This is a genomic window from Geodermatophilus saharensis, assembly GCF_900188205.1.
GTDB classification, from domain to species: Bacteria; Actinomycetota; Actinomycetes; order Mycobacteriales; family Geodermatophilaceae; genus Geodermatophilus; species Geodermatophilus saharensis.
Genome location: NZ_FZOH01000006.1, coordinates 1 through 57,252 on the forward strand (window position 1 = coordinate 1; position 57,252 = coordinate 57,252).

The following is a 57,252-nucleotide window of genomic DNA, read 5'->3' on the forward strand; positions in this document are numbered from 1 at the left end:
CAGCAGTGAACATCCGGTATTAGCCCCAATTTCTTGGAGTTATCCCAGAGCCGGGGGCAGGTTGCCCACGTGTTACTCACCCGTTCGCCACTAGGAACACCCCCGAAGAGGCGCCCTCGTTCGACTTGCATGTGTTAAGCACGCCGCCAGCGTTCGTCCTGAGCCAGGATCAAACTCTCCGTAGATGAACTTGATACCAGGCCGAGAACCGCGAGCTGACACTCGCGGAATCAATCAACCAAAGGAATCCCATCCGGACCCGAAGATCCGGAACGGGGTATTACTTGGCACTGACTTTCGGCACGCTGTTGAGTTCTCAAGGAGCGGACGCACACCAACTCGACCCTCGCGGGTTCTGCTGGAGGCTTGTTGTCCAACCCTGCGCCCGCCGGAGGTGTTCCCTGTCGGGTCCCTCGCTCCGGCCCTCCCGGGCCGTGCGGCGCGCAGAGAGAAAGTTACGTGGCTGTCGTGACCGTGTCAAACCGGTGGTCCGTGACGCCAGACACCGTTCCGGAACCGGCGTGTCACCTGGCGTTCACACGCGCCGGCCTCCTCGGCTACCGGTCCGCGGGCACCCGCTGGACCCCGGCGACCGACCGCTTCCCGCGGCGCAGGACCAGCCACCCGCCGGGCAGCCAGGCCTCCTCCCCCGGCACCGCGTCGGCGTCGGTCACCCGCTCGTTGTTGAGGTAGGCGCCGCCCTCCCTCACGGTGCGGCGCGCCTCGGAGAGGCTCCCGACCAGGCCGGTGCGCTGCAGCAGCTGGGCGACCGTCGGGGTGTCGCCGTCGACGGTGACGCTGCCGGCCTCGCGCAGGGCGGCGGCGAGGGTGTCGGCGCCCAGTGCCGTGAGGTCGTCCCGGCCGAACAGCGCGCGGCCGGCCGCCTCGGCCTGCCGCAGCTCCTCGGGCCCGTGCACCAGTGCGGTCAGCTCCTCGGCCAGGGCGCGCTGCAGCGCGCGGGCGGCGGGCCGCTCCACCGACTCGGCCACCAGGGCGTCGACCTCCTCTGCCGGGCGCTCGGAGTACAGCGGCAGCCAGGCGCGGGCGTCGGCGTCGTCGGCGTTGAGCCAGAACTGGAAGAACGTGTAGGGCGAGGTCAGCGAGGGGTCGAGCCAGACGGCACCGCCCTCGGACTTGCCGAACTTGGTGCCGTCGGACTTGGTGACCAGCGGCGTCGACAGCGCGTGCACGCGCGCTCCCTCGGTGCGGCGCACCAGGTCGATGCCGGCGGTGAGGTTGCCCCACTGGTCCGAGCCGCCGGTCTGCAGCGTCACCCCGTGCCGCCGGTGCAGCTCGCGGAAGTCGTTGGCCTGCAGGATCTGGTAGCTGAACTCGGTGTAGCTGATGCCGGCCTCGGAGTTCAGCCGCGCGGACACCGCCTCCTTGGCCAGCATCTGGCTGACCCGGAAGTGCTTGCCGAGGTCGCGCAGGAAGTCGATGGCCGAGACCGGCGCGGTCCACTCGAGGTTGTCGACGTAGACCGGGCGGGCCAGTCCGTCGGTCTCGGCGGGGACCTCGAGGAAGGGCGCGACCTGCTCGCGGATGCGCTGCACCCAGCCGGCGACGGTCTCGCGGTCGTTGAGCTGGCGCTCGGCCGACGGCCGCGGGTCCCCGATGAGGCCGGTGGCGCCGCCCACCAGCACCACCGGCCGGTGCCCGGCGCGCTGCAGGGCGCGCAGCACCATGAACTGCAGCAGGTGGCCGACGTGCAGGCTCGGCGCGGTCGGGTCGAAGCCGGCGTAGTAGCTGACCGGCCCCTCGGCGAGGTGCGCCCGCAGCGCCTCCTCGTCGGTGCTCTGGGCGATCAGCCCACGGCGGTGCAGCTCGGACAGGACGTCGGTCACGGGTGACCATCCTGCCCGGCGGCGCGGCGGCGGCGCGGCCCGCCCGGGCGGAACGCGCTCACCGACGGCGCGCCGGTCTCCCAGAACCGCCACGGCAGCTCCGTCGCCCGGGTGATGCCGACCCGCGGCCCGGTCGAGACGGCGGACGGCGGTTCCCCGGCGTGCAGCCGCACGGAGGACGCCGGGTCGAGGACGTCGGCGCCGCCGTCGCCGGGCCCGATGCCCAGGGACGCCGTCAGCCGGGCCGGGCCGCGGGCGAGGTCGCGCGGCACCTTCGCCGACGGCCGGCGGGTGGCGGCCAGCGACTCCCCGGCCACGACCTCCCCGGCGCGCAGCAGCACCGCCGAGCCGCGGCCGGCGGGGCCGACGACGACGTTGGCGCACCAGTGCACGCCGTAGCTGAAGTAGACGTAGAGCCGGCCGGGCGGGCCGAACATGATCGCCGCGCGCGGCGTGGGCCCGCGGTGGGCGTGCGAGGCCGGGTCCTCCCCCTCCCCCGAGTACGCCTCGACCTCGGTGAGCCGCACCGCGACGGTGCCCTCCGGCCGGTCGGTGACGAGCAGGCAGCCCAGCAGCGCCGGCGCGACGACGTCGACCGGCCCGAGCAGCTCGTCGGCCGTCACCAGGCGGCCGGCAGCGCTCAGAGGGCGGCCGCCACGGGCGAGCCGGCCGACCAGCGGCCGTGCGCGGCGGCGACGTCCTTGAGCGCGGCGAGCTGACCGGCGACCTGGCGGGGGGCGGTCCCCCCGCGGGTGTCGCGCGCCTCCAGCGCGCCGCGGACCGACAGCACCGCGCGCACCTCCGGGGTGAGCCGCTCGTCGATGCCGGCGAGCTGGTCGTCGTCGAGCTCGTCGAGCTCCAGGCCGGCCTCCTCGCAGAAGGAGACCATCGCGCCGGAGATCTCGTGCGCCGAGCGGAACGGGACGCCGCTGCGGACCAGCCACTCGGCGACGTCGGTGGCCAGGGCGAACCCCTGCGGCGCGGCGGCCTCGAGCACCTCCGGGCGCAGCGTGAGCGTCGCGACCATCCCGGTGACCGCGGGCAGCAGGAGCAGCAGCTGCTCGAGGGAGTCGAAGACCGGCTCCTTGTCCTCCTGCAGGTCGCGGTCGTAGGCCAGCGGCAGGCCCTTGAGCACGGTGAGCAGGGCGGTGAGGTTGCCGACGAACCGGCCGGACTTGCCGCGCGCGAGCTCGGCGACGTCGGGGTTCTTCTTCTGCGGCATGATCGACGACCCGGTGGCCCAGGCGTCGTCGAGCCGCGCCCAGCCGAACTCCGTCGACGTCCACAGCACGACCTCCTCCCCGAGCCGGGACAGGTGGACGCCGACCATCGCCGCGGCGAAGCAGAACTCCGCGGCGAAGTCGCGGTCGCTGACCGCGTCGATCGAGTTGTCGGCCGCGCGGTCGAAGCCGAGCTCGGCGGCGACGGCGTCGGGGTCCAGCGGCAGCGAGGACCCGGCCAGCGCGCCGGAGCCCAGCGGGCTGACCGCGGCCCGGCGGTCCCAGTCCTGCAGCCGGTCGACGTCGCGGGCGAACGCGTGGGCGTGGGCGAGCAGCTGGTGGGCGACGAGCACCGGCTGGGCGTGCTGCAGGTGGGTCATCCCGGGCGCCGGCACGTCCAGGTACCGCTCGGCGAGGCCCAGCAGCGCGTACTCCAGCGAGGCGAGCTCGCCGACCAGCGCGCGGACGTTGTGCCGCAGGTACAGCCGCAGGTCGGTGGCGACCTGGTCGTTGCGGGAACGGCCGGCGCGCAGCTTGCCCCCGAGCGGGCCGAGCTTGGCCAGCAGGCCGCGCTCGAGGGCCTCGTGCACGTCCTCGTCGGCCTCGACCGGGGCGAAGGTGCCCGCGGCCACCTCCGCCGAGAGCTCGGTGAGCGCGCGCAGCATCTGCTCGAGCTCGTCGTCGGCGAGCAGCCCGGCGCGGTGCAGCACCCGGGCGTGGGCGCGCGAGCCGGCCAGGTCGTAGGGCGCCAGCCGCCAGTCGACGTCGGTGGACTTCGACAGCGCCGCCATCGCCGGGGACGGCCCGCCGCCGAAGCGGCCGCCCCAGAGCCGGGTCTGCGAGGCGGGGGCGGTCGGGTCGGTCACGGGGCGGTTCCTCCGGGTGTTCGTGGGGCCGGCGTCTCGTCGGTCAGGTCGGTGTGCAGCTCGGGGTAGACCGCCGGGGTCCGGGCGGCCAGGGCGAGCAGCCGCTCGGCCAGCGCCGGCCCGCCGTCGGGCGCGCGGGAGACGGCGAGCAGCGTGTCGTCACCGGCGATGGTGCCCAGGACGTCGGGCAGTCCCACCTTGTCCAGCGCGGAGGCGAGGAACTGCGCGGCCCCCGGCGGGGTGCGCAGCACCGCGAGGTTGGCGCTCCCCTCGGCGCTGGTGAGCAGGTCGGCCAGCAGCCGGGTGAGCCGGGCCGGAGCGGTCTGCGCCGGGCGCAGCGGGGCGTTCTCCGGCGGGAGCACGTAGGACGCCGGGGCGCCGTCGGAACCGCGCAGCTTGACCGCGCCGAGTTCCTCCAGGTCGCGCGACAGCGTGGCCTGGGTGACCTCGACGCCGGACTCGGCCAGCAGGGCGGCGAGCTGGGTCTGCGAGGTGACCGGGCGGGCGGTGATCAGCTCGGCGATGCGGGCCTGCCGGGCCGACCGGTGGAGCGCTCCGCTCACCCGGACCGCTCCAGCAGCCACGTCAGCAGGGCCTTCTGCGCGTGCAGCCGGTTCTCCGCCTCGTCCCAGACGGCGCTCTGCGGCCCGTCGATGACGCCGGCGGCGATCTCCTTGCCGCGGTAGGCCGGCAGGCAGTGCAGGACGACGGCACCGGCGGCGGCGCGGGCGAGCGCCGCCTCGTCGACGGCGTAGGGCAGGAACGGCGCGACCCGCGCCTCGTACTCGCCCTCCTGCCCCATGGAGACCCAGGTGTCGGTGGCCAGCACGTCGGCGCCGTCGGCGGCGGCCGCCGGGTCGGCGGTCCACCGCACCGATCCGCCGGTCTCCGCGGCGATCTCCCCCGCCCGCTCGAGCACGTCGGGGTCGGGCCGGTAGCCCTCCGGCGAGCCGATCCGCACGTGCATGCCGGCCGTGGCGCCGCCGAGCAGGTAGGAGTGCGCCATGTTGTTCGCGCCGTCGCCGAGGTAGGTCAGCGTCCGCCCGGCGGGCGTGCCGTGGGCCTCGGCGACCGTCTGCAGGTCGGCCAGGATCTGACAGGGGTGGAAGTCGTCGGTGAGCGCGTTGACCACCGGCACCCGGCTGGTGGCGGCCATGGTCTCCAGCCGGTCCTGCCCGAAGGTGCGCCACACGATGGCGGCCACCTGGCGGTCGAGCACCCGGGTGGTGTCCTCGACCGGCTCGCCGCGGCCGAGCTGGCTGGTGCCGGCGTCGACGACGAGCGGGTACCCGCCGAGCTCGGCGACGCCGACGGAGAACGACACCCGGGTGCGGGTCGAGGGCTTGTCGAACACCACCGCCACCGCCCGCGGCACCCCGTTCGGGGCCCGCAGCGGGGTGGGGGCGGCGTCGGTGTGCCGGGTCCGCTTGAGCTCGGCGGCCAGCGCGAGGACCTCGGCCTGCTCGTCCGGGGTGAGGTCGTCGTCGCGGGTGAGGTGCCGGGTCACGGGGTGGCCTCCTGCAGGGCGGTGTCCAGGGCGGCCGGCAGGGCGGCGAGGAAGGCGTCGACCTGGGCGTCGGTGAGGACCAGGGACGGCGCGAGCCGCAGCACGTCGGGCGCGACGGCGTTGGTGAGGAAGCCGGCGTCGCGCAGGGCGGCCTCCAGGGGCCCTGCCACGTCCCGAGCGAGGACGACGCCGAGCAGAGCGCCCCTCCCCCGGACGCCGGAGACGCCGGGGTGCCCGAGGCCCTCCACGCCGGCGGTGAACCGGTGCTCGAGCTCCTTGGCGCGCTCCAGCAGGCCCTCGTCGCGGATGGTGTCGAGGACGGCGAGCGCGGCCGCGGCGGCGATCGGGTTCCCGCCGAAGGTGGACCCGTGCGAGCCGGCGGTCATCAGGTCGGCGGCCTCGCCGAAGGCGAGGGTGGCGCCGAGGGGCAGCCCGCCGCCGAGCGCCTTGGCCACCGTGACCAGGTCCGGCTGCAGCCCGTCGGCCTGGTGCGCGAACCAGTGACCGGTGCGGCCGGTGCCGGTCTGCACCTCGTCGACGGCGAACAGCGCGCCGGCGGCCCGGGCGGTGTCCGCGGCGGCGGGCAGGTAGCCGGCGGGCGCGGGCAGCACGCCGCCCTCGCCGAGCACCGGCTCCAGCAGCACCATCGCCGTCCGGTCGCCGACCGCGCCGGCCAGCGCGGCGGCGTCGCCGTAGGGCACGTACCGGACGCCGCCGGGCAGCGGGGCGAAGGCGGCGGCCTTGGACGGCTGGCCGGTGAGCGCCAGCGCGCCCATCGTGCGGCCGTGGAAGGCGCCCTCGGCGGTGACCACCTCGGGCCGCCCGGTCAGCCGGCTGATCTTGAAGGCGGCCTCGTTGGCCTCGGCGCCGGAGTTGCAGAAGAACACCCGCCCGGGCCGGCCGGCCAGCTCCAGCAGCCGCTCGGCGAGGGTGACGCCGGGCTCGTGCATCGCCAGGTTGGACACGTGCCCGAGGGTCTGCGCCTGCCGGGTGATCGCCTCCACCACCCGCGGGTGGGCGTGGCCGAGGATCGTCGTCGCGATGCCGCCGAGCAGGTCGGTGTACTCGCGGCCGTCGACGTCCCACACGGTGGCGCCCTGCCCGCGCGCGAGCGCGACCGGCGGCGTCCGGTAGTTGCCCATCATCACCGCCGACCAGCGGCCGGCCAGCTCCTCGGTGCGGGTCATGCCGGCTCCTCCCCGGTCGGGACGTCGTCGGACGTCGTCGCGGCGGGGACGACCATCGTCCCGGTGCCCTCGGTGGTGAACATCTCCAGCAGCAGGGCGTGCGGGGTGCGCCCGTCGACGACGGTGGCCCGCCGGACCCCGCCCTCGACCGCCCGCAGGCAGGCGGCCATCTTCGGGACCATCCCGGCGTCGAGCGTCGGGAGGATCTCGGCCAGCTCGGCGGCGTCGATCTGCTGCACCAGCGAGTCGCGGTCGGGCCAGTCGGCGTAGAGGCCCTCGACGTCGGTCAGCACGACGAGCTTGACCGCCCCCAGCGCCACGGCCAGCGCGGCGGCGGCGGTGTCGGCGTTGACGTTGTGCACCACGCCGTCGCGGTCGGGTGCGACGGTGGCCACGACCGGGATCTTGCCCCGCTCGAGCAGCGCGGTGACCGGCGTGGGGTCGACGGCGACGACGTCGCCGACCAGGCCGACGTCGACCGGCTCCCCGTCGACCACGGCGACGGTGCGCTCGGCGGTGAACAGCCCGCCGTCCTCCCCGGACAGGCCGACCGCCAGCGGGCCGTGGCCGTTGATCAGCCCGACGACCTCGGGGGTGACCTGGCCGGTGAGCACCATCCGGACGACGTCGACGGTCTCCTCGGTGGTGACCCGCAGGCCGCCGCGGAACTCGCTGTCGATGCCGAGCCGGCCGAGCATCCCGCTGATCTGCGGTCCGCCGCCGTGGACGACGACGGGCAGGATGCCGCAGGTCCGCAGGAACACCATGTCGTCGGCGAAGGCCCGGCGGCAGTCCTCGTCGACCATCGCGTGCCCGCCGTACTTGATCACCACGACGTTGCCGTGGAACTCCTTGAGCCACGGCAGCGCCCCGGTGAGGACGGCGACCTTCGCGGCGTCGCCCTCGGGGTCGTGCCGGCGCATGCGCCGCGTGGTGCCGACGCGCCGCCGCGGCGACGGGGGCGCCTCGTCGACCCGGACGTCGGGCGGGGTGGGGTCCTCCTTGGTGCTCACGTCGAGTACGCCGAGTTCTCGTGCACGTAGGCGATCGACAGGTCGTTGGTCCAGATCGTGGCCTGCTCGGTGCCGGCCCGGAGGTCGACGTCGATGGTGACCGCGCGGCCGGTGAGGTCGACGCCCTCCCGCGGGTCGCCGATGGCACCGCCGCGGCAGACGGTGACGCCGTTGATGGTCACGTCGACCCGGTCGGGCTCGAAGGCGGCGTCGGTGGTGCCGAGCGCGGCCAGCACCCGGCCCCAGTTGGGGTCGTTGCCGAACAGCGCCGTCTTGAGCAGGTTGTTGCGCGCGCACGCCCGGCCGGCGGTGAGCGCGTCCTGCACGCTCGCGGCGTTGCGCACGGTGATGGCGATGTCCTTGGTCGAGCCCTCGGCGTCGGCGAGCAGCTGCATGGCCAGGTCGGTGGCGGCGGCGGTGAGCGCCTCGGCCACCTCCCCGGGCGCCGGCGTCACGCCGCTGGCGCCGCTGGACAGCACGATCACCGTGTCGTTGGTGGACAGGCAGCCGTCGGAGTCGACGCGCTCGAAGCTGACGCCTGTCGCCTGCTCCAGCGCCGGGCCGAGCACGTCGGCAGGCACGACCGCGTCGGTGGTGAGGACGACGAGCATCGTGGCCAGGCTCGGCGCGAGCATGCCCGCGCCCTTCGCCATGCCGCCGACGGACCAGCCGTCCCGGTGCTGCACGGTGGTCTTGGGGACGCTGTCGGTGGTCATGATCGCCCGCGCGGCGTCCGCCCCGCCGTCGGCCGACAGCGCCTTCGCCGCGTCGGTGACGCCGGGCAGCAGCCGGTCCATGGGCAGCCGGACGCCGATGAGCCCGGTCGAGGCGACCGCGACGTCGATGGCGCCCAGGCCGAGTTCCGCGGCGGTGTGCTCGGCGGTGGCGTGGGTGTCGCCGAACCCCTCGGTGCCGGTGCAGGCGTTGGCCCCCCCGGAGTTGAGGACCACCGCCCGCAGCCGCCCGCCGAGCAGCACCTGGCGGCTCCACAGCACCGGCGCGGCGGGGAAGCGGTTGGTGGTGAAGACGCCGGCCGCGGCGTCGTGCGGGCCGTCGTTGACGACCAGCGCGACGTCGGGGTCGCCGGAGCTCTTCAGCCCGGCAGCGACGCCCGCGGCCCGGAAGCCGGCCGGTGCGGTGACGCTCACGGAGCCACCCCCACGACCGGCAGGCCGGTGGTCTCGGGCAGGCCGAGGGCGAGGTTGGCGCACTGGACGGCCGCGCCGGCGGTGCCCTTGACGAGGTTGTCGACGGCGGAGACGACGACCAGCCGGCGGGCGTCGGGGTCGACGGCGACCTGCAGCACGACGGTGTTCGCCCCGAGCACCTGCGCCGTCGTCGGCCACTGCCCCTCGGGCAGCAGGTGCACGAACGGCTCGTCGCCGTAGGCCTTCTCGTAGACGGCGCGGACGGCGGCGGTGTCGATCGCCGGGTCGGCGCCGTCGGCCAGCGGCGCGGTGCAGGTGGCGAGGATGCCGCGGCTCATCGGCACCAGCGTCGGGGTGAAGCTGACGGTGACGTCGCGGCCGGCCGCCCGGGAGAGGTTCTGCACCATCTCCGGCGTGTGCCGGTGCACCCCGCCGACGCCGTAGGCGCCGGCCGAGCCCATGACCTCGCTGCCGAGCAGGTGCGGCTTGGCGGCCTTGCCCGCGCCGGAGGTGCCGGAGGCGGCGACCACGACGACGTCGGGCCCGGCCAGGCCGGCGGCCAGCGCGGGGGCGAGGGCCAGGCTGACCGCGGTCGGGTAGCAGCCCGGCACGGCGATCCGCCGCGCGCCGGCCAGCTCCTCGCGCCGCCCCGGCAGCTCGGGCAGGCCGTAGGGCCAGGCGCCGGCGTGCTCGGATCCGTACCAGCGGGCCCAGGCGGCGGGGTCCTCGAGGCGGTGGTCGGCGCCGCAGTCGATCACCAGGGTGTCCGGCGGGAGCTGCGCGGCGATGGCCGCCGACTCGCCGTGCGGCAGGGCGAGCACGACGACGTCGTAGCCGGCGAGGTCCTCGGGCGCGCTGGGCCGCACCTCCAGGTCGGCGAAGGGCAGCAGGTGCGGCTGCAGCTCGCCCAGGCGTCGCCCCGCGCTCGCGTTGGCGTGCACCCCGGCCAGCCGCAGGTCCGGGTGCCCGGCCAGCAGCCGGCACACCTCTCCCCCGGCGTACCCGGTGGCGCCGGTGACCCCGACCGTCCACGTCTGCGCACTCGTCACGGTGAATGACCATACATGCCCCTGCATGACCTTCCACCCTCGAGGTCAGGAGGTGCTCCGCGGCGCAGTCGTGCTCTGCCTACGGACGTGGGCAGAGCGCGAGGTCTCGGTGCCGCGCGGCTCGTGCTCTGCACACGGGTGTGTGCAGAGCACGAGCGAGCGCAGGAGGACCGGCTCAGGCCAGCGGGTCGCCGTCGCCGTAGGGCCGCAGCCGCAGCTTCCGCGCGTCGCCGGCCGGCGTGGTGGCGCGCAGGGTGTCCAGGGAGTCGACGCCGGCGCGGACGAACCGCCCCGACCACTGGTCGAGCTCGCCGGTGGCGATGGCGACGACGAGCTCGACGACGTCCTCCGGGCGGGTCCACTCGGTGCGGCCGGCGTGCATCGGCATGGCGCGGGTCATGGCGGTGTCGACCACGCCGGGTGCCAGGTCGAACGCCCGCACGCCGTGCGCGGCGCCGGCCAGGTCGAGGGACTCGGTGAGGCGCATCTGCGCGGTCTTGCCCGCCGAGTAGGCGCTGTAGTGCGGGTTCGCGCGGGTGCCGATGCCACTGGCCAGCCCGACCACCCGCCCGCCGCCGGCCGCGACCATCCCGGGCAGCACGGCGCGGACGAGCAGGAACGGGCCGCGCACCTGGCTCTCCACCACCGCCCACCACTGGTCGGGGTCGGCCTCCCACGGCGGCACCTCGGCGGCGTCGACGAGCCCGGCGTTGTTGACCAGCAGCCCCACCGGCCCGAGCTCCCCGGTCACCCGCGCGACGGCGGCGTCGACGGCGGCGGGGTCGGTGACGTCGGCGGGCACGGCGAGGGTGCGCGCGCCGGTGGCCGCGGCGACGTCGTCCATCGCCGCCCGCAGCCGATCGCCGCCGCGGGCCAGCCCGGCGACGGCGGCGCCGCGGGCGGCCAGCCCCTCGGCGAGGTGCCGGCCGATGCCCGCCGACGCCCCGGTGACGAGCGCGACGAGCCCGGTCAGGTCAGGCGTCACCGCTGCGCAGGGTGATCCCCTGCAGCTCCACGACCGCGACGATGCCGGCGCGCACGCGGGCGACGTCCTCGGCGGTCAGCGTGCGGTCGGGCGCGCGCAGCACCAGCGAGTACGCCAGCGAGCGCGACCCCGGCGGCACCGGCGGGCCGGCGTAGACGTCGAACAGGCGCACCGACTCGAACAGGTCGCCGGCTCCGCCGCGCACCAGCGACTCGACGTGCGCGGCGGTGATCTCGTCGGGCACGACGAAGGCGAGGTCGAGGAAGACCGGCGGGAAGGCGGAGATCGGCGGGCCCACCGGCACGGGCGCCGGAGGCAGCGCGTCGACGTCGAGCTCCATGACGCAGGTGCGGGCCGGCAGGTCGAGAGCCGCGCACACCCGCGGGTGCAGCTCGCCGGCGTACCCGACGACGCGGGCGTCGTCGCCCTCGCCGACCACGAGCTCGGCGCAGCGGCCGGGGTGCCAGGGCGCGCGCTCGCCGGGGCGGACGAACAGCCGCACGCCGGCGGCCTCGGCGACGAGCCGGGCGGCCTGCACGGCGTCGGCCCAGCCGGCCGGGCGGCCCGGGCCCCACCAGCCGCGGGGCTCGCGGGCGCCGGTCAGCGCGACGGCCACGTGCCAGGGCTGGTCGGGCACCGCCCCGAGGATGGCGGCGACGGTCCCGTCGTCGGGACGGCGCTCGATCCCGGGCACCGGAGCCGGCTGGCCCACCCCGCCGAGGAAGACCGCTCCGTGCTCGAACACGGCGAGGTCGCGTTGCCCGCGCCCGAGGTTGCGGGCCAGGGTCGCCAACAGCCCCGGCAGCAGCGTGGTGCGCAGCGCCGGCTCCTCCTCCGACAGCGGGTTGCGCAGGACGATGACCTGCCGCCGCGGGTCGTCGTCGGGCAGGCCGAGGGTGTCGGGGACGCCCAGCCCGACGAACGGGTAGGCCGGGGCCTCGACGTACCCGGCATCGGCGAGCGCACGGCCGATGCTGCGCCGGCGCCGCTGGGTCTCGGTGAGCCCTCGTCCGGGCGGTGCGGTCGGCAGCACCGAGGGGATGTCGTCGAAGCCGGCGAGCCGGACGACCTCCTCGACCAGGTCGGCGGGGAGCGCCAGGTCGGCGCGCCACGACGGCGGGTGCACGGTCAGCCGGTCGCCGTCGGCCGTGACGGCGCAGCCGACCGACTCGAGCACCGCGACCACCTGCTCGGTGGTGTAGTCGACGCCGACCAGCCGCGTCGGCAGTCCGGCGTCCAGGTCGACCGCCGGGCGCGGCCGCCGGGTGTCGACGTCGACCAGTCCGCCGACCACCCGGGCGCCACCGTGCTCGGCGAGCAGCTCGGCGGCCCGGGCCAGCGCGACCACGGTCATCTCCGGGTCGACGCCGCGCTCGAAGCGCTTCGCGGCCTCGCTCGGCAGCCGGTGGCGGCGCGCCGTGCGCGACACCCCGGTCGGCTCCCAGTGGGCGGCCTCCAGCAGGACGGCGGACGAGGCGTCGCCGATCTCGGTGTTCTCGCCGCCCATGACGGCCGCGAGCCCGATCGGTCCGGTGTCGTCGGTGATGAGCAGGTCGTCGCCGGTGAGCTCCCGGGTGGTGCCGTCGAGGGTGGTGAGCTCCTCCCCGTCGCGCGCGAGGCGCACGGTGACGGGGCCGGTGACGGCGGCCCGGTCGAAGGCGTGCATCGGCTGCCCGAGCTCGAGCATGACGAAGTTGGTGACGTCGACGGCCAGCGAGATGCTGCGGATGCCGCACTCGGTCAGCCGGCGACGCAGCCACCAGGGGCTGGGCGCGGCGGGGTCGAGATCCTCCAGCGCGACCATCGAGAAGCGGTCGCAGCGGTCGGGGTCGGCGACGGTCACCTGCCACCCGGGCGCGCCGCTCCAGGCCGGCACCGGGCGGTCGCCCGGGTCGCGCCAGGTCACGCCCAGCGCCGCCGCCAGGTCGCGGGCGATGCCGCGCAGCGACATGGCATAGCCGCGGTCGGGGGTGACCTCGAGCTCGAAGACCACGTCGTCCAGGCCGACCAGATCGGCGGCGGGTGTGCCGGGCGCAGGGCTGTCGGCACCGTGCCCGACGACCAGGATGCCGGTGTGGTCCTCGCCGATGCCCAGCTCGCGGACCGAGCAGATCATCCCGTCGGAGACGTGGTCGTAGGTCTTCCGGGCGGCGATCTCGAACCCGCCCGGCAGCACCGCACCCGGCAGGGCGACCACGACGGCGTCGTCGACGGCGAAGTTGCGGGCGCCGCAGACGATGCCCCGGGGCTCGGCCTCCCCGACGTCGACCCGGCAGTACCGGATCGGCTTCTTGAAGCCGGTGAGCTCCTCGATCTCCAGCACCCGGCCGGTGACCAGGGGGCCGGTCGTCGGCTCGGGCCGGTGGACGCCCTCGACCTCGAACCCGATGCGCACGAACGCCTCGTCGAGCTCCTCGACCGAGATGCCCGCGGGCAGGTCGACCAGCTCGGCCAGCCAGCTGACGGGGACCCTCACTGCTCGACTCCGAACGCCGTGGTGAACCGGACGTCGCCCTCGACGATGTCGCGCATGTCGCCGACGCCCGAGCGGAACTGCAGCGCGCGCTCGATGCCCATGCCGAAGGCGAACCCGGAGTACTCCTCCGGATCGACACCGCAGGCGGTGAGCACGCGGGGGTGGACCATGCCGCACCCGCCCCACTCGACCCACTGCGGGCCGTCGCGGTGCTCGGGGAACCACACGTCGAACTCCGCCGACGGCTCGGTGAAGGGGAAGAAGTGCGGCCGCCAGCGGGTGCGGGCGTCGGGGCCGAACAGCGACCGGGCCAGGTGGTCGAGCGTGCCGCGCAGGTGGGCCATGGTCAGCCCGCGGTCGACGGCCAGGCCCTCGACCTGGTGGAAGACCGGGGTGTGCGTCGCGTCGAGCTCGTCGGTGCGGTAGGTGCGCCCGGGCGCGACGACGTAGACGGGCGGCCGGCGGGCGAGCATCGTGCGCGCCTGCACCGGGCTGGTGTGGGTGCGCAGGACCAGCCCGGAGCCCTCGGGCGCGACGAAGAAGGTGTCGGACAGCCACCGCGCCGGGTGGTCGGGCCCGAAGTTGAGCGCGTCGAAGTTCAGCCACTCGGCCTCGAGCTCGGGGCCGTCGGCGACCTCGTAGCCCATGCCGACGAACACGTCGGCGATCCGCTCCATCAGCGTGGTGATCGGGTGCCGCGCGCCGCGCGGGGTGCGGTCCCACGGCAGCGTGACGTCGACCCGCTCCTCGGCCAGCACCCTCTCGTCGCGCTCGGCCTCCAGCAGCGCGCGGCGGGTGTCGTAGGCCTCCGTGACGGCGACCCGCGCCGCGTTGACCCGCTTGCCGGCGTCGGCCCGGGCGGCCGGGGGCAGCGCGCCGAGCTCGCGGCGGGCCAGCGGCACGGGGGCGCGGTCGCCGAGGTGGGCCGGGCGGACGGCGGCCAGCGCGTCGAGGTCGGGGGCCGTCGCGAAGGCCTCGCGGGCCGCGGCGACGGCGGCGTCGAGGGCCTCGGCGGAGAGGGCCGCGACCTGCTTGGGGTCGTAGGGGTCGTTGGCGCCGGACACGGGAGGCCATTCTGCCCGCCACCCCGACCCCGCCGCCCCCGGGTTCCCGGCGTGCGCGCCCCTCCCCCGCGCCGAGATCGCGCGATCTCGGCCGCCCACGGGCCCCGAGACGTCGAGATCGCGCGATCTCGGCCGCAGCGGGGGGGTGTCGGGGGCGGCTGTCAGGATCGGCGCCGCACGGGGAGAGCGGACACGGGGAGGCGCAGCGGATGGCGCTGGTGCTGGCGCTGGCCTCGGCCGTCGTCTACGGCATGGCCGACTTCTGCGGCGGCATCGCCAGCCGGCGGGCGGCCGCGGCCACCGTCGTCGCGATCTCGCAGGCCGCCGGCCTGGTCGTGGTCGCGCTGCTGCTGCCCTGGCTCGGCGGGGAACCGGTGCGCGCCGACCTGGTGTGGGGCGCGGTGGCCGGCATCGCCGGGGGCGCCGGGCTGCTGCTGTTCTACCGGGCGCTGGCCACCGGCGTGATGAGCGTCGTCGCGCCGGTGACCGCGGTGTCGGCGGCTGCGCTGCCGGTGCTCGCCGGGCTGGCGCTCGGCGAGCGGCTCGGGGCCGCGGCCGCCGTCGGCATCGTGCTGGCGCTGGCCGCGGTGGTGCTGGTGTCGGCCGAGGGCGGGCTGTCCTCGCTGCGCGCGGCCCGGCTGGGCAGCACCGGCCCGGCGCTGGCCGCCGGAGCCGGGTTCGGCCTGTTCTTCGTGCTGCTCGAGCGCACCGGCGACGACGCCGGGCTCACCCCGCTGGCGGCCGCGCGCGTGGTCTCGGTGCTGCTGGTCGGGGCGCTGGCGCTGGCCACGGTCCGGTCGCTGCGGGTGCCGGGCCGCGTGCTGCCGGTCGTGCTGCTCGCCGGCGTGGGCGACATGGCGGCCAACGCACTGTTCCTCCTGGCCACGCAGGCCGGCGGCCAGCTGGCGATCACCGGCGTGCTCGCCTCCCTCTACCCGGCGAGCACGGTCGTGCTGGCGCAGGTGCTGCTGCGGGAGCGGCTGGCCGGCGCCCAGCGGGCGGGCCTGGCCGTCGCGACGGCGGCGGTCGTGCTCATCGCGCTCCCGTCCTGACCTGCCCCCTCGGGGTGACCGGCGGGCCGCCGGGGTGCGCCCGGCGCCGTCGCTGCCGAGAACTCCCCCGTGACCCACCTCGAGGAGGCACCGGTGCCGCCCGGATTCACGACCGCGCACGACCCCGTCCTCCGGGACGCCATCCGGGGCGTGCACAGCGTCTTCCAGCCCATCGTGGAGATCGACACCGGCCGTGTCGTCGCCTACGAGGCGCTGGCCCGGGGCCCGGTCGGGCCGCTGCAGCGGCCCGACGCGCTGTTCGCCGCCGCCCGCGCCGCCGGCCGGCTCGCCGAGCTCGACGAGGCCTGCCGCGCCGCCGCCTTCCGCGGCGCGGTCGACGCCGGGCTGGTCGCGCCGCTGACGGTCTTCGTCAACGTCGAGCCCGAGGTCCTCGACACCGCGCCGCTGGCCGACCTGCTGGCCATCGCCGAGAGCGCCCCCGGGCAGCTGCGCGTCGTCATGGAGATCACCGAGCGGGCCATCGCCGCCCGGCCGGCCGAGCTGCTGCGCACCGTCGAGCGGGTCCGGGAGCTGGGCTGGTCGGTCGCGGTCGACGACGTCGGCGCCGAGTCGATGTCGCTGGCGTTCCTGCCGCTGCTGCGCCCCGACGTCGTCAAGCTGGACCTGCGGCTGGTGCAGGAGCGCCCCGGCCCGCAGATCGCCGAGATCATGAACGCGGTCAACGCCTACGCCGAGCGCAGCGGCGCGGTCGTGCTGGCCGAGGGCATCGAGGACGAGCGCCACCTGCGCACCGCCCGGGGGCTGGGCGCCACGCTCGCGCAGGGCTGGCTGTTCGGCCGCCCGGGCCCCGGCGCGGCGCCGGACCTCCCCGTGGGCGAGCTCGTGCTGCCCGGCGCGGGCCTGCCCGCGGGCGCGCTCGGCGCGGTGTCGCCGTTCGCCTGCCTGCCCGACGGCACGCCACTGCGCCGCGCCCCCAAGGCGCTGCTCATCGAGCTGTCCAAGCAGCTGGAGCGGGAGGCGATGCGCCTGGGCGAGACCTGCGTCGTCGCCGCGACCTTCCAGGAGGCGCGCCACTTCACCGTCTCGACCACCCAGCGCTACCGCGACCTGGTCGAGCGCACCGGCTTCGTCTGCGCCCTCGGCGAGGACCTGCCGGTGGAGCCGCTGCCCGGCCTGCGCGGTGCCCACCTCGACCCGGCCGACCCGGTCCGCGGCGAGTGGGACGTCGCCGTCCTGTCGCCGCACTTCAGCGCCGCGCTGCTCGCCCGCGACCTCGGCGAGGACGGCCCCGACGCCGACCGCACCTTCGAGTACGCGCTCACCTACGACCGGGACACCGTGTCGCGCGCGGCGTCGTCGCTGCTGTCGCGGGTGGCGCCCCGGGCCGGCGCGGAGCCGGTGCACCCGGCCGCGGAGGCCGCCGCCCCCGCCGCCCCGGCGAGCCGCCCGGCCGGCGGGCTCGCCGTGGGGACCACGACCGCCGAGGTGCTGCTGCGGCGCGCGCTCGAGGCCACGCCGAGCGGGGTCACCATCGTGGACATGCGGCTGCCCGACCAGCCGATCGTCTACGCCAACGCGGCGTTCCGGGAGCTGGCCGGCCTGCCGCCGGAGGAGATCCTGGGCCGCAACTGCCGGCTGCTGCAGAGCCCCGACACCGACCCCGGCGCCGTGTCCCGGATCCGCGCGGCCGTCGAGGCGGGCCGGCCCTGCCGGGAGACGGTGCTCAACCTGCGCGGCCCGGAGCGCACCCCGTGGTGGAACGAGCTGCACCTGGCGCCCGTGCACGACTCCGACGGCTCGGTGGTGCAGTACATCGGGGTGCAGGTCGACGTGACCGCGCGGGTGGAGGCCGAGCGGGCGCTGGTCCGCGAGCGGGACCGCACGCAGGCCGCGCTGGCCCGCATCCAGGAGATGGCCTTCACCGACCCGCTGACCGGCCTGCCCAACCGGCGGCGCCTGGAGGAGCAGGTCGAGGCCGCGATCTGGGAGGCACGCGCCCGCGGCGACGCGCTCGGCCTGCTGTTCGTCGACCTCGACGGCTTCAAGGCGGTCAACGACGCCCTGGGCCACGCCGCCGGCGACGAGCTGCTGCAGGTGGTCGCCGGGCGGCTGCGCGACCGCGTCCGCCGTCGCGACCTGCTGGCCCGGCTCGGCGGGGACGAGTTCCTCGTCGCCCTGCCCGACCTGCGGCCGGAGACCGCGGCGGCCGAGGCGTCGCGGGTCGCCGACGAGCTGGCCGCCTCGATCCGCCGGCCGGTGGCGCTGCGCGGCACCGAGGTCGCGCTGGGCGCGAGCATCGGGGTGAGCGTGTGCCCCGAGGACGGCGTGGTCTTCGCCGACCTGCTGCACCGGGCCGACCTGCGCATGTACGACCGCAAGGCCGTCACCCGGGTCGCCGCGTCCCGGGCGGCGACCGCCCGCGCGGCGGCGGCCTCGGTGCCCCCGCCGGCGGCGCCGGTGCCGTCCTGACCGTGGGGTGCACCCCGGGCGGACGGGGGTAGGGCGGGGGACGGCGCAGCGGCGCCGTCTTCCGCCCGCACCTCTGGAGACCGCCCGTGCCCGATCCCGCTCGCCGGCCGCCGGTCCCCCTGGCGGCCGCGGCCCTGGTGACCGTCCCCGGCACGTACCTGGGCGCGGCGGCGTACCTGGGCCTGCCGGCGCCGGACCTGCCCGCCCCGTTGATGGCGCTGCTGTACGGGACGGCGATCGTCGGGGCGGCGTTCCTGCTGTCGTGGGCCGCCGAGGCCGCGCAGGTCGACATCAGCGCGGGGCTGGCGCTGGCCCTGCTCGCGCTGCTGGCCGTGCTGCCCGAGTACGCCGTCGACTTCGTCTTCACCTGGACGGCGGGCACGACCTTCGGCGACACCGGCTCCTGCACCCCACCCGACGGCGGGGAGGACGCCTGCGCGCTCGCGCTGGCCAACATGACCGGCGCCAACCGGGTGCTGGTCGGCGTCGGCTGGCCGCTGGTGGTGCTGGTGGCCGCGGTCGCCGTCGCCCGCCGCCGCCGTGCCGGGGACGGCGCGGCCGCCCGCGCGCCCCGGGGTGAGGTGCGGCTGTCGCCGGCCATGTCCCCCGAGGTCGTCTTCCTCGGCATCGCGACGCTGTACTCGCTGCACCTGCCGCTGCGGTCGAGCCTCACGCTGGTCGACTGCGCGGTGCTGGTGACCGTGTTCGTGCTCTACGCCCGCCGGCTGGCGCAGGCCCCGGCCGAGGACCCGGACCTGATCGGCACCTCGCGCTGGCTCGGCGAGCAGCCGCGGCGGCGCCGTCGCACCTGGGTGGCCGCGGTGTTCGCCGTCGCGGCCCTGGTGATCCTGGCCAGCGCCGAGCACTTCGCCGAGTCGCTGGTGGAGACCGGGACCACGCTCGGGGTGGACGAGTTCCTGCTCGTGCAGTGGGTGGCGCCGCTGGCCAGCGAGGCCCCCGAGCTGATCGTGGCCTGCCTGTACGCCGCGCGGCTGCGGGCCTCGGACTCCCTGGGCACGCTGCTGTCGAGCAAGGTCAACCAGTGGACGCTGCTGGTCGGCACCATCCCGCTGGCGTTCGCGATCAGCTCGACGTCGTTCTCGGGGCTGCCGCTGGACACCCAGCAGCGCACCGAGCTGCTGCTGACCGCCGCGCAGTCGCTGTTCGCCGTCTCGCTGCTGGTGGGCCTGCGGCTGACCACCGGCGGGGCGGGCGCGCTGTTCGTGCTGTTCGCCGTGCAGTTCGTCGGCAGCATCGTGCTGCCGGCCGACGCCGACCGGGTGCTGGTGCTGGTCCTGTCGGGGGTCTACGTGGCGCTCGCGCTGGCACGCTTCGCGCTGCGCGCCCGCACCACGGGCCGGCTGGCCCGCGACGGCGTGGTCACGCCCTTCGACGAGCTCGAGCCCGCGGTCACCTGACCGCGGCGGGGGTCAGCGCTGCGCGAGCTGGGTGGCGTAGAGGCAGATCGCGGCGGCGGCGGCGAGGTTGAGGCTCTCGGCGCGGCCGCGCATCGGGATCCGCACCCGCGCGTCGGCGGCGGCGGCCAGCTCGGGCGGCACGCCGCGGGCCTCGTTGCCGAACAGCCACAGCACCGGCCCGGCCAGCGCCGTCCCGAGCTCGTCGAGGGGCGTCTCCCCGCCGCCGTCGGCGGCCAGGACGGTCACCTCCCGCGCCTGCAGGTCGGCGACCAGCGGGCCCAGCGGTGCGCCGCGGACGACGTCGAGGTGGAACAGGCTGCCGGCGCTGGAGCGCACCGCCTTGCCGCCGTAGGGGTCGGCCGACCCGGCGCCGAAGACGACCGCGCCGGCGCCGCAGGCGTCGGCGGTGCGCAGCACGGTGCCGGCGTTGCCGGGGTCGGCGAGGCCGGCCAGGGCGACGGCCAGCGCCGGCGGGTCGGCGGCCAGCCGGTCGGCGGGGACGTCGCGCAGCGCGCAGACGGCGACCAGGCCCTGCGGCGTCACCGTCTCCGACAGCGCGGCCGCGGCCCGCTCGGTGACCAGCCGGACCGGGACCGCGGTCGCCGCCAGCAGGTCGCGGTGCGCGGCGGCGGCGGCCTCGGTGGCGAACACCTCGCGGACGGCGGCGGGGTCGGTCCCGGCCAGGGCGAGCGCCTCGGACACCGCCTGGCGGCCCTCGGCGAGGAAGGCGCCGGCGTCGTCGCGGCCGGCGCGGCGGGTCAGCCGGCGCGCGGCGGCCACCCGGCCCGACCGCTCGGTCAGCAGCTCGGCCACGTCGTCGTCCCTCCCCTGCTGCGTCCTGCTCCTGTGCTCGTCCCGTCGAGATCGCGTGATCTCGGCGTCTCCGGCGCCCTCAGCCGCCGAGATCACGTGATGTCGGCGGGCAGGGGCGGCCCCCGCACACGCCGACGCCGCCGGCGCCGGCCCGAGGGACCGGACGCCGGCGGCGTCGGAGGGGTGGGTCAGGCGGCCTGCTCGCCGCCGGCGGGAGCCGCGGCGACGGCGGCGCGGGCGGTCTCCACCAGCGCGGCGAAGGCGGCCGGCTCGTTGACCGCGAGCTCGGCGAGCACGCGTCGGTCGAGCTCGATGCCGGCCAGCTTCAGGCCCTGCATGAACCGGTTGTAGGTCATGTCGTTCTGGCGCGCCGCGGCGTTGATGCGGGTGATCCACAGCTTGCGGAAGTCACCCTTGCGCACCTTGCGGTCGCGGTAGTTGTAGGTGGCCGAGTGGAGGATCTGCTCCTTGGCCTTGCGGTACAGGCGCGAGCGCTGGCCCCGGTAGCCGCTGGCGGCCTCGAGGACGCTCCGGCGCTTCTTCTGGGCGTTGACCGCCCGCTTCACGCGTGCCACGTGAGTACTCCTTTATCGGTGCTGGAGGCGGGGGCTCAGATGCCCAGCAGCTTCTTGAGGGTCTTGGTGTCGGCCGGGCTCAGGACCTGGTCCTTCTCCAGCCGGCGCTTGCGCCGCGAGGACTTGTGCTCGAACTTGTGCTGGTTGTTGGCCTGCTCGCGCATGAGCTTGCCGGTGCCCGTCACGCGCACCCGCTTGGCGGTGCCCTTGTGGGTCTTCTGCTTCGGCATGTCCTCGTCGTCCTGTTCGTGGGTGTCGGCGCCGCGCGGCAGCACGGGGCTGCCGCGACGGCGCCGGCCGTCTCGGTGGTGCGGTCCTGCGTGCGACCGGTCAGGCCGTCGGGGTCTGTCCCTCGGCGGCCCGCTCGGCCTTGGCCTGACGGCGGGCGCCGTCGGTCGCGGCCTGGTTCCGGTGCGGGGCGATCACCATGACCATGTTGCGGCCGTCCTGCTTGGGGTTGGACTCGACGACGCCGAGCTCGGCGACGTCGGCGGCCAGCCGCTGCAGCAGGCGGTAGCCCATCTCCGGCCGCGACTGCTCGCGACCGCGGAACATCACGGTGATCTTGACCTTGTCGCCGCCCTTGAGGAAGCGCTCGACGTGGCCCTTCTTGGTCTCGTAGTCGTGCGGGTCGATCTTCAGGCGCAGCCGCATCTCCTTGATGACGGTGAGCGCCTGGTTCCGCCGGGCCTCGCGGGCCTTCTGGGCGGACTCGTACTTGAACTTCCCGTAGTCCATCAGCTTGACGACCGGCGGACGGGCCATCGGCGCGACCTCGACGAGGTCCAGCTCGGAGTCCTGCGCCAGGCGCAGCGCCTCGCCGATCGGCACGATGCCGACCTGCTCGCCCTCGGGTCCGACCAGGCGGACCTCGGGGACGCGGATACGGTCGTTGATACGGGGCTCGGTGATGGCCTCTCCTCTGCTCTTCACACGGGAGGAGTCGCGCCCACCCGGCACCGGAGACGACTCGGGCCCCGTGAGCTGCGCTCACAGGGCCCGTTCTCGCCGGTGGGGCACGGACCCGTCGCCGGGACGTGCACGTCGCGAGGCGCCGGCCGGGGCGGGCCGGTCCTCCGCGAACCGGGACCTGGGCGCCTCGACGGCGCCAGGTGGGAGCGGGCTCCTCTTGGTCAGCGGCCCGGGGCGGGGCCGCTGGGTTGGTGGTTCACGCGCCTCGTGTAGCGGGGAGGCACGCCCATGCTACAGCGTCAGGCGGAGCGCGGTCATTCCCACCCGTGACGTGCTGGAACGGCCACCCTTCAGGGGCCCGCGCCGAGCGTGCGAGGCGAGGGGGGAAGGGTGGTCCTTCGTCAGTCGTCGTAGAGCAGCGGAGGTGGCGCGGGCTGGGCGGCCCGGTGCGCGGCCAGCAGCGCGCGCAGCCCCTCGACGGCGTCGAGGGCGCGCTCCCGGTCGGCGGCCTGGACGGCGAGCAGCGAGACCTCGTCGCCGTTGGTGAGCTCCAGCGAGGCCCACGAGGAGTGCCGGTCGAAGCGCACCGCACCGACCGCCGACCACGGCAGCTCGTGCCGCACCAGCACGTTGCGCACCCGCACCCCGGCCGCGTCGGCGTCGACCCGCGAGGCGCCGACGAGCAGCACGCCGGCCCCCACGAACACCCCCAGGCCGGCGACCGCCACCTGGTCGGCGAGGCCGAAGCTGACCACCCCCGTCGACGACGACGTGAGCAGCACGGCCACGACCACCATGACGCCGACGACCAGCGCGGCGGCGAGCGCGCAGACCAGGCGCAGCCGGCGCGGGACGGCGGTCACGGCGGCGGGGACGGCGGGCGTCGTCGGCACGCCCCCATCGTCCCAGGCCCGGGGAGGTCCCCGGGCCGCGGAGGGCCGGGACGGCGCCTGGCAGAGTGCCCGGCGTGGAGGTCACCGGCCCGGCGCAGCAGGCGGCCTGGCGCGAGCGGACGGTGCCCCCGGTCGAGCGGGTGCGGCCGGGCCTGTGGTCGGTGCCGGTGCCCATGGCCGGGCCGCTGCGGTGGGTGAACGCCTACGTGCTGGAGCTCGCCGGCGGCGGGCTGGGCCTGGTCGACACCGGCTGGGACGCCGACGACAGCTGGGCGGCGCTGTGCGCGGGCCTGGCCGAGCTCGGCGGCGACGTCGCCGACGTGCGGGGCGTCCTGGTCACCCACATGCACCTGGACCACGTGGGGCTCGCCGCCCGGGTGCGGGAGGCCTCCGGCGCGTGGATCGCCATGCACCCGGCCGACGCGGTGGCGCTGACCTCGCTCACCGAGCGCTCCCCCGAGGACTCCACCGAGCACGAGGTGGCCTTCCTCGTCGGCCTCGGCGCACCCGAGGCCGACGCCCGCGACGACGCCGGCACCCCCGAGCAGCGGGCCCGGTGGCGGCGGCTGGCCCGGCCCGACCGGCTGCTCGAGGACGGCGACCGCGCGGACCTGCCGGGCTGGTCGCTGCGCGCGGTGCACACCCCCGGTCACACCCCCGGTCACCTGTGCTTCGCCGAGGAGGACGGCGGCCTGTTCTTCGCCGGCGACCACGTGCTGCCGCGGATCAGCCCGAACATCTCCACGACCCCGGCCGGCGCGCCCGACCCGCTGCGCGACTACCTGGCCTCGCTGGAGTCGGTCGCCGGGCAGCCGGCCGGGGAGGTGCTGCCCGGGCACGAGTGGCGCTTCCGCGGGCTGGCCGAGCGGACGCGGGAGCTGCGCGAACACCACGAGCGCCGGCTGGCCGAGCTGCTGGCCGCCGTCCGCGCGCACCCGGGCGGCACGCCGTGGGAGCTGGCCGCGCACCTCACCTGGTCGCGGCCGTGGTCGCAGTACGCCCGGCGGATGCGGATCTTCGCCGTCACCGAGACCGACGCCCACCTGCGGCTGCTGGCCGGCCGGGGGCTGGTCGTCGGGGACGGCGGTCGGGTGCCGCGCTTCTCGGCGGCGCGGCTGCGCTGACGCGGCACTATCCTGGGTCCGCGGCCGGGCGCCTGGAGACGACGGGACCGCCACGGCCGGTACCCGCGAGGTGTCCGTGCGCCAGGACCTCACCCGATCCCTCCCCCTCGCCGACGAGCTGTCGGTCGTCTCGGCGCGGGTGTCGGGCCTGCTGCTGTCCGAGGAGACCGTGGCCACCGCCCTGGGCCTGGTCAGCTCGCTGCTCCTCGAGACCGTCCCGGCGGCCGTCGGCGCCGGCGTCTCGATCGTGGACCCCGCCGGGCGCCGGACCGCGGGGGCGACCGACCCGCTGGTCGAGCGCGCCGACGCGCTGCAGTACGAGCTCGACGAGGGCCCGTGCCTGGCCGCGGCCGCCGGCCGGGCGCTGGTGCGCGCCGACGACCTGCGGGCCGACCCCCGCTGGCAGCGGTGGGCGGCCGAGGCCGTCGACCTCGGGCTGCTGTCCACCATGAGCGCGCCCCTGCTGGCCGGGGACCGCACGCTGGGCGCCCTCAAGGTCTACGGCGGCGCCCCGGGCGTGTTCACGCCCCACGACGCCCACGTGCTCACCCTCTCCGCCGCGCAGGCCGCCCTCCTGGTCACGCACGTCACCGCCCGGGAGCGGGCGCGCCGGGCCAGCGACGACCTGCGGCAGGCCGTGGCGGCCCGGGACGTGGTGAGCACGGCGAAGGGGGTGCTGATGGCCCGGCACGGGGTCGGCGAGGAGACGGCGCTGGCCATGCTGCTGTCCCGCTCCGGAGGGGACGCCGGCACGCTGCGGCAGGCGGCGCGCGCGGTGGTCGACTCCGCCGTCCGCCGGCTCCGGTGACCGGGCCGGCCGCCGGCGTGCCCGCCGAGGACCGGCGGGCACGGCTGCGGGCCGCCCTCCGGCACGCCGACCTCACCCTGGACCAGCTGTGGCTGCGGTACTTCGAGCTCGGCGGCAACGCCGACCTGTTCGACCTCGAGGCGCACCTCGACGGGCTGGGCTGCCTGCCCGACCTCGACGGCGACCTGCTGGCCGTCGTCGTCAACGAGCGCCTCGACGAGCTCTTCGCCGCCCGCCGGGTGCCCTACTCCCGGCCGCTGCGCCCGCCGCGTCCCACCACCGGCCCGCTGGCGGCACTGCTGCGGCTGCTCGACGCCACCCGCACCGCTCCTCCCGACCGGCTGGCGCCGCTGGCCGCGGAGGCCGGCCGGGCGCTCGGCGTCGACGTCAGCGTGCACGTCGTCGACCACGAGCAGCGGGAGCTGGTCCGGCTCCCCGACGGCCGGGCGGGCACCGACCCGGTCGCCGTCGACGGCACCCTGCCCGGGCGCGTCTTCCAGTCCGGGCAGCCGCTGCCCTCGGAGGCCGGCGGGGTCCCGCGCCTGTGGGTGCCGCTGCTCGACGGCGCCGACCGGATGGGCGTCCTGGAGGTGCGGGTGGCGACCGCCCGCGACCTCGAGGACCCCGGCCTGCGGGAGCAGTGCCGGTGGCTGGCCGCGATGGTCGCCCACCTGGTCACCGCCATGGGCCTGCACGGGGACCTGCTGGAGCGCACCCGGCGCAGCCGGCCGCGGTCGCCGTCGGCCGAGCTGGTCTGGCAGCAGCTGCCGCCGCTGACCGCCGCGAGCGACACGTTCGTCCTGGCCGGCTCCCTGGAGCCCAGCGCCGCGGTCGGCGGGGACGCCTTCGACTACGCCCTGACCGAGCACACGGTGTCGATGACCGTCCTCGACGCGGTGGGCCACGGGCTCGGGGCCGGGCTGATGGCCGCCGCGGCGCTGGCGGCCTCGCGGGCGGCCCGACGGGAGGGGCGCGGGCTGCACGACCAGGCCCGGGCGGTCGACGAGGTGGTCGCGACCACCTTCTCCGGCAGCGCGTTCGTCACCGGGGTCCTCGCGGAGCTGGACCTGACCTCGGGGCTGCTGCGCTACGTGCGGGCCGGTCACCCGCCGCCCCTGCTGCTGCGCTCCGGCCGGGTGGTCAAGGAGCTCGCCGGGAGCGGGCGCGTGCCGCTGGGCCTGACGGTGGAGGGGTTCTCCGTGGCCGAGGAGGCGCTGGAGCCCGGCGACTGGCTGGCCCTCTACACCGACGGGGTCACCGAGGCCCGCGACGGCCTGGGGCGCTGGTTCGGCGAGCAGCGGCTCATCGAGTTCCTGACCCGGGCGGTGGCGGCCGGGCAGCCGCCACCGGAGACGGTCCGCCGCCTCATGCACGCGGTGCTCGACCACCAGGGCGGGGTGCTGCAGGACGACGCGAGCATCCTGCTCGCCTGCTGGAGCGCCGGGGAAGCGGGGACGACGGGACCCGGGACGATGGACCGGTGAGCTCCTCCCCCGACGCCGCGGACGGGGTCGCCCCGCTGGCCGGTTACACGGTCGCGGTCACCGCCGAGCGGCGCCGGGAGGAGCTGGGCGCGCTGCTGCAGCGCCGGGGCGCCCGCGTCCTGTACGCGCCGGCCCTCCGGATCGTGCCGCTGGCCGACGACGCCGAGCTGGCCGCCGCGACCGCGGCCGTGCTCGCCGCACCGGTCGACCTCGTCGTCGCCACCACCGGCGTGGGGTTCCGCGGGTGGCTGGAGGCGGCCGACGCCCGGGGCCTGCCGCTGGTCGAGCACCTGAGCACCGCCCGGGTCCTCGCCCGCGGGCCCAAGGCGCGCGGCGCCATCCGCGGTGGCGGGCTGGTCGACGCGTGGTCGCCGCCGTCGGAGTCCTCGGCCGAGGTGCTCGAGCACCTGCTCTCGGGCGCGGAGGGGCCGCTGGCCGGCCGCCGGGTCGCCGTCCAGCTGCACGGCGACCCGCTGCGGGAGTTCGTCGCCGCGCTGCGCGCGGCCGGTGCGCAGGTGCTGACCGTGCCGGTCTACCGGTGGGTGCCGCCCGCCGACGTCGCCCCGCTGCACCGGCTGGTCGGCGCGGTGGCCGCGTGGGAGGTCGACGCGGTGACCCTCACCAGCGCGCCGGCCGCGGCCAGCCTGCTCGCGGCGGCCGGGGAGCTGGGCCTGCGCGGGGAGGTGGTGGCGGCGCTGCGGGACGGGGTGCTGCCGGTCGCCGTCGGCCCGGTCACCGCGGCGCCGCTGGTGGCCGCCGGGATCACCCCCGTGCAGCCGGAGCGGGCGCGGCTGGGCGCGCTGGCCCGCGAGGTCGCCACGGCGTTGGCCGCCCGCGACCCGGTGCTGCGGGCCGGCGTCGCCGCCCTGCAGGTGCGCGGGCACGCCGCCGTGCTCGACGGCCGGCTGGTGGAGCTGCCGCCCGGGCCCGCGGCGGTGCTGCGCGCGCTGGCCGAGCGGCCCGGGACCGTGGTGACCACGGCCGAGCTGGCCCGGCGGCTGCCCGCCGGCACCGACGTCGAGGCGGCCGTGGCCCGGCTGCGCGCCGCGCTCGGACCGGGCCCGGTGACGTCCGTGGAGGGCGGCGCGCGCCTCGGGGGGTGACCCGGCCTGCCCCGCTGTGGGGACCGCGCCGCTCCCCGGCCGACGGCGGACGCCGCGCCGGGCGATGATCGGCGCCGTGGCGGAGTACACGGAGACGGCACCGGGACGCGCACTGGTGGAGTCCGGCGAGCTGGTGGCCGGGACGATGGCGCGCACGGCCGCCGCCCTGCTGTTCGACGACGGGTCCGCGCGGGTGCGCCTGGACGGCGCGCTGGCCGCCTGGCTGCGCCGCACCGCGACGGCGGCCGACGCCGCCCCCCCGCCCCCCGTCTCCCCCCGGGCCCGCTGCCGCGCGGGTGCCGCGCTGGCCTTCGCCGCCGAGCTGTCGGTGACCCGCGCCGCGGAGGGCCGGGCGGTGCGCACCGACGGCTTCCTCACCCCCGGCCCCGGCGGCCGCGCGCCGGCCGACGAGGTCGGCGAGGGTGTGGTGCTCGCCGCGCAGGCGGCCACCGAGGAGTGGCGGGTGCGGCACCTGGGCTACCTGCTCGCCGAGTCGGCGGTCTCCGCCGACCTCGACGTCGCCGTCGTCTCCCGCGGGCTGCGGCTGGGCGCCGCCCTGACCGGGCGCCAGCTGGTGCTGCTGGCCGCCGTCGGCCGGCGCGAGCGCGCGCCGCTGCCGATGACGCCGGTGCCGCAGGACCCGCGCGGGTGGACCGCCTGGGGCGCACTCGAGGACCTCGGCGAGCTGCAGCGCGGCGGGCTGCTCGACCCGCCGCCGGCCACCCCGCGCCCGGGCGGCTCCGCGCTGCCCCGGCTGCGGCCGGCCGACCTGCGGCTGACCCGCCGCGGCGTGCTGGTGCACCGGCTGCTGGCGCTGGACTTCGTCCGCGACCAGGCGGTCACCGCGGCGCTGGCCGACCTGGCCTGACCTCCGGCGCGGCGGTCCGTGCACGCACCGTCGTCGCGGGCGCCCGCCGACCGCGCTGCGTGCACGAACGGTCCGGTGCGGCGGTACCTCCGGCCCTCACCGCCCGCCGGGGAAACGCGCCCGCAGGGCCGCGTGGACGGCGTCGGGGTACGGGTCGGCGGCGGCGACCGCCTCCCGCACCAGCGCCAGCGCCGCCGCGGTGCCGGTGCCGAGGGCGGCGGGCTGCGGCGCCGTGGCGAGGACGTCGGAGGCCAGCAGCAGCTCGACGGCGAGGAGGTCCTCCAGCAGCCCGAGCGCGGTGTCGGCCTTGCGGACGCTGAGCGGCGCGCCGGTCGCGTGGTCCTCGACGCCGAGGTCCAGCGGCGGGACGTCGAGGGTCGCCGGTGCGGCCAGCTGCACCAGCTCCGCGACGACGGCCGCCGCGGGGTAGCGCAGCGCCAGCCCGTACGCCGCCGCGGCCGGCGGGCCGGTCGGCTGCCGGAAGAACGCCTCCCACAGGTGGGCCATCCGCCGGTCGGCGAGCTGCCCGACCTGCGCGACGGCGATGCGCAGGGCGTCGGCGGCCAGCGCCAGCACCATCGGGTGGAAGTTGCCGTTGCTCAGCAGCGTGCCGTCCTCGACCGACACCAGCGGGTTGTCGGCGGCGGCGGCCAGCTCGCCCTCGACGGCGGAGCGCAGGGCGCCGACGTACTCCCGCAGCGCCCCGTGCACCTGCGGCACGACCCGGAAGGACAGGGCGTCCTGCACCGACGCGGCGCCGTCGGGGCCGAGCAGCGCGCTGCCGGTGAGCAGCCGGCGGAGGTGGTCGGCGGCGGCGAGCTGCCCGGGGATCGGCTTGGCGCGGCCCACGGCGGGGTGCAGGACCGACGGGTTGGCCCGTGTGGCCTCCATCGACACCGCCGCGGCGACGTCGGCGGCGTCGGCCGCGCGCGCCGCCCGGGCGGCCACCAGCGCCGCCTGGCCGACCGACACCCCGTTGGCCGAGATCAGCGCCAGCCCGTCCTTGCCGGCGAGGACGAGGGGCGCGATGCCCGCCCGCCGCAGCGCCTCCCCGCCCGGCAGGACCTCCCCCCGGTACTCGGCCCGGCCGAGCCCGACGGCGACCTGCGCCATCCCGGCCATCTGGCCGACGTCGGCGGCGCCCACCGAGCCGGTCGCGGGCACCACCGGGTGGACGCCGGCGTCGAGCATCGCCGCCAGCGTCTCGGCGACCGCGGGCGAGGCACCCGAGCCGCCGCGGGCGATGCCGGCCAGCCGCACGGCGAGGGCGGCACGCACCACGGGCACCGGCAGCGGCGGCCCGATCCCGCCGGCGTGGGAGAGCACGAGGAACTGCTGCTCGCGGTGGATCTCCTCCGCGCTCAGCCGGGTGTCCCGCAGGTGGCCGACCTGGGTGGTCAGGCCGTAGACCGCGGCGCCGGACGCGAGGGCGTCGTCGACGAGGGCCCGCGCGGCGGCGATGCGCTCCCGGGCGGACCCGTCGAGCTCCACCCGGGCGCCGGAGACGACGGCGAGCAGGTCGTCGACCGACATCGGTGCGGTGCCGATCCGCACGGTGGTCATGGGCGCCTCCCGGGCCGCGCCGAGCCTACGACCGGCGGAGCCGGCCGGGCAGCCCACCGCGTGCCGACGACGACCGTCACGACACGTTCCGGCGCACCCTCGTGCGGGCACCGTCCCCGGAGCGGGCGACGAGCGAGGAGGGCACACCGGGTGCCGGGAGGGACCCGGGCCACGAGACGGCGGGAGGTGCGCGTGGACGGCGAGGACACCATCCCGATGCGGCGTCCCGACCCCGACTCCCCGGAGGGGCGCGGGGGCGCCGGCATCGTGGTCCCGGCCGGTCCCCCGAGCACCGGCCGGGCCGGCCTCGACCGCCGGCGCATCCTGGGCGCCGCGATCGAGTACATCGACCGGCACGGCCTGGCCGCGCTCACCATGCGTCGCCTGGGCGCCCACCTCGGCGTGGAGGCGATGGCGCTCTACCGCTACGTGCCCGGCCGCGAGCAGCTGCTCGACGGCGTCGTCGAGACCGTGGTCGACGAGCTGTACGGCGACCCGGAGGTGCACCTGCGCGCCGCCCACGGCTGGCAGGACTACGCGCAGCGCCTCGCCCACGGCGTCCGGCGGATCGCGCTCGCCCACCCGGAGGTCTTCCCGCTGGTGGCCACGCGGCCCCCGGCCGCCCCGTGGGTCCGCCCGCCGCTGCGCAGCCTGCGCTGGATCGAGTCCTTCCTCACCGTGATGACCGACAGCGGCTTCAGCCCGGAGGCGGCGGTGGCGGCCTACCGCGCCTACTCCAGCTTCCTGCTCGGACACCTGTTGTTGGAGGTGTCGCAGAAGGGGGTACAGATCACCCCGGAGGACGCGCCGGAGGGCGTCCCGGACACGGGGACCGACCTCGGCCAGTACCCCCTGGTGGTGGAGCTGGAGGAGCTGCTGTCCCGCGACGAGTCGGCCGCCGAGTTCGAGGAGGCCCTCGAGAACCTGCTCGACCGGCTGGAGTCGGTGCGGGCGGAGGGCCGGGTCCCCGGGGAGAGATCCGAGTGAACGGGTTTACGCCGTAAACCCTGCGGGCATGCCGGGAGTGGCCCGCTGACCCCCGGTACACCGCCGCACGAGGGAGCCGGCCACGACCAGTCCCCTTCCGCGAGGAGCACACGTGATCACCGAGCAGCAGATCAGCACCGTCATCGGCAGCACCGCCGTCGACCGCGACGGCGACAAGTTGGGCAAGATCTCCGAGGTCTACCTCGACGACGAGACCGGCCGCCCCGAGTGGGCCACCGTGCACACCGGCCTGTTCGGCACCAAGGAGACCTTCATCCCCCTGGCCGAGGCCGAGGTGGGCAGCGGTCAGGTCCGCTTCCCGTACGAGAAGGCCCGGGTGAAGGACGCCCCGCGCGTCGACGCCGACGGCCACCTGTCCCCGCAGGAGGAGCAGGAGCTGTACCGGTACTACGGCCTGGGCACCACGGGCACCACGACCGGCCAGCAGGCCATGACCACCGGGACCACCACCGGGACCACCACCGGCACCGCGGGCGTGGGCGTCGACCGTGACCGCGACGGAGTCCGCGACGACCTCGAGACCCGCGGCACCGTGGGTCACGACACCTCCGGTCCCACCACCGACCGCGCGATGACCCGCTCCGAGGAGCACCTCAACGTCGGCACCCAGCAGGTCGAGGCCGGCCGCGCCCGGCTGCGCAAGTACGTGGTGACCGAGAACGTCAGCACCACCGTGCCGGTCTCCCACGAGGAGGTCCGCGTCGAGCGCGAGCCCATCACCGACGCCAACATCGGCAACGCCCTCGACGGGCCGGCCATCTCCGAGGAGGAGCACGAGGTCGTCCTGCACGCCGAGCGCCCCGTGGTGGAGAAGGAGGCCGTGCCGGTCGAGCGCGTCCGCCTCGACACCCAGACGGTGACCGAGCAGGAGACCGTCAGCGGCGAGGTCCGCAAGGAGCAGATCGAGGTCGACGGCGGCACGACCGGCGTCGCCGGCACCGGCACCACGACCGGCACCACCGGCCGCGACGAGCGCGGGTTCGTGCAGAAGGCCAAGGACGCCCTCGACCGCGACAACGACGGCAAGATCGGCCGCTGATCCACCGGCCCCTCCTGCGCGGGGGGCCACCGCGGCACAGCAACACCCTCGACGGGGCCGGTCCACCGCGGACCGGCCCCGTCGCCGTGTCCGGGCCCGCCCGCGGCGCCCGTGGTGTCATGGCGGCATGAGCGAGCAGGGGCCGACGGTCCACCTCGGCGTCCCCGTGGTGCGGCCGGCCGAGCCCCGCGACGTCCCGCGCATCGCGGTCACGCTGACCGTGGCGCTGGCCGAGTCGCGCTGGGTGCGGTGGGCGCTGCCGGTCGACGGCCGGACCCAGCGGCTGACCCGGCTCGCCGAGCTCGACGCGCACCGCGGCATCGCCACCGGCACCACCTGGGTGAGCGAGGACGTCGACGCCGTCGCCTCCTGGCAGGCCCCCGACGGGGCGGCGGCCCCGCTGCCCGGCGACGTCGCCGCGGCGCTGGAGCGGGAGGTGCCCCGGCTGCACGCCGACCGCGCCGACGACGTCGCCGCCACCGAGGCGGCCCTGGCCGCGGCGCTGCCCGCCGGACCGCACTGGCGGCTGCGGGCGCTGGCCACCCGGCCGCGGTCGCGCCGCCGCGGGCTCGGCGGCGCGGTGCTCGCCCCGGTGCTCGACCGCTGTGACCGCGACGGCGTCCCCGCGGCGCTGGTGGCCCCCGCGTGGGCGGTGGTGCGCTTCGCCCGCGCCCTGGGCTTCGAGGTGGTGCAGGCGACCCGTTCCACCGACGACCGGCTGCCGCTGTGGGTGGCGGTCCGCCCGCCCCGGGTCCCGATGCCGGAGCTGTAGGAGCGGCACTGTCGATCCGGGCGCTCCCCGTTCGTCCAGGAGGTGAGCGGCCGGTACGGTGCCGGCCGCCGTCCGACGGGAGGACACCGTGCCGCAGTACCTGCTCAGCCTCCAGCAGCCCGACGGCGACCCGCCGCCACCGGAGGTCCTCGACCCGATCATGCGCGACCTCGCGGCGGTCTCCGCCGACATGCGCGCGGCCGGCGCGTGGGTGTTCACCGCCGCGCTGCACCCCGCCGACACCGCCACCGTGCTGCGTCCCGACGGGGACGACGTCCTCGTCGTCGACGGGCCCTACGCCGAGGGCAAGGAGCACGTCGGCGGCTTCACCGTCGTCGAGGCGCCCGACCTCGACGCCGCCCTCGAGTGGGGCCGGCGGATGGCGCGGGCCAGCACGCTGCCGGTCGAGGTGCGCCCGGTCGCCGGTGGCGGGGTCTGACGACGGCGGTGCCCGACGTCGAGGCGGTCTTCCGCGAGTCCTACGGCCGCGCGGTCGCCATCCTCACCCGCCTCCTCGGCGACGTCGACGCCGCCGAGGAGGCGGTGCAGGACGCCTTCACCACCGCCGTCGCCCGCTGGCCCCACGACGGCGTGCCGCCCAGCCCCGCCGGCTGGATCGTCACCACCGCCCGCAACCGCGCGATCGACCGGCTGCGGCGCGAGGCGGGCCGCGACGAGCGGCACCGTGCCGCGGCCCTGCTGACCGTCCCCGACGAGCCGCCCGAGGAGGGCGCGGTGCGCGACGACCGGCTGCGCCTGCTGTTCACCTGCTGCCACCCCGCCCTGGCCCCCGCGGCGCGGGTCGCGCTGACGCTGCGGCTGGTCGGCGGCCTCACGACCGCCGAGATCGCGCACGCCTTCCTCGTGCCCGAGGCGACGATGGCCCAGCGGCTGGTCCGCGCCAAGGGGAAGATCCGCGCGGCGCGCATCCCCTACCGGGTGCCGCACGAGGCCGACCTGCCCGACCGGCTGCGCGGCGTCCTCGCGGTGGTCGCCCTGGTCTTCACCGAGGGGCACACCGCGTCGTCCGGGCCGGGGCTGGTCCGCACCGACCTGTGCGCGGAGGCGGTCCGGCTGGGCCGGGAGCTGGCCGAGCTGATGCCCGACGAGCCGGAGGTGCTCGGCCTGCTGGCGCTGCTGCTGCTGGTGGAGTCGCGCCGCGCCGCGCGGGTGTCGGCGACCGGTGAGCTGGTGCCGCTGGCCGAGCAGGACCGGACGCGGTGGGACGCCGCGCTCGTCGCCGAGGGGCAGGAGCTGGTGCGGCGCTGCCTGCGCCGCGGTGCCCCCGGGCCGTACCAGGTGCAGGCGGCGATCCAGGCGGTGCACAGCGACCCGCCCACCGACTGGCGGCAGGTCGTCGCGCTCTACGACCTGCTGCTGGCGCTGGCCCCCTCCCCCGTCGTGGCGCTGAACCGGGCGGTGGCGGTGGCCGAGGTCGACGGGCCGGCCGCGGGGCTGGCGCTGGTCGACGCGCTCGACCTGCCGCGGCACCACCTGCTGCCCGCGGTCCGGGCCGACCTGCTGCGCCGCCTGGGCCGGGACGCCGAGGCGGCCGCCGCCTACGGCGCGGCGATAGCGCTGGCCGGCAACGCCACCGAGCGCGCGTTCCTCGAGCGCCGCCGGGCGGAGGTCAGTCCCAGCGGCGGCGGGAGCGCTTGAGCTCGCCGCGCTGCTTCTTGGCCTGGATCCGCCGCTCCTGCGAGCCCCGGGTCGGCTTCGTGCGGCGGCGGGCGGCCGGCGGCGCAGCGAGGGCGGCGCGCAGCACCGCGGCCAGCCGCTCGCGGGCGGCCTGCCGGTTGCGCAGCTGCTGGCGGTGCTCGCTCGCGGTGACGGTCAGGACGCCGTCGACGAGCCGGCCGGCCAGCCGCTGGGCGAGCCGGTCGCGCTGGACGTCGGTCAGGCCCGGGAGCTGCAGCGGCGCCACCGACAGCTCCACGCGCGAGTCGGCGGTGTTGACGCCCTGACCGCCCGGTCCCGACGAGCGGGAGAACCGCCAGCCCAGCGCGGCCGCGGGGACGACGAGCGAGCCGGTGACCGGCAGGTCACCGGAGGTCTCGTCGCTGCCGGGCACGCGGTCCAGTCTGCCCGGGGCGCTCAGGCCGCCGCGGGCACCGGGTCGGCGCCGCCGGCCGCGCGCGGGTGGCAGCGCAGCAGCCGGCGCAGGGTCAGCCAGGTCCCGCGGCGGGCGCCGTGCCGCTCGAGCGCCTCGACGGCGTAGGCCGAGCAGGTGGGCGTGAACGCGCAGCACGGTGGGCGCCGCGGGCTGACCTCGCGCTGGTAGACGCGCACGGCGGCCACCAGCCGCTCGGCCGCGCGCGAGCCCGCGGCGCCGGTGCCGGAGGCGTGCACGTGCCGGACCGTCGTCGGCAGGAGGAACAGGCCGTCGACGCCGCAGCCGATCGCGTTGGCCAGGCAGCACCCGGTGTTGAGGAACAGCAGGTCGCGCAGGCAGCCGCCGTCGCGGTCGTAGCCGCGGCGGTAGCGCCCCGGCGGCGGCCCGTAGCCGTACCCGTACCCGGGGCCCCAGCCCGGCCGGGGGCCGTACCCGCGCCGTCGACGGCGGGGACCCCAGCCGCTGCTCCAGATGAACACCACGGGCCGATCCTGCGGGTCGCGGCGGCCGGGCGCAGGGCGGGGAGGATGGGCGGGTGCCCCCGCCGCTCGCCGACGCGCTCGCTGCCGGTCCCGTCGTCCTCGACGGCGGGCTGTCCACCGAACTGGAGGCCCGGGGGCACGACGTGTCCTCGGCGCTGTGGTCGGCGCGGCTGCTGCGCGACGACCCGGACGCCGTCGTCGCCGCGCACGCGGCCTTCGCCGCCGCCGGCGCGCAGGTGGCGACGACAGCGAGCTACCAGGCGACCGTCGAGGGGTTCGCCGCGGCGGGGATCGACCGCACCGAGGCGCTCGCGCTGGTCGCCCGGTCGGTGCAGCTCGCCCGGCGCGGGGCGCCCGGGTCGTGGGTCGCGGGGTCGGTGGGGCCCTACGGCGCCGCGCTCGCCGACGGCTCGGAGTACACCGGCGGCTACGTCGAGGAGGTCGGCGTCGCCCGGCTGCGCGCGTTCCACCGGCCGCGGATGGCCGCGCTGGCCGAGGCCGGCGCCGACGTCCTGGCCTGCGAGACGGTGCCGGCCGCCGCCGAGGCCGAGGCGCTGCTGGCCGAGGCCGACGCGCTCGGCGTGCCGGTGTGGCTGTCGCTGACCACCGTCGTCGGCGGCGACGGCGTCGCCCGCACCCGCCGCGGCGAGCCGGCGGCGGAGGTGTTCGCGATGGCGCGCGGGGTCGGTGCGGTGGTCGCCGTCGGGGTGAACTGCACCGACCCGGCCGCCGTCGGCCCGTCGCTGGACGCCGCGGCGACCGCCGGGCTGCCGCTGGTCGCCTACCCCAACAGCGGGGAGGGGTGGGACGCCGCGGCCCGGGCGTGGACCGGTGCCGGCGGGGTCGACCCGGCCGCCGTCCCGGGGTGGGTGGCGGCCGGCGCGCGGCTGGTCGGCGGCTGCTGCCGGGTGCGCCCGTCCGACGTCGCCGCGCTCGCGCGGACGATCAGGTGAAGGCCTCCCCTGCCCCCCACTGCTCGCAGGCTCGCAGCGGACCCTGCAGGGGGGCCGCCGGCGTCGTGCTGCGTCCTGGCTCACCGCCGGAGGTGAGCCAGGACGCGTCACGGTGATCTCACCTGGTCATGCGCGCAGCGAGATCACAGGATCGGGTTGCCGCCGGTCACCGCGACCCGCGCGCCCGAGACGTAGGACGCCTCGTCGCTGGCCAGCAGCACGTACACCGGCGCGAGCTCGGCCGGCTGCGCGGCGCGGCCCAGCGGCACCTGCTGACCGAAGCTGGCCACCTTCTCCTCGGGCATGGTCGCCGGGATCAGCGGTGTCCACACCGGGCCCGGCGCGACGCTGTTGGCCCGGATGCCCTTGTCGGCGTACATCTGCGCGAGGCTCGCGGTGAAGTTGGCGATGCCCGCCTTGGTCATCGCGTAGGGCGCCAGGCTCGGGCTGGGCATGTCGGAGTTCACCGACGACGAGTTGATGATCGACCCGCCCGAGGGCATGTGCGGGATCGCGTCCTTGCACAGCACGAACATCGCCGTGAGGTTGGTGGCGACGGTGTGGTCCCACTCCTCGTCCGGGACCTCCTCCAGCGTCTCGTGGGTCATCTGGAAGGCGGCGTTGTTCACCAGGACGTCGACCTTGCCGAACTCCTCGACGGCCTTCGGGATGATCGTCTTCGCGTGCGCCCGGTCGGAGATGTCCCCGGGGACCAGCACGCACTTGCGGCCGGCCTCCTCGACGTACTTCTTCGTGTCCTCGGCGTCCTCGTGCTCGTCCAGGTAGCTGATGAGGACGTCGGCGCCCTCGCGGGCGAAGGCGATGGCGACCGCGCGGCCGATGCCGCTGTCACCGCCGGTGATGACGGCGGCCTTGCCGGTCAGCTTCCCCGACCCGCGGTAGCTGTCCTCGCCGTGGTCGGGCTTGGGGTCCATCTCGCCCAGCGTGCCGGGCGTGCTCTGGGACTGCTCGGGCTGGGACTCGGGGCGGGGTGACGACACGGGTTCTCCTCGGTGCACGGACAGGCGGACGGCGACGCGTCGGGTGGTCTCCCCGCGCGGCGTCGCCGTCCGCCTACCCGTGCACCCGGCTGCGGAACCCGACCGGCCGTCAGGCGCTGCGGCCCGGCCGGACGGCCTCGGCCGGCGCGCCCAGCGCGGCGGCGTCCCAGCGCATCTCCAGGTGCCGGTGACCGTGCCGGTCCACCACGGGCACCCACCGGATCAGCGGTCGTTCCTCTACGCGCATCGTCGCATCCACCTCCCGTTAACCCATTGTTCACCTTCTGTCCCGAGGTCGGCCACCGGACACGCCAGCTGGACCGCTCGTTGCCGTTCCGTGACCTGCCGGTGCCCCGCCGGGAAGGTCGCGGCCGTCGGGCACGCTGTCCCCCACGATGACGACCACCACGACGGCGGGGACCGCACCCCTCCCCCTCCTCGACGGCCCCGGCGACCTCGCCGCGCTGCGGGCCCGCGGCGACGACGCCGACGAGCTGTTCACCTCCTTCGCCGCCTGGGCCGAGGCGGGCGGCACACCGCTGTACCCGCACCAGGAGGAGGCGCTGATCGAGCTGGTCAGCGGCGCCAACGTCGTCCTGGCGACGCCGACCGGCTCGGGCAAGTCGCTGGTGGCCACCGGCGCGCAGTACGCGGCACTCGCGGCCGGCCGGCGCAGCTGGTACACTGCGCCGATCAAGGCGCTGGTCAGCGAGAAGTTCTTCGCGCTGTGCGGGGTCTTCGGCGCGGCCAACGTCGGCATGCTCACCGGCGACGCGAGCGTCAACCGGGACGCGCCGATCATCGCCTGCACCGCCGAGGTGCTGGCCAACACGGCGCTGCGCGAGGGCGCCGACGCCGACATCGGCCTCGTCGTCATGGACGAGTTCCACTTCTACGGTGACCCCGACCGGGGCTGGGCCTGGCAGGTGCCGCTGCTGGAGCTCCCGCGCGCGCAGTTCCTGCTCATGAGCGCGACGCTGGGTGACACCACCCGGCTGCGCGAGGACGTCACCCGCCGCACCGGCCGGCCGACGGCGCTGGTCGCCTCCGCCGAGCGGCCGGTGCCGCTGCACCACTGGTACGCCACGACCCCGGCGCACGAGACGATCCAGGAGCTGCTCGACACCCGGCAGGCGCCGGTCTACGTCGTCCACTTCACGCAGGCGCAGGCCCTGGAGCGGGCGCAGGCGCTGATGAGCGTCAACGTGTGCTCCAAGGAGGAGAAGGCGGCCATCGCCGAGGCCATCGGCGGCTTCCGGTTCACCAGCGCCTTCGGGCAGACGCTGTCGCGGCTGGTGCGCCACGGCATCGGCGTGCACCACGCCGGGATGCTGCCGAGGTACCGGCGGCTGGTGGAGACCCTCGCCCAGGCCGGCCTGCTCAAGGTCATCTGCGGCACCGACACCCTCGGCGTGGGCATCAACGTGCCCATCCGCACGGTCGTGTTCTCCGCGCTGAGCAAGTACGACGGCACCCGGACCCGGCTGCTCAACGCCCGCGAGTTCCACCAGATCGCCGGGCGGGCCGGGCGCGCCGGGTACGACACCGCGGGCACCGTCGTGGTGCAGGCGCCCGAGCACGAGGTGGAGAACCTGCGGCAGTTCGCGAAGGTGGCCGACGACCCGAAGAAGCGCCGCAAGCTGGTCCGGAAGAAGGCGCCCGAGGGCATGGTGCCGTGGTCGAAGGCGACCATGGAGCGCCTGGTCGCCGCCGAGCCCGAGCCGCTGTCGAGCTCCTTCCGCGTGACGACGGCGATGCTGCTCGACGTCGTCGACCGGCCCGGCGACCCGTTCCGCGCGATGCGCCGGCTGCTCACCGACAACCACGAGCCGCGCAAGCGGCAGCTGCGGCACGTCCGCGAGGCGATCGGCATCGCCCGCTCGCTGCTGCAGGCCGGTGTGCTCGAGCGGCTGCCCGAGCCGGAGCCCGACGGACGGCGCTACCGGCTGACGGTCGACCTGCCGCCGGACTTCGCGCTCAACTCGCCGCTGTCGACCTTCGCGCTGGCCGCCGTCGACCTGCTCGACCCGGCCTCGGACACCTTCGCCCTCGACGTCGTCAGCGTCCTGGAGGCCACCCTCGACGACCCGCGGCAGGTGCTCGCCGCCCAGGCCAACAAGGCGCGCGGCGAGGCGGTCGCGCAGATGAAGGCCGAGGGCATCGAGTACGAGGAGCGCATCGAGCTGCTCGAGGACGTCACCCACCCCAAGCCGCTGGAGGAGCTGCTCGAGCACGCCTTCGACGTCTACGTCCGCAGCAACCCGTGGGCCCGCGACGCGCACCCCTCGCCGAAGTCGGTCGTGCGCGAGATGTGGGAGCGGGCGATGACGTTCCGGGAGTTCGTCTCCGCCTACGGCCTGACCCGCTCCGAGGGCGCGGTGCTGCGCTACCTGTCCGACGCGGTGAAGGCGCTGCGCTCCGGCGTCCCGGCCGCGGCGCGCACCGAGGAGGTCACCGACGTCGTCGAGTGGCTCGGCGAGCTGGTGCGGCAGGTCGACTCGAGCCTGCTCGACGAGTGGGAGCAGCTGACCAGCCCGGACCAGCCGCTCGACGAGCCGGTCGCCGTCCCGGCCCGCGCCCGGCCGCTGACGGGCAACGAGCGGGCGTTCACCGCGATGGTCCGCAACGCGCTGTTCTCCCGCGTGCAGCTGTGGGCCCGGCGGCGCTGGTACGACCTCGGCGAGCTCGACGCCGGCTCCGGCTGGGACGCCGAGCGCTGGGGCGAGGTGGTGCGCGGCTACTTCGCCGAGCACGGCGAGGTGGGCACCGGCGCCGACGCCCGCGGGCCCGGCCTGCTGGTGTGGGACCGCAGCACGCCGGGGCTGTGGCGGGTGCGGCAGATCGTCGACGACCCGGCCGGCGACCACGACTGGGGCATCGACGCCGAGGTCGACCTGGCCGCCTCCGACGAGGCCGGCGAGCTGGTGCTGCGGGTCGTGGCCGCCGGCCGGAGGGACGACGCGTGGACCTGAGGCACCGCACGACGGCGCGGTTGCGGCTCGACGCCGTCGTCACGGCCGACGCCGACGAGCACCTCACGCTGCTCAGCGACCCCGGCACCTGGACGCACCTGCCCTCGGGCCGGGTGACCTCGCCCGAGGAGGTGGCCACCCGGATCGGGCACTCCCTGGAGGACTGGGCGCACGTCGGGCTCGGCTACTGGACCGCGCGGCTGCGCGAGGACGCCGACGTGCCGGGGCTGCGGCCCGGGCAGGTGGTGGGCACCGGCGGCTGCGCCTGCCCGCCCGGCCGCTCGTGGTGGAACCTCTACTACCGCTTCACCCCGCCGGCGTGGGGCCACGGCCTGGCCGCCGAGCTGGTGACCGCGGCGCTGGACGCCGCGCACGCCGTGGCGCCGGACCGCCCGGTGGTCGCCCACCTGCTCGAGCACAACGAGCGCTCCCGCGGCCGGGCCGAGCGGGCCGGGCTGTCGCTGGTCTGGCGCGGCCCGGACGCCGGCAACCCGGACCCGGACGCCGTCCGGCTGGTGTACGCCGACCGGCCGCTCGACGACGTCCTGCTCGCCGCGGTCACCGGCCCGGCGTGAGGGCCCGGCGGCGGTGACCGGGTGACCCCGCCGGAGGCGCTCGCGGTCGCCGCGGCGGGACTGGCCGCGGGCGCGGTCAACGCCGTCGTCGGGTCGGGGACGCTGGTCACCTTCCCGGTGCTGCTGGCCACCGGGCTGCCGCCGGTGACGGCGAGCGTGTCCAACAGCCTCGGCCTGGTCCCCGGCAGCGTCGGCGGGGCGTTCGGCTACCGCCGGGAGCTGGCCGGTCAGCGCCGGCTGCTGCTGCGGCTGGTGCCGGCCTCGGCGCTGGGCGCGCTCACCGGCGCCGTCCTGCTGCTGACCCTCCCGGCGGCGGCGTTCGAGGCGGTGGTGCCCGTGCTGGTCGGGCTGGCCGTCGTGCTGGTCGCCGTCCAGCCGCTGCTGACCCGCCGGCTGGCCGCCCGCCGCACCGACCCGGGCACCGTGCCGCGCGGGCCGCGGCTGGCCGGGCTGGTCGCCGCCGCCTACGCCACCGGCAGCTACGGCGGGTACTTCGCCGCCAGCCAGGGCGTGCTGCAGGTCGGCCTGTTCGGGCTGCTGCTCGCCGAGCCGCTGCAGCGCCTCAACGCCCTCAAGAACGTGCTCAGCTCGACGGTCAACGCGGTCGCGGCGCTCGTCTACGTCCTCGTCGCCACCGACCGGGTGGCGTGGGCCGCCGCGGCGCTGGTCGCCGCCGGCTCCGCGGCGGGCGGTCCCCTCGGCGCCCGGTACGGCCGGCGGCTGCCGCAGGCGGCGCTGCGGACGGCGATCGTCGTCCTCGGCGTGGTGGCGGTCGCCGTGCTGCTCGCCCGGTGAGCCGCGCGAGCCGGCGGCCGTGACAGGCTCGTCCCGATGCGCGCCCTCCGGCCCCGGTGCCCGTGACCGTCCTCGAGTGGGCCCTGCTGGTGCTGGCCGGGGTGGGCGCGGGCCTGTCGGGCAGCATCGCCGGGCTCGCCTCGCTGGTGAGCTACCCGGCGCTGCTGGCCACCGGGCTGCCCCCGGTGACGGCCAACGTCACCAACACCGTCGCGCTGGTGCTCACCAGCGTCGGGTCGGTCAGCGCCTCGCGGCCGGAGCTGTCCGGGCAGGGCCGCCGGCTGCTGCCCCTGGTGGCCGGCGGGGTGCTCGGCGGCGCGGCCGGCGCCGGGTTGCTGCTGGTCACGCCGGCCGAGGCGTTCGAGCGGCTGGTGCCGGTGCTGATCGGCGCGGCCGCGCTGGCCATCGTGCTGCAGCGCCCGCCGCGCGAGCTGGCCGCCGAGGGGGCACGCCGGCACGGGCGGCGCGACCCGTGGTGGCTGGCCGCCGGGACGGCGCTGGTCGCGGTGTACGGCGGGTACTTCGGTGCCGCGGCCGGGGTGCTGCTGCTCGCGCTGTTCCTGCTGGGCACCGGTGAGGGACTGCCACGCAGCAACGCGTTCAAGAACGTGGTCCTGGGGGTGGCCAACGCCGTGGCCGCCGTCGGCTTCGTGGTGCTGGCACCGGTGGTGTGGAGTGCGGTGCTGCCGCTGGCCCTCGGCTGCCTGGCCGGGGGCCGGCTCGGGCCGCGGGTGGTGCGCCGCGCGCCGCAGGCCCTGCTGCGCCGGCTGATCGGCCTCGCCGGGCTGGGCCTGGCGGTGGTGCTGGCGCTGGACGCCTACCGCTGAGACCACCCGGGTGGTGCCGGGCGGGGCGAGGCACCATGGTGGGCGGCGGACAGGGAGGACGACAGACGGTGACGACCAACGACGCGGCAGGACGGTTTCTCGAGGCGCTGCAGGAGCCGGCGTCGGCGAGCGAGGACGGGCCGGAGATGGTGCCCTCCCGGCTGGCCCGGGCGTTCGCGCAGGCGGTGGGCGTGGACGGCGCCGCGCTGAGCATCCACGAGGGCGCGGGGCTGCGGACGCCGATCGGCGCCAGCGACCGGACCACCTCGCACGCCGAGCAGCTGCAGTTCACCGCCGGTGACGGACCGTGCCTGCGCGCCCACGACACCGGCCGGGCGATCGTCTTCGACATCGAGGACATCAACCGCAACTGGCCCGAGCTGCACGGCGCGCTGCTCGGCGAGACCCCCTACCGGGCGGTGTTCTCCCTGCCGCTGGCCCCGCCGCTGGGGCCGACGGTGATCGTCGACCTCTACGCCCGCGAGCTGGACACGCTCACGTCCGTGCCGCGCGACGACGTCGAGGCCGCGCTGCTGGTGCTCACCGAGGAGCTGGTGCGCTCCTCGGGCGCGGCGCCGGTCGACGAGGGAGCCCGGTGGTGGGACTCCCCCGACGCCCGCCGCCGCAGCCGCGTCTGGCAGGCCACCGGCGTGGCCACCGTGGCGCTGGGCCTCGACGTCGTCGACACGCTGACGGTGCTGCGCGCGCACGCCTTCGCCACCGGCCGGGTGGTCGACGACGTCGCCGACGACATCGTCGAGGGCCGGCTGGACCCGGCCACGCTGCGCGACCCCGACAGCGTGTCCTGAGCCGGCCGGCCGCTCAGCGGCCGGTGTAGGCGGCCAGGAACAGCACGAACGCCGCGGTGGCCAGCAGCAGCCGCGCCGGCGTCAGCCCGTTGACCAGCCCCGCGGTGGCCTCCACCCAGGACGGGCGGACGCCGGCGTCGCGCGTGCCGCGGCGGACCAGCCGCACCTCGTCGGCCAGCAGCACGCCGGCCGCGCCCAGCAGCGTCAGCCCGACGACGAGCAGCACCAGCGACAGCTCCTCGGCGAAGGCCTCGGCCCGGCCGGCCAGGAGCAGGGCGGCGACCAGCCCGGCCACCAGGCCCAGCGCGGCGCCGGCGACCGGCGCCCACGGGCCCATCCGCGTCATCGGCCCGGTGCGCCGGCGGGGGGCGGGTGCCGGCGGCGCCGGGGGGCGCCCGGTGACCGGGCCGGTGGCCAGCTGACCGGCCGGCAGCGGCTCCCCCTCCGCGGCGGGCGGCGCGGAGGGGACGGCGGCCTGCACGGCCGGCTGGACAGCGGGCTGGACGGCGGTGGCGCCGGCCGCGGCGCGTGGCGCACCAGGACTGCCGGGCGGGACGGGGGGCTGCGGGGGAACGGTCGGCTCGGTCATCGCACGTCAGGCTAGGGGGGAGCCCCGACCGTGCCCGGGCTGCCCCGGGCCGTCAGGGCAGGCGGCGGCTGTCCTCGGTGACCACCCGCAGCCAGCGGTACCCGTAGCCGTCGAGGGTCAGCTCCACCGCGCCGCCCTCGCCCAGCGGCGTCGTCCCCGCCTGCAGCAGGTCCTCCAGCGCGGCGGAGGGGGCGCAGCCGTCGAGGGTCAGCGGCACGGTGACCGGCTCGGGGCCGAGGTTGTGCACCGCGAGCAGCACGCCGTCGTCCCACTCGCACACGTGCGCCAGCACCGCCGCGTGTGGCTGCTCCAGCACCCGGAACGACCCCCAGCCCAGCTCCGGCGACTCGCGGTAGCGGCGGATGAGCAGCTTCAGGAACGACAGCAGGGAGTCGGGGTCGCGGCGCTGGTCGGCGACGTTGACGAACTCCGGCGCGAACCCGCCGCTGACCACCGGGCCGGGCAGCCGGTCGGGGTCGGCGGTGGAGAAGCCGCCGTTGCGGCCCGGCGTCCACTGCATCGGCGTGCGCACGGCGAGGCGGCCCTCGGCGTCGAGGTCCTCTCCCATCCCGATCTCCTCGCCGTAGAACAGCACCGGCGTGCCGGGCAGGCTGAACAGCAGGCTGTAGACCATCCGCACCCGGCGCGGGTCGCCGTCGAGCATGGGCGGCAGCCGGCGGCGCAGCCCGCGGCCGTAGACCTGCATCCGCTCCTCGGGACCGAAGGCGGCGAACACCTCGGCCCGCTCGTCGTCGGAGAGCTTGCCGAGGGTGAGCTCGTCGTGGTTGCGGACGAAGGTCGCCCACTGGCTGTCGGGGTCGACGAACGGGCGCGCGGTCAGCGCCTGCACCAGCGGGCCGGCGTCGGCGCGCGCCAGCGACAGGTACGTCGCCTGCATGCCGACGAAGTCGAACAGCATGGTCAGCTCGTCGCCGTCGTCCCCGCCGAAGAACTCCCGCTGCTGCTCGTGCGGCAGGTTCACCTCACCGAGCAGGACGCCGCTGCCGCTGCGCCGGCCGAGGAAGGACCGCAGGTCGCGCAGGTACTCGTGCGGGTCGGGGAAGTCGGGGTCCTCGCCCTGCGTCTCGAGGAAGAACGGGACGGCGTCGACCCGGAAGCCCGACAGCCCCAGCTGCAGCCAGAAGCCCATGACCTTCGCGACCTCGTCGCGCACCCGCGGGTTGGTGACGTCGAGGTCGGGCTGCTCCTTGTAGAAGCGGTGCAGGTACCACTCCCCCGTCGGCTCGTTGAACGTCCAGGTGGAGTCCTCCTGGTCGGGGAAGACGACCTGGTCGGAGGTGTCCGGCGGCTCGTCGTCGCGCCAGACGTAGAAGTCGTGGAACGGCGCGTCGCGCGCCTGCCGGCCCTGCTCGAACCACGGGTGGCGGACGGAGGTGTGATTGACCACCAGGTCGGCGATCACCCGGATGCCGCGGTCGTTGGCGGTGCGGATGACCTCGACCAGGTCACCGTGGCTGCCCAGCCGCGGGTCGACGCCGTAGAAGTCGGTGATGTCGTAGCCGTCGTCGCGCTCGGCGGTCGGGTAGAAGGGCATCAGCCACAGGCAGGTGACGCCGAGGTCGGCCAGGTGGTCGATGCGCTGCGCCAGGCCCTCGAAGTCGCCGACGCCGTCGCCGTTCCAGTCGAGGTAGGTCTCGACGTCGAGGCAGTACACGACCGCCGTCTTCCACCACAGGTCCGCGGTGTCGGTGATCTTCACGTTCGGGTCCCCTCAGCTCGGGCGAGACGTCGAGTGGTCGGTCGCTGCCGCCGACACGCGCGGACACGCCGCGGCGACCGGCACCGGGTGCGCACCCGGCGGTGGAGGCGTCAGCGCGCCGGCGGCCGGCCCGCGGGCAGCACGGCGGGCGGCGCGGGCTCGGGCTCCTGCCGCGGCCGGCGCGGGCCCCCCGGCCCGTCCAGCGCGACGGCCGGCTGCGGCCGGGTGACGCCGAGCTGCGGCAGCACGTGCTCGCCGAACGCGTCGAGGAAGGGCCGCTGCTCCTTGCCCACGTGGTGCACGTAGATCTCGTCGAACCCGAGGTCGACGTACTCGGCCAGCCACGCCGCGTGCTGCCCGAGGTCGGAGCTCACCAGCACCGCGCCCTCGACCGCCTCCTGCGGGGTGTACGCGCTGGCCTGCTCGAACGCCTCCGGCCCGTCGAGGTCCCAGCACAGCGGCGGCGGGAACGTGTTCGTGTACCACTGCTCGTAGGCGGTCTTCCGCGCCTGCTCGGGATCGGGGTCCCAGCACAGGTGCACCTGCAGCACGAGCCGCCCCTGCCCGCCGGCGTCGCGGTAGGCGCCGGTGAGCTCGCGCAGCGTCTCGTGCGGCTGGTTGATCGTGATCATCCCGTCGGCCCAGTCGGCGTGCCGCCGCGCCGTGGGCACGCTCATCACCGGCCCGATCAGCGCCGGCTGCTGCTCCGGCAGCGACCAGATCCGGGCCCGCTCGACGTCGACCAGCCCGCGGTGGGTCACCTCCTCGCCGGCGAGCAGGGCGCGGATGACGTCGACGCACTCGCGCAGCCGGGCGTCGCGGACCCGCTTGGGCGGCCACGGCGTGCCGGTGATCCGCTCGTTCATCACCTGCCCGCTGCCCAGCGCCATCCAGAAGCGGCCCGGGAACATCGCCGCCAGCGTCGCCGCGCCCTGGGCGATGATCGCCGGGTGGTAGCGCTGCCCGGGGGCGTTGACCACGCCGCAGGGCAGGCCGGTGGTGGCCAGCGCGGCCCCGAGCCAGGACCAGGCGAAGCCCGAGTGCCCCTGCGCGGAGTTCCAGGGGGCGAAGTGGTCGGAGCACATGGCCGCGGTGAAGCCGACCTCCTCCGCGTGCCGGACGGCGGTCAGCAGGTCGGCCGGGTGCACCTGCTCGTGGGAGTTGTGGAAGCCGATCACGGTCACCGGTCGTGCCTACCGCAGCGCAGCGGCCCGCGCCCGGCGGACGGCGGGGTTCCGCGTCCGGGACGGCCGACGAGACCGGCACCACGTCGCCGCTGCGCTGCGCGCGGACCGGCCCACCGTGAGGATCGGGGGGTGACACGCACCCCCAGCACCGACCGGTGGGGCATCGACGCCACCTGGCTCGACGCCCTCGACGAGGAACACGAGGTCGCCTCGGCCACGATCGACCGCCTGCGGGAGGTGATCGGCGAGCCGCCGGAGGACCTCGAGGACCGGGCGCCCATCGTGGCCCGACCCGGCGACGTCCTCGAGGTCGACGAGGCCGAGGTGACCCTCGAGGACGGTTCCACCCGGCACGTCGACGGCGAGCTGCCCGAGGACTTCCCGCTGGGCTACCACCGGCTGCGGACGCCGGGAGGCCCCGAGCGGCGGCTGGTCGTCTCGCCGGGCCGCTGCTGGCTGCCCGCCGACCGCGCGTGGGGCTGGGCGGTGCAGCTCTACGCCGCCCGCGGCCGGGGCAGCTGGGGCATCGGCGACCTCGCCGACCTGCGCACCGTGCGCGAGACGGCCGCCGGCCAGGGCGCCGGGTTCGTGCTGATCAACCCGCTGCACGCCGTCGCGCCCACCCCGCAGCAGGAGGCCAGCCCCTACCTGCCGGCCACCCGCCGCTTCCGCAACCCGGTGTACCTGCGCGTCGAGGAGGTCCCCGGCGCCGACCGGGTCGACGTCGACGGCGACGCCGGCCGGGCACTGTCCGACGGCGACCTCGTCGACCGGGACGCGATCTGGGCGCGCAAGCGGGAGGCGCTGCGCCGGGTCTTCGACGCCACCGGCCGCGACGACCCCGCCTTCCCCGACTGGTGGTGGCACCAGGGGCAGAAGCTGCAGGACTGGGCCACCTGGTGCGCGCTGGCCGACGTCCACGGCCCCGACTGGCACACCTGGCCCGGGGAGCTGCGCGACCCGCGCAGCGAGGCGGTCGGCCGGTTCGTCGCCGAGCACGAGCGCGACGTCGCCTTCCACGCCTGGCTGCAGTGGTGCCTGTCGCTGCAGCTGGAGCGGGCCACCGAGGGCATGACCGTCATCCAGGACCTGCCGATCGGCGTGGCCGGCGGCGGCGCCGACGCGTGGACCTGGCAGGGCGTGCTGGCGCAGGGCGCGTCGGTGGGCGCGCCCCCGGACGCGTTCAACTCCCAGGGCCAGGACTGGGGCTCCCCGCCGCTGGTCCCCTGGCGGCTGCGCGACGCGGACTACGAGCCGTTCGTCGAGTCGATCCGCGCCACGATGGCCGGTGCCGGCGGGCTGCGCATCGACCACGTCATGGGCCTGTTCCGGCTGTGGTGGGTGCCCGCCGGCGGCAGCGCCGCGGACGGCGCCTACGTCCGCTACCCCGCCGAGGACCTGCTCGACATCGTCGCGCTGGAGAGCCACCGGGCGCAGGCGGTCGTCGTCGGCGAGGACCTCGGCACGGTCGAGGACGGCGTGCGCGAGGCCCTGGCCGACCACGGGATCCTCAGCTACCGGCTGCTGTGGTTCGAGGAGGACGACCCGGCCGAGTGGCCGGAGGCGGCGATGGCCGCCGTCACCACCCACGACCTGCCCACCGTGGCGGGCCTGTGGAGCGGCGAGGACGTCGAGGAGCAGCGCGAGTACGGCACCGGCACCGGCGAGGAGCTCGAGCGGGGCCGGGCGTCGCTGCTGGCGAAGCTGCCCGGGCTGCGGCGCAACGCGAAGCCGGAGACGGCGGTGAAACGGGCCCACGAGCTGCTGGCGCGGGCGCCGTCGCTGCTGCTGTCGGCCACCCTCGACGACGCCCTCGGCGTCCGGCACCGCCCCAACGTGCCCGGCACCACCGAGCGTCCCAACTGGTCGCTGCCGCTGCCGGTGCCGGTGGAGGAGCTGGCCGGGCACCCGCTGCTGCGGGACGTCGCCCGCGTGCTGGCCGACGGCGTGCGGCGCACCGGCGCCTGAACTCCTCCGAACACGCGACCGGCGCGGCCCCCGAGGGGACCGCGCCGGTCGGACGACGTGCTGGACCGGCCCTCCTGCCGGGGCCCGCCGCGAGCGTGCGAGCGGTGGGGGCAGGAGGGTCCTTCGTCAGGACTCCGCGCCCTCCTGCTCGGCCGTGCCGGTGCCGCGGCCCTGGGTCAGGACGTCGCCCTCGCCCGGGCCGCCGACCAGCGTGTCGTCGCCGTTGCCGCCGTCGAGGGTGTCGACGCCGAAGCCGCCGAACAGCACGTCGTCGCCGTTCTCGCCGGACAGCCGGTCGTCCCCGGCGCCGCCGCAGATCACGTCGCCGGCGTTGCCGCCGGTGATCGTGTCGTTCCCGCCGAGACCCATGATCACGTCGACGCCGGTGGTGCCGCGCAGGGTCTCCCCCGCCTCGGTGCCGCGGATGGTCGGGACCAGCCCGTTGCAGCGCTCGTCCAGGTCGATCCCGAGGACCAGCGGGTCGTGGTCGCTGGACCGGTAGGGGTCGGCCGCGTAGAGCGCCGGGTCGCCGTCGTACTGGTAGGCCGACGACTCGACGGCGTTGATGTTCCAGTGCGCCAGCCCGGTGACCTTCTCCTCCAGCGCGGCGGTGGCCAGCGCGTGGTCGAGCGAGCCGGACAGCCCGTCGAACACGTAGCTGTAGCGGCCCGGGTCGAGCTGCTCGCCCAGGTCGGCGTAGCCGCCCTCGCGGAGGGCGACGATCGGGTCCTCCTGGCTGTAGGCGTTGAAGTCGCCCAGCAGGACGACGTCGTCGTCCCCGGTCTCGGTGCGCAGCCGGTCGGCGAACGCGGCGAGGGACGCGGCCTGCCGCGTGCGGTCGCCGTTGTAGGCGCCCTGGCCGTCGCCGGCGTCGACGTTGTCGCCGGTCGCCCCGCTCGCGCCCTTGGACTTGAAGTGGTTGGCGACGACGGTGAACGCGTCGCCGTCCTTGACGAAGGTCTGCGCCTGCGGCTCGCGGGCGTTGTCCCAGACCTCCTCGTCGACCAGGCCCACCGGGTCGCCGACCGGCTGCACGACGTCGTCCTGGTAGATGATCGCGCTGCGGATCACGTCGCGGTCGACGGCGTAGAGCTCCTCGGGCAGCGGCACGTAGGCCCACTTGTCGTACCCGGCGGCCGTGTTCAGCCGGCCGACGAGGTCGGCGAGGGCGCCGTCGGCGTTCCCCGGGCTCGCGCCGGTGGAGTCGGTGTCCTCGATCTCCATGAGGGTGACGACGTCGGCCCCGAGCGCCTCGATGGCGCTGACGATCTTGGCCGCCTGCTCCTCGAACTCCGCCGGGCTGCTCGCGCCGCGGGCGTCGGGCCCGGTGAGGGTGGTGAAGTAGTTGAGCACGTTGAACGCGCCCACCTGGACGTCACCGCCCACCGCGTCCGGCGCCTCCGGGCGCTCGCCGGTCGTGCCGATCGTGCCCTCGGGGGTGCCGTCGGCGGGCTGCAGCCGCCAGTTGCCGAACCCGTAGCCGAGCACGGTCGGGGCGGTGAAGGTGACGGTCTCGCCGACACGGATCGGGTCGGCCGCCGTCAGGTAGGGGTGGTTGGTCACGCCGGTGCGCGCGTTGGAGGCGTCGTCGAGGACGATCCGGCGGCGGGCGTTGTCCGAGGCGACGGCGGCGGCCTCCGGGGTGCCCGGCCGGGCCACCTCGGTGGGCTGCAGGAGCACGCCGTCGGCCGCAAGCAGCAGCTCCCCGAAGCCGCCCTGGGCGCCGCCGACGAGCTGGAAGACGTCGCTGACGACGAGGTCCTCGTCGGGGGCCACCAGCATGCCCTCGAACCGCTCCCGCTCGGCGTCGGTGGCCGGGAGCGGCAGCGCCACGGCGGTCGGCAGGTCGCCCTCGTCGCCGTCGGCGCACACCGCGACGTCGGTCTGGGAGGTGATCTGCGTCTGGCCGCCGAACTCGTTGGCCCGCCCGGTCACCGCGACGGTGTCGCCGAGGTCCACCGCCACGGGGCTGAACACGAAGACCCCGTCGGAGGTGGCGGCGTTCCCGTCGCCGTCGGGGTCCTGCAGGTAGAAGCCGGACAGCCCGGGCAGGTCGCCGACGACGACGCCGCGGACGGTGACCGTCGCCCCGTTCACCGGCGTGGTGGCCCCGGTCCCCTGCACGGCCCCGATCTCGTGTGTCGGGGTGGTGTCGCAGACGGAGGTCGCCGGGGGCGGCGGGGTCGTGGTGCCGCCGCCGTTGACCGTGCCCTTGCTGCTCGGACCGAGCGCCCAGGTGCCGGTGACGTCGCCGGCCGAGGCGAAGGTCCGGGACAGCGACTGGCCGACCGGCGTCGTGTTCGTCTCGCCGACGCCGGTGTCGACGCTGGTGATCCCGGCCGCCACGCCGCCCGCGGGCGTGATGACGCCCTCGTAGGAGACGAACTCCGCGACGGTGCCGTCGGGGCGGACGAGGGCCACGCCGTCACGGGGGCCGTTCTGCAGGCCGTTGGCGGGGTAGTCGAGCACCGCGGTGGCCGGTGCACCGGTCGCCGTCACGGCGGGCAGGTCGTCGATGTCGTACTGGACGACGTTCGACGCGTTGTCGCCGTTGTAGAGGGCGATCCGCCAGCCCGTCGAGGTCGTGCCGGGAGGGAGGGTGACCTCGACGAACTCGCCGGTGTCGTCGCCGACGTTGTCGTAGTGGATCTCGGAGACGTACGGCGTCGTCGGCGCGGCCGAGGCGGCCGTGGGCAGACCCACGACGGCGAGGGAGGCGGCGGCGGTGCCGAGGGCGGCGCGGCGCGCGAGCACGCGCCGGGAGCCGGGGGATGAGCGCACGGAGAACCCTTCGAGAGGTGCCGGGGACGTCCACATGGTGGGCACGCGGGGTGCCCGGGCCGACAACAGGATGTGACCAACGGATGACTGTTGGCGCGGACTGTGACCCGGATCACACGGGCATCGGCGTGTCCCCGATCCGACACGCCGTCCTCCGGCACCGCCGTCGACCGAACGCGTGTTCGACCGGCGTGCCAGACTGCGCAGGTGGCAGGCGGGATGCACCGGGGGTCGTCGCGGCCCTCGCTCGGCGAGCGCGCCGCCGACTCCGGCGTCCGCCCGGGCGGCCCGCCCCCGGCGGCTCCCCCACCGCGCCCGCGGCAGGAGGACGCCGGGCGGCACTGCTGGGTGCACGACCCGCCGGGTGCCTCCGGCCGGCTCCCCGGCCTGCTCGTCGAGTGGCGGCAGCGGCCCGGGGGCTGGCAGGGCCGGGTGGCCTACGCCGTCCCCGGTCCGCACGGGCCGGTGCTCGTCGAGGCGTGGCTGCCCGCCGCCGCCCTGCAGCAGCGGTGAGGCGTTTCCCCGGCGGCGGGACGGCTATGGGCTCCCGCGGAGAACCGACCACGGAGGTACCGCGATGACCACCCCACCCGACCGACCGACCCTCGACGACGTCATGGACACCGAGGAGTCCGCACCCCGGGACCGCCAGCAGCACGGCAAGGCCGAACCCCGGCCCGACGACGACGCACTCCAGCACCGCACCGAGCAGGAGCGGCAGGCCGTCGGCTCCGACGACGCCGACCCGGCCGGGGCGGACTTCCACGCCGCGACCGACTGAACGGCGCTCCCCGAGCCCGCCCCCCGTGGACGCCGCCGGTGACCCGGCTCGGAGCGGACGGCGTCGGCTGCTGGGTGGTCAAGACCGCCCGGCCGCCGGACGCCGTCGTCCCCGGCTGGCGCCCCGGGCAGACGCACGAGGTGACCCGCTGCCTGCGGCCCTCCTACCGGCTGGGTCTCATGCGGCCCGGGCAGCCGGTGCTGCTGTGGCTCAGCGGCCGCGACCGCCCCGGGGTGCACGCCACCGGCGTGCTGGCCGCCGAGCCGGCGGCGGGTGACGGCGGCCCGGTCGCCGTCGTCCGGCTCACGCTGCTGCCCGACCCGCTCCCCCGCGCCGACCTGCTGGCCGACCCGGCCGCCCGGGACGCCGAGGTGCTGCGCATGCCGGCCGGCAGCAACCCCTCCTACCTCACCCCGGCGCAGTACGCCGCCGTCCTCGCCCACCTCCCTCGGTGCCATTAGCGCGACAAAGGCACCTCCGGGCGGGCTGGGACGATGGGACGCGTGTCGAGGAAGCGGATCACCTGGGGCGCGCTGGCCTGGCTGCTGACCCTGCAGTTCTTCGTCGTCGAGACGATCGCGCAGCTGAGCTCGGAGGTGCCCTACTCGCGCTCGGCGGAGGTCATCAGCGCGCTGGGCGACCCCACCCGGCCCGGCTCCACCCTGATGAACGCCTCGTTCGTCGTGCAGGCCGCGCTGATCGGCGCGGGCGCGGTGGCGCTGCTGCCGGCGCTGCGCGGCCGCGCCGCCCGGCCGGCCGTGGCGCTGCTCGGCGCCGCCGCGCTCGGCGTGCTGCTCGTGGGGGTCTTCCCCCGCCTGACCGACCCCTCGCTGCACACCACCGGCGCGGTGCTGTACCTGGCCGGCGGCGGGCTGGGCCTCATGGCGCTGGCCTACGCCGTGCGGCCGTGGTCGGAGGCGCTCGGGACCATGGTGGTGCTGCTCGGCCTGTTCGGCACCGCGATGACCGTCTTCTACGCCGCCGGGGTCGTCGGGCTGCTCGGCGAGGGCGGTACCGAGCGGGCCGCGGCCTACGTGCTGCCGATCGGCCTGGCGCTGGCCGGCCCCGCCCTGTGGTGGCTCACCCGCACCCGCGACGAGCCGGTCCCCGGCCGCCGCCGGCTGCGCGCCGAGGCGCGGGAGCAGGAGCGGCTGGCCCGCGCCCGCAGCGCCGCGGAACGCGACGACGCCCTCGAGGCCGCCGCCCGCCGGGCGGAGGCGGCGCAGCCGCGCGGCACCACCGGATCGACCGCCGACGACGCCGCCGACGACGACCTGGACCCCGACGACCCCTGGGCCGGCCCGCGGCGCCGCTGAACCGGTCGCGGCCGCCCCCGCCCGCCGCCACGATGGGCACGTGAGCTCCGAGACCGCGCTGCAGGAGATCCCCGTCGACGAGTGCTACCGGCTGCTGGCCTCCTCCGAGATCGGCCGGCTGGCCGTCAACGCCGAGCACCACCCGCTGGTCTTCCCGGTCAACTACGCGATGGACGGCACCACCGTGGTCATCCGCACGTCACCGGGCACCAAGCTGGCCGCCGCCGACCACGCCAACGTGACCTTCGAGGTCGACGAGATCGACCGGCGCACCCGCAGCGGCTGGAGCGTCCTGGTGCGCGGCGTCGCCGAGGAGGTCGGGCCCGAGCACCGCGCCGACCTCGTGGCCCGCACCCACGCCACGGGCCTGCAGCCGTGGGCGCCCGGCGAGCACGGGCACTGGCTGCGGCTGATCCCGACCGCGGTCACCGGCCGGCGGATCGTGCCCGGCGAGCTGCCGCCGGCGGTCGACCCGCGCGCCTACCTCTAGACCGGCTGCCGGACGGGCGCCGGTGGACGCACCGGCCCGCGCCGGCGCGAGAGCGCCACCCCGGCCAGGCACACCACCCCGCCGGCCACCGCCAGCGGCGCCGGGACCTCGTCGAGCAGCAGCCACGACAGGAGCACCACCAGCGGCGGCACCAGGTAGGTGGTGACGCCGAGCCGGCCGGCCTCGGTGCGCGCCAGGGCGTAGGCCCAGGTGCTGAACGCCAGCGCCGTGGGCACCACCCCGAGGTAGACCGTGCCCAGCACCGACGACGCCGGCGCGGTGGCCAGCTCGGTCACCAGCGCGCCGGCCCACGGCAGGCAGCACACCGCGCCGATGGCGCAGGCGGTGGCGGTGACCTGCAGCGGCGGCAGCCGGCGCAGCACCGGCTTCTGCGCCACCACGCCGACGGCGTAGGTCACCGCCGCCACCACGCACAGCAGCACGCCGAGCGGGTCACCGCCGCCCTGCCGGCCGGCGACCCCGATGAGCAGCACCCCGGCGAAGGCGACGGCGAGACCGGCCACCAGCCAGCGCGGGAAGCCCTCCTGCAGCCAGACGCCGGCCAGGACCGCGATGAGGATCGGCCCGACGTTGACCAGCATCGCCGTCGTCCCGGCGTCGAGGTGCCGCTCGGCAGCGTTCAGTGCCACGTTGTAGACGGCGAACCAGCCCACCCCGCAGACGGCCAGCAGCCGCCACTCCCGCGGCGTCGGCGCCACCCACCCGCGGCCCACCGACAGCAGCGCGAGCACCGCGGCGCCGACCAGCAGCCGCCCCAGCGCCAGCGCGCCGGGTGAGAGGTCGGCGCCCACCGCGCGGATGCCGACGAAGGCCGACGCCCAGGCCAGCACGGTGACGGTGACGGCGGCGAGGACGGGCAGGGAGACCGGGCGGGCTGCGGGCACGTCCCCGAACCTAGGGACCGGCACCGACGCTCCGCTGGCGACTTCCGGACACCGCACCGGGACCGGCAGCCCCGGTGCGGGAAACGGCAGGATCGCCGCGGTTCAGGCGCCCCGCAGGTGCTCGGCGTAGGTGCGCCGCCCCCGCGCGGCCCCCGGGCCGGGCAGCACGCCGCCCTCGCGGAAGGCCGCCGAGAGCCGCCCCGGCAGCGGCGTGGCCACCACCCGCACGCCGGGCTCGCGGGCGGCCGCCCAGGCGCGGGCGAGATCGGCGGCCGACAGCGCCTCCGGCCCGCCGAACTCGACGACGTCGCCGGTCGCCGCGCCGGAGGCGACCTCGGCCACGAAGGCGGCCGCCTCCCCGACGTCGACCGGTGCGGCCTGCCAGCCCATGGGCACCGGCAGCACCGGGCCGCGGCGGGCGGTGGCCAGCATCTCGTCGACGAAGTGGTGGTACTGGGTGATCCGCAGCAGCGTCACCGGCAGCCCGGAGGCCAGCAGCACCTGCTCGGCGGCGAACTTGGCCCGGTAGTAGTTCCACGGCACCCGGTCGACGCCGACGATCGAGACGTACACCAGGTGCTGCAGCCGCCCGCGGTCGAGCGCCTGCACCAGGCGGCGCGTGCCGGCGACGTCGACCTGCCACGGGTCCCCCCGCGGGTCGCTGGCGGCGTGCACGACGACGTCGACGCCGCGGACCGCCGCCGGCAGGTCGCGGCCGGTGGCGAGGTCGGCGCGCACCCCGCCGGGACCCGCGCCACGACGCGACATCTGCCGCACCGCGTGCCCCGCCTGCTGCAGGAGGGGCACCACCCTCCGGCCGAGCTGACCGCTTCCCCCGGTGACCAGGACGTCCATGCCGACAGTCTGCCGTCCGCCCCGGGCGGACCGGTCCTTCCCGGCGCGCCTCGCCGGTGCATCTCATCTGCGAGATACCGTGGCCTCCCGTGACCGCGACCGAGTTCCCGGCCGAGACGACGGCCCCCTCGCCCGCCCTGCCCTCCTCCAGCGGCGCCGCCGTCCGCATCGGCGCGCTGGTGCGCGACGCCCGCCGGCACCGCGGCCTGACCCAGCAGCAGCTCGCCGAGCGCCTGGGCACCAGCCAGAGCGCCGTCGCCCGGATCGAGCAGGGCGGCCAGAACCTCACCCTGGACCTGCTCGGCCGGCTGTCGGAGGCGCTGGAGAGCGCACTGATCAGCGTGGGGCCGGCCGGGCCCACGCACCTGCGGGTCACCGGCGGCACCCCGCTGCGCGGCTCCGTGACGGTGAAGTCGTCGAAGAACGCCGCGGTGGCGCTGCTGTGCGCCGCGCTGCTCAACCGCGGCCGGACGACGCTGCGCAACGTCGCCCGCATCGTCGAGGTGGACCGGATCCTCGACGTGCTGCGCTCGATCGGGGTCTCGGCCACCTGGGACGCCGCCGGCCGCGACCTGACCCTGCAGGTCCCGGACGAGCTGGACCTGGCCGGCATCGACGCCGACGCCGCCCGCCGCACCCGCAGCATCATCATGTTCCTCGGCCCGCTGCTGCACCGGGCCCGCGAGTTCCGGCTGCCCTACGCCGGCGGCTGCGACCTGGGCACCCGCACCGTGGAGCCGCACATGATCGCGCTGCGGCCCTTCGGGCTGGCGATCGAGGCGCACGCCGGTGAGTACCAGGCCACCGTCGCCCCGACGGCGACCGAGCGGCGCACCATCGTGCTGACCGAGCGCGGCGACACCGTCACCGAGAACGCGCTGCTGGCCGCCGCCCGCGCCGAGGGCACCACGGTCATCCGCAACGCCAGCTCCAACTACATGGCCCAGGACCTGTGCCTGTACCTGCAGCTGCTCGGCGTCGGCGTCGAGGGCCTCGGGACGACGACGCTCACCGTGACCGGCCGAGCGGTGCTCGACGCCGACGTCGACTACACGATCAGCGAGGACCCGGTCGAGGCGATGAGCCTGCTGACCGCCGGCATCGTGACCGGCTCGGAGCTGACCGTGCGCCGCGCGCCCGTGGAGTTCCTCGAGATCGAGCTGGCCGTGCTGGCCGAGATGGGCCTGCGGTACGAGCTCTCGGCGGAGTACCTGGCCGACAACGGCCACACCCGGCTGGCCGACGTCACCATCCACCCCTCGCAGCTCAAGGCCCCGATCGACAAGATCCACCCGATGCCGTTCCCGGGCCTCAACATCGACAACCTGCCCTTCTTCGCCGTCATCGCCGCCTCGGCCACCGGCTCGACGCTCATCCACGACTGGGTCTACGACAATCGCGCCATCCACCTGTCGGACCTGACCCGGCTGGGCGCGGACGTGCGGCTCATGGACCCCCACCGGGTGCTGGTGACCGGCCCGACCCGCTGGCGCAGCGCCGAGGTGGTCTGCCCGCCGGCGCTGCGGCCGGCGGTGTGCATCCTGCTGGCGATGCTGGCCGCGCGCGGCACGTCGGTGCTGCGCAACGTCGACATCATCGCCCGCGGCTACGAGCACCTCTACGAGCGGCTGGTCGAGATGGGCGCCTCCATCGAGGTCTTCTCCGACTGAACCCCCCGTCGAGATCGCGCGATCTCGACCGTCCCGGGCCTCCCGGCGGTCGAGATCGCGCGATCTCGACGGTGCAGCGGGGCCGGGGGTCGACCCTGACGCGACGTCAGGCGCTTCGCTCGCGGGCATGACCGACACCGCAGCCCCCGGCGTGGACCGGGACGTCTACCCCATGCCCGCGTTCGTCACCTTCCCGGTGACCGACCTGAGAGCGAGCACGCGCTGGTACGAGGCCCTCGGGT

At 76.4% G+C, this 57,252-nt stretch carries 55 protein-coding genes and 1 rRNA gene (1 of these 56 only partly in view); 27 read left to right on the forward strand and 29 right to left on the reverse strand.

What is annotated here, in order from left to right; translation table 11 throughout:
• The 13 genes from CHC04_RS15015 to pheS form a co-directional block, all read right to left on the reverse strand.
• Positions 1-185, reverse strand: a 16S ribosomal RNA gene (locus CHC04_RS15015); the annotation flags it as partial.
• Between the two features lie 372 nt (positions 186-557).
• On the reverse strand, positions 558-1,844 hold the full coding sequence (gene tyrS, locus CHC04_RS15020; RefSeq protein ID WP_089404782.1) for a tyrosine--tRNA ligase: 1,287 nt from the start codon (positions 1,842-1,844) through the stop codon (positions 558-560).
• Positions 1,841-2,467 carry a DNA-3-methyladenine glycosylase gene (locus CHC04_RS15025; protein ID WP_245817258.1) on the reverse strand — a complete coding sequence of 209 codons (627 nt, stop codon included), beginning with the start codon at positions 2,465-2,467 and terminating at the stop codon, positions 1,841-1,843. The genes tyrS and CHC04_RS15025 overlap by 4 nt, the downstream gene beginning before the upstream one ends.
• A 17-nt stretch (positions 2,468-2,484) precedes the next feature.
• Entirely contained in the window at positions 2,485-3,930 is a 1,446-nt protein-coding gene (gene argH / locus CHC04_RS15030; protein ID WP_089404783.1) for an argininosuccinate lyase, read from the reverse strand.
• Positions 3,927-4,493: an arginine repressor gene (locus tag CHC04_RS15035; RefSeq protein WP_089404784.1), complete on the reverse strand. Its 567-nt coding sequence runs from the start codon at positions 4,491-4,493 to the stop codon at positions 3,927-3,929. The genes argH and CHC04_RS15035 overlap by 4 nt, the downstream gene beginning before the upstream one ends.
• Entirely contained in the window at positions 4,490-5,437 is a 948-nt protein-coding gene (gene argF, locus CHC04_RS15040) for an ornithine carbamoyltransferase (RefSeq protein ID WP_089404785.1), read from the reverse strand. Before argF ends, CHC04_RS15035 begins: the two co-directional genes overlap by 4 nt.
• Positions 5,434-6,624, reverse strand: a complete 1,191-nt coding sequence (locus CHC04_RS15045; protein ID WP_089404786.1) for an acetylornithine transaminase — start codon at positions 6,622-6,624, stop codon at positions 5,434-5,436. The genes argF and CHC04_RS15045 overlap by 4 nt, the downstream gene beginning before the upstream one ends.
• On the reverse strand, positions 6,621-7,637 hold the full coding sequence (gene argB / locus CHC04_RS15050) for an acetylglutamate kinase (protein WP_217897388.1): 1,017 nt from the start codon (positions 7,635-7,637) through the stop codon (positions 6,621-6,623). The genes CHC04_RS15045 and argB overlap by 4 nt, the downstream gene beginning before the upstream one ends.
• Positions 7,634-8,785, reverse strand: coding sequence for a bifunctional glutamate N-acetyltransferase/amino-acid acetyltransferase ArgJ (gene argJ / locus CHC04_RS15055; protein WP_089404787.1), 1,152 nt, complete (start codon positions 8,783-8,785; stop codon positions 7,634-7,636). The genes argB and argJ overlap by 4 nt, the downstream gene beginning before the upstream one ends.
• Positions 8,782-9,834: an N-acetyl-gamma-glutamyl-phosphate reductase gene (gene argC / locus CHC04_RS15060; protein WP_217897389.1), complete on the reverse strand. Its 1,053-nt coding sequence runs from the start codon at positions 9,832-9,834 to the stop codon at positions 8,782-8,784. Before argC ends, argJ begins: the two co-directional genes overlap by 4 nt.
• 175 nt (positions 9,835-10,009) lie before the next feature.
• Entirely contained in the window at positions 10,010-10,819 is an 810-nt protein-coding gene (locus tag CHC04_RS15065; protein WP_089404789.1) for an SDR family NAD(P)-dependent oxidoreductase, read from the reverse strand.
• Entirely contained in the window at positions 10,809-13,295 is a 2,487-nt protein-coding gene (gene pheT, locus CHC04_RS15070; protein ID WP_089404790.1) for a phenylalanine--tRNA ligase subunit beta, read from the reverse strand. Before pheT ends, CHC04_RS15065 begins: the two co-directional genes overlap by 11 nt.
• Entirely contained in the window at positions 13,292-14,359 is a 1,068-nt protein-coding gene (gene pheS, locus CHC04_RS15075; RefSeq protein ID WP_089404791.1) for a phenylalanine--tRNA ligase subunit alpha, read from the reverse strand. Before pheS ends, pheT begins: the two co-directional genes overlap by 4 nt.
• Before the next feature lie 209 nt (positions 14,360-14,568).
• On the opposite strand from pheS, the gene CHC04_RS15080 reads away from it, so the two are divergent.
• The 3 genes from CHC04_RS15080 (at position 14,569) to CHC04_RS15090 (ending at position 19,259) form a co-directional block, all read left to right on the forward strand.
• Entirely contained in the window at positions 14,569-15,411 is an 843-nt protein-coding gene (locus tag CHC04_RS15080; RefSeq protein WP_089404792.1) for a DMT family transporter, read from the forward strand.
• A gap of 93 nt (positions 15,412-15,504) precedes the next feature.
• Positions 15,505-17,841 (forward strand): diguanylate cyclase domain-containing protein, encoded by a 2,337-nt coding sequence (locus tag CHC04_RS15085; protein ID WP_089405006.1) that lies wholly within the window; start codon positions 15,505-15,507, stop codon positions 17,839-17,841.
• Positions 17,842-17,927: 86 nt separating this feature from the next.
• Entirely contained in the window at positions 17,928-19,259 is a 1,332-nt protein-coding gene (locus CHC04_RS15090) for a sodium/calcium exchanger protein (RefSeq protein ID WP_089404793.1), read from the forward strand.
• A gap of 12 nt (positions 19,260-19,271) precedes the next feature.
• On the opposite strand, the gene CHC04_RS15095 is transcribed toward CHC04_RS15090, so the two are convergent.
• From CHC04_RS15095 to CHC04_RS15115, 5 genes are all read right to left on the reverse strand, one after another.
• Positions 19,272-20,072 (reverse strand): TrmH family RNA methyltransferase, encoded by an 801-nt coding sequence (locus CHC04_RS15095; protein ID WP_089404794.1) that lies wholly within the window; start codon positions 20,070-20,072, stop codon positions 19,272-19,274.
• A gap of 188 nt (positions 20,073-20,260) precedes the next feature.
• Positions 20,261-20,647 (reverse strand): 50S ribosomal protein L20, encoded by a 387-nt coding sequence (gene rplT / locus CHC04_RS15100; RefSeq protein ID WP_089404795.1) that lies wholly within the window; start codon positions 20,645-20,647, stop codon positions 20,261-20,263.
• Positions 20,648-20,682: 35 nt separating this feature from the next.
• Positions 20,683-20,877, reverse strand: coding sequence for a 50S ribosomal protein L35 (rpmI, locus tag CHC04_RS15105; protein ID WP_089405007.1), 195 nt, complete (start codon positions 20,875-20,877; stop codon positions 20,683-20,685).
• A gap of 100 nt (positions 20,878-20,977) precedes the next feature.
• Complete coding sequence (gene infC / locus CHC04_RS15110) at positions 20,978-21,580, reverse strand: translation initiation factor IF-3 (RefSeq protein ID WP_089404796.1); 603 nt, start codon at positions 21,578-21,580, stop codon at positions 20,978-20,980.
• A gap of 380 nt (positions 21,581-21,960) precedes the next feature.
• On the reverse strand, positions 21,961-22,452 hold the full coding sequence (locus CHC04_RS15115; protein WP_245817260.1) for a PH domain-containing protein: 492 nt from the start codon (positions 22,450-22,452) through the stop codon (positions 21,961-21,963).
• Between the two features lie 74 nt (positions 22,453-22,526).
• Here CHC04_RS15115 and CHC04_RS15120 point away from each other — a divergent pair, with 74 nt between their 5' ends.
• The 5 genes from CHC04_RS15120 to CHC04_RS15140 all read left to right on the forward strand — a co-directional run bounded on the left by CHC04_RS15120 (position 22,527) and on the right by CHC04_RS15140 (position 27,839).
• Positions 22,527-23,576: an MBL fold metallo-hydrolase gene (locus CHC04_RS15120; RefSeq protein ID WP_217897390.1), complete on the forward strand. Its 1,050-nt coding sequence runs from the start codon at positions 22,527-22,529 to the stop codon at positions 23,574-23,576.
• A 76-nt stretch (positions 23,577-23,652) separates the two neighbouring features.
• Complete coding sequence (locus tag CHC04_RS15125) at positions 23,653-24,384, forward strand: GAF domain-containing protein (protein WP_089405010.1); 732 nt, start codon at positions 23,653-23,655, stop codon at positions 24,382-24,384.
• A complete protein-coding gene (locus CHC04_RS15130; RefSeq protein WP_089404797.1) occupies positions 24,381-25,868 on the forward strand; it encodes a PP2C family protein-serine/threonine phosphatase in 1,488 nt (495 codons plus the stop codon). The genes CHC04_RS15125 and CHC04_RS15130 overlap by 4 nt, the downstream gene beginning before the upstream one ends.
• Entirely contained in the window at positions 25,865-26,971 is a 1,107-nt protein-coding gene (locus CHC04_RS15135; RefSeq protein WP_089404798.1) for a uroporphyrinogen-III synthase, read from the forward strand. The genes CHC04_RS15130 and CHC04_RS15135 overlap by 4 nt, the downstream gene beginning before the upstream one ends.
• 76 nt (positions 26,972-27,047) lie before the next feature.
• Positions 27,048-27,839, forward strand: a complete 792-nt coding sequence (locus tag CHC04_RS15140) for a hypothetical protein (RefSeq protein WP_245817262.1) — start codon at positions 27,048-27,050, stop codon at positions 27,837-27,839.
• Positions 27,840-27,935: 96 nt separating this feature from the next.
• Here the strand turns inward: CHC04_RS15140 and CHC04_RS15145 are convergent, their stop codons facing one another.
• Positions 27,936-29,402 carry an aromatic amino acid ammonia-lyase gene (locus tag CHC04_RS15145; RefSeq protein ID WP_089404800.1) on the reverse strand — a complete coding sequence of 489 codons (1,467 nt, stop codon included), beginning with the start codon at positions 29,400-29,402 and terminating at the stop codon, positions 27,936-27,938.
• 192 nt (positions 29,403-29,594) lie between these two features.
• On the opposite strand from CHC04_RS15145, the gene CHC04_RS15150 reads away from it, so the two are divergent.
• From CHC04_RS15150 to CHC04_RS15170, 5 genes are all read left to right on the forward strand, one after another.
• A complete protein-coding gene (locus CHC04_RS15150) occupies positions 29,595-30,389 on the forward strand; it encodes a TetR/AcrR family transcriptional regulator C-terminal domain-containing protein (protein ID WP_245817264.1) in 795 nt (264 codons plus the stop codon).
• A gap of 112 nt (positions 30,390-30,501) precedes the next feature.
• Positions 30,502-31,449 (forward strand): DUF2382 domain-containing protein, encoded by a 948-nt coding sequence (locus tag CHC04_RS15155; RefSeq protein WP_089404801.1) that lies wholly within the window; start codon positions 30,502-30,504, stop codon positions 31,447-31,449.
• A gap of 127 nt (positions 31,450-31,576) precedes the next feature.
• Positions 31,577-32,221 carry a GNAT family N-acetyltransferase gene (locus CHC04_RS15160; protein WP_089404802.1) on the forward strand — a complete coding sequence of 215 codons (645 nt, stop codon included), beginning with the start codon at positions 31,577-31,579 and terminating at the stop codon, positions 32,219-32,221.
• A gap of 88 nt (positions 32,222-32,309) precedes the next feature.
• Positions 32,310-32,660: a YciI family protein gene (locus CHC04_RS15165; protein ID WP_089405012.1), complete on the forward strand. Its 351-nt coding sequence runs from the start codon at positions 32,310-32,312 to the stop codon at positions 32,658-32,660.
• Between the two features lie 8 nt (positions 32,661-32,668).
• The gene (locus tag CHC04_RS15170; protein WP_245817266.1) at positions 32,669-33,880 is read left to right on the forward strand and encodes an RNA polymerase sigma factor; all 1,212 of its coding nucleotides are present in this window, start codon (positions 32,669-32,671) and stop codon (positions 33,878-33,880) included.
• On the opposite strand, the gene arfB is transcribed toward CHC04_RS15170, so the two are convergent.
• Positions 33,852-34,292, reverse strand: coding sequence for an alternative ribosome rescue aminoacyl-tRNA hydrolase ArfB (gene arfB, locus CHC04_RS15175; protein WP_089404803.1), 441 nt, complete (start codon positions 34,290-34,292; stop codon positions 33,852-33,854). The two genes, CHC04_RS15170 and arfB, sit on opposite strands and share 29 nt — an antisense overlap.
• A gap of 23 nt (positions 34,293-34,315) precedes the next feature.
• A complete protein-coding gene (gene yidD, locus CHC04_RS25015; RefSeq protein WP_245817268.1) occupies positions 34,316-34,816 on the reverse strand; it encodes a membrane protein insertion efficiency factor YidD in 501 nt (166 codons plus the stop codon).
• Positions 34,817-34,869: 53 nt separating this feature from the next.
• Between yidD and mmuM the strand changes: the two genes are divergently transcribed.
• Positions 34,870-35,769 carry a homocysteine S-methyltransferase gene (mmuM, locus tag CHC04_RS15185; RefSeq protein WP_089404804.1) on the forward strand — a complete coding sequence of 300 codons (900 nt, stop codon included), beginning with the start codon at positions 34,870-34,872 and terminating at the stop codon, positions 35,767-35,769.
• 143 nt (positions 35,770-35,912) lie between these two features.
• On the opposite strand, the gene CHC04_RS15190 is transcribed toward mmuM, so the two are convergent.
• Together CHC04_RS15190 and CHC04_RS24245 are read right to left on the reverse strand one after the other, a co-directional pair.
• Positions 35,913-36,770: an SDR family oxidoreductase gene (locus tag CHC04_RS15190; RefSeq protein ID WP_245817270.1), complete on the reverse strand. Its 858-nt coding sequence runs from the start codon at positions 36,768-36,770 to the stop codon at positions 35,913-35,915.
• Positions 36,771-36,879: 109 nt separating this feature from the next.
• Positions 36,880-37,017: a hypothetical protein gene (locus CHC04_RS24245; protein ID WP_176450030.1), complete on the reverse strand. Its 138-nt coding sequence runs from the start codon at positions 37,015-37,017 to the stop codon at positions 36,880-36,882.
• A 148-nt stretch (positions 37,018-37,165) separates the two neighbouring features.
• On the opposite strand from CHC04_RS24245, the gene CHC04_RS15195 reads away from it, so the two are divergent.
• The 5 genes from CHC04_RS15195 (at position 37,166) to CHC04_RS15215 (ending at position 42,748) form a co-directional block, all read left to right on the forward strand.
• Positions 37,166-39,742, forward strand: coding sequence for a DEAD/DEAH box helicase (locus CHC04_RS15195; RefSeq protein WP_089404805.1), 2,577 nt, complete (start codon positions 37,166-37,168; stop codon positions 39,740-39,742).
• Entirely contained in the window at positions 39,733-40,317 is a 585-nt protein-coding gene (locus CHC04_RS15200) for a GNAT family N-acetyltransferase (RefSeq protein ID WP_089404806.1), read from the forward strand. The genes CHC04_RS15195 and CHC04_RS15200 overlap by 10 nt, the downstream gene beginning before the upstream one ends.
• A 21-nt stretch (positions 40,318-40,338) precedes the next feature.
• Positions 40,339-41,112, forward strand: a complete 774-nt coding sequence (locus CHC04_RS15205) for a sulfite exporter TauE/SafE family protein (protein WP_089404807.1) — start codon at positions 40,339-40,341, stop codon at positions 41,110-41,112.
• A gap of 62 nt (positions 41,113-41,174) precedes the next feature.
• Complete coding sequence (locus CHC04_RS15210; protein ID WP_089404808.1) at positions 41,175-41,939, forward strand: sulfite exporter TauE/SafE family protein; 765 nt, start codon at positions 41,175-41,177, stop codon at positions 41,937-41,939.
• A gap of 68 nt (positions 41,940-42,007) precedes the next feature.
• A complete protein-coding gene (locus CHC04_RS15215) occupies positions 42,008-42,748 on the forward strand; it encodes a hypothetical protein (RefSeq protein WP_141233820.1) in 741 nt (246 codons plus the stop codon).
• A 13-nt stretch (positions 42,749-42,761) separates the two neighbouring features.
• Here CHC04_RS15215 and CHC04_RS23640 read toward each other — a convergent pair whose 3' ends face one another.
• The 3 genes from CHC04_RS23640 to CHC04_RS15230 all read right to left on the reverse strand — a co-directional run bounded on the left by CHC04_RS23640 (position 42,762) and on the right by CHC04_RS15230 (position 46,241).
• A complete protein-coding gene (locus CHC04_RS23640) occupies positions 42,762-43,337 on the reverse strand; it encodes a hypothetical protein (protein ID WP_141233821.1) in 576 nt (191 codons plus the stop codon).
• Between the two features lie 52 nt (positions 43,338-43,389).
• A complete protein-coding gene (locus tag CHC04_RS15225; RefSeq protein WP_089404810.1) occupies positions 43,390-45,057 on the reverse strand; it encodes an alpha-amylase family protein in 1,668 nt (555 codons plus the stop codon).
• A 110-nt stretch (positions 45,058-45,167) separates the two neighbouring features.
• Positions 45,168-46,241, reverse strand: coding sequence for a TIGR03885 family FMN-dependent LLM class oxidoreductase (locus CHC04_RS15230; RefSeq protein WP_089404811.1), 1,074 nt, complete (start codon positions 46,239-46,241; stop codon positions 45,168-45,170).
• A gap of 132 nt (positions 46,242-46,373) precedes the next feature.
• Between CHC04_RS15230 and malQ the strand changes: the two genes are divergently transcribed.
• Positions 46,374-48,212, forward strand: coding sequence for a 4-alpha-glucanotransferase (gene malQ, locus CHC04_RS15235; RefSeq protein WP_089404812.1), 1,839 nt, complete (start codon positions 46,374-46,376; stop codon positions 48,210-48,212).
• 126 nt (positions 48,213-48,338) lie between these two features.
• Here the strand turns inward: malQ and CHC04_RS15240 are convergent, their stop codons facing one another.
• Entirely contained in the window at positions 48,339-50,993 is a 2,655-nt protein-coding gene (locus tag CHC04_RS15240; protein WP_245817271.1) for an ExeM/NucH family extracellular endonuclease, read from the reverse strand.
• Positions 50,994-51,200: 207 nt separating this feature from the next.
• Here CHC04_RS15240 and CHC04_RS15245 point away from each other — a divergent pair, with 207 nt between their 5' ends.
• The 5 genes from CHC04_RS15245 to CHC04_RS15265 all read left to right on the forward strand — a co-directional run bounded on the left by CHC04_RS15245 (position 51,201) and on the right by CHC04_RS15265 (position 53,580).
• Positions 51,201-51,506: a hypothetical protein gene (locus tag CHC04_RS15245; protein ID WP_245817273.1), complete on the forward strand. Its 306-nt coding sequence runs from the start codon at positions 51,201-51,203 to the stop codon at positions 51,504-51,506.
• Positions 51,507-51,570: 64 nt separating this feature from the next.
• Entirely contained in the window at positions 51,571-51,774 is a 204-nt protein-coding gene (locus CHC04_RS15250) for a hypothetical protein (RefSeq protein ID WP_089404815.1), read from the forward strand.
• Between the two features lie 38 nt (positions 51,775-51,812).
• Positions 51,813-52,235 (forward strand): hypothetical protein, encoded by a 423-nt coding sequence (locus CHC04_RS15255; RefSeq protein WP_089404816.1) that lies wholly within the window; start codon positions 51,813-51,815, stop codon positions 52,233-52,235.
• A gap of 33 nt (positions 52,236-52,268) precedes the next feature.
• A complete protein-coding gene (locus tag CHC04_RS15260; protein WP_089404817.1) occupies positions 52,269-53,090 on the forward strand; it encodes a DUF998 domain-containing protein in 822 nt (273 codons plus the stop codon).
• 40 nt (positions 53,091-53,130) lie between these two features.
• A complete protein-coding gene (locus tag CHC04_RS15265; protein WP_089404818.1) occupies positions 53,131-53,580 on the forward strand; it encodes a pyridoxamine 5'-phosphate oxidase family protein in 450 nt (149 codons plus the stop codon).
• Here the strand turns inward: CHC04_RS15265 and CHC04_RS15270 are convergent.
• Both CHC04_RS15270 and CHC04_RS15275 read right to left on the reverse strand, forming a co-directional pair.
• The gene (locus CHC04_RS15270; RefSeq protein ID WP_089404819.1) at positions 53,577-54,485 is read right to left on the reverse strand and encodes a DMT family transporter; all 909 of its coding nucleotides are present in this window, start codon (positions 54,483-54,485) and stop codon (positions 53,577-53,579) included. The two genes, CHC04_RS15265 and CHC04_RS15270, sit on opposite strands and share 4 nt — an antisense overlap.
• Positions 54,486-54,587: 102 nt before the next feature.
• Positions 54,588-55,340: an SDR family oxidoreductase gene (locus tag CHC04_RS15275; RefSeq protein ID WP_089404820.1), complete on the reverse strand. Its 753-nt coding sequence runs from the start codon at positions 55,338-55,340 to the stop codon at positions 54,588-54,590.
• Between the two features lie 89 nt (positions 55,341-55,429).
• Between CHC04_RS15275 and CHC04_RS15280 the strand changes: the two genes are divergently transcribed.
• Together CHC04_RS15280 and CHC04_RS15285 are read left to right on the forward strand one after the other, a co-directional pair.
• Positions 55,430-57,010 (forward strand): helix-turn-helix domain-containing protein, encoded by a 1,581-nt coding sequence (locus CHC04_RS15280; protein WP_245817275.1) that lies wholly within the window; start codon positions 55,430-55,432, stop codon positions 57,008-57,010.
• A 127-nt stretch (positions 57,011-57,137) separates the two neighbouring features.
• A protein-coding gene (locus tag CHC04_RS15285) for a VOC family protein (RefSeq protein ID WP_089404821.1) crosses the window boundary here: on the forward strand, positions 57,138-57,252 show its 5' portion. 419 nt of this gene lie beyond the right edge of the window; only the first 115 of its 534 coding nucleotides appear in the window; it begins with the start codon at positions 57,138-57,140; the stop codon falls past the right edge of the window.

Excerpts from the sequence above, each read along its gene's own strand:
- CHC04_RS15145 (WP_089404800.1), bottom strand. The coding sequence starts at position 29,402 with ATGACCACCGTGCGGATCGGCACCGCACCGATGTCGGTCGACGACCTG.
- CHC04_RS15080 (WP_089404792.1), top strand. The coding sequence starts at position 14,569 with ATGGCGCTGGTGCTGGCGCTGGCCTCGGCCGTCGTCTACGGCATGGCC.
- CHC04_RS23640 (WP_141233821.1), bottom strand. The coding sequence starts at position 43,337 with ATGACCGAGCCGACCGTTCCCCCGCAGCCCCCCGTCCCGCCCGGCAGT.
- CHC04_RS15250 (WP_089404815.1), top strand. The coding sequence starts at position 51,571 with ATGACCACCCCACCCGACCGACCGACCCTCGACGACGTCATGGACACC.
- CHC04_RS15045 (WP_089404786.1), bottom strand. The coding sequence starts at position 6,624 with ATGACCCGCACCGAGGAGCTGGCCGGCCGCTGGTCGGCGGTGATGATG.
- CHC04_RS24245 (WP_176450030.1), bottom strand. The coding sequence starts at position 37,017 with ATGCGCGTAGAGGAACGACCGCTGATCCGGTGGGTGCCCGTGGTGGAC.
- CHC04_RS15275 (WP_089404820.1), bottom strand. The coding sequence starts at position 55,340 with ATGGACGTCCTGGTCACCGGGGGAAGCGGTCAGCTCGGCCGGAGGGTG.
- rpmI (WP_089405007.1), bottom strand. The coding sequence starts at position 20,877 with ATGCCGAAGCAGAAGACCCACAAGGGCACCGCCAAGCGGGTGCGCGTG.
- CHC04_RS15260 (WP_089404817.1), top strand. The coding sequence starts at position 52,269 with ATGGGACGCGTGTCGAGGAAGCGGATCACCTGGGGCGCGCTGGCCTGG.
- CHC04_RS15160 (WP_089404802.1), top strand. The coding sequence starts at position 31,577 with ATGAGCGAGCAGGGGCCGACGGTCCACCTCGGCGTCCCCGTGGTGCGG.
- CHC04_RS15195 (WP_089404805.1), top strand. The coding sequence starts at position 37,166 with ATGACGACCACCACGACGGCGGGGACCGCACCCCTCCCCCTCCTCGAC.